General features: G+C 67.6%; 62 protein-coding genes and 1 tRNA gene (2 of these 63 cut by a window edge). 37 read left to right on the top strand and 26 right to left on the bottom strand.

The window, feature by feature from the left end:
- On the bottom strand, positions 1-1,241 hold the 5' portion of the coding sequence (locus tag W7U_RS14835) for an HNH endonuclease signature motif containing protein (RefSeq protein ID WP_008259306.1). 34 nt of this gene lie to the left of the window's left edge; only the first 1,241 of its 1,275 coding nucleotides appear in the window; its start codon is at positions 1,239-1,241; its stop codon lies beyond the left edge, outside the window.
- A 55-nt stretch (positions 1,242-1,296) separates the two neighbouring features.
- Between W7U_RS14835 and W7U_RS14830 the strand changes: the two genes are divergently transcribed.
- Both W7U_RS14830 and W7U_RS14825 read left to right on the top strand, forming a co-directional pair.
- Positions 1,297-1,653 (top strand): DUF488 family protein, encoded by a 357-nt coding sequence (locus tag W7U_RS14830; RefSeq protein WP_008259304.1) that lies wholly within the window; start codon positions 1,297-1,299, stop codon positions 1,651-1,653.
- A 1-nt stretch (position 1,654) separates the two neighbouring features.
- A complete protein-coding gene (locus W7U_RS14825) occupies positions 1,655-2,281 on the top strand; it encodes a GNAT family N-acetyltransferase (RefSeq protein WP_008259302.1) in 627 nt (208 codons plus the stop codon).
- Position 2,282: 1 nt separating this feature from the next.
- On the opposite strand, the gene crcB (W7U_RS14820) is transcribed toward W7U_RS14825, so the two are convergent.
- Positions 2,283-2,660 (bottom strand): fluoride efflux transporter CrcB, encoded by a 378-nt coding sequence (gene crcB / locus W7U_RS14820; RefSeq protein ID WP_008259299.1) that lies wholly within the window; start codon positions 2,658-2,660, stop codon positions 2,283-2,285.
- Positions 2,657-3,055, bottom strand: coding sequence for a fluoride efflux transporter CrcB (crcB, locus tag W7U_RS14815; protein WP_008259297.1), 399 nt, complete (start codon positions 3,053-3,055; stop codon positions 2,657-2,659). Before crcB (W7U_RS14815) ends, crcB (W7U_RS14820) begins: the two co-directional genes overlap by 4 nt.
- Positions 3,056-3,157: 102 nt before the next feature.
- Between crcB (W7U_RS14815) and pgm the strand changes: the two genes are divergently transcribed.
- The 3 genes from pgm to W7U_RS14800 all read left to right on the top strand — a co-directional run bounded on the left by pgm (position 3,158) and on the right by W7U_RS14800 (position 6,188).
- Positions 3,158-4,801 carry a phosphoglucomutase (alpha-D-glucose-1,6-bisphosphate-dependent) gene (gene pgm, locus W7U_RS14810; protein ID WP_020823294.1) on the top strand — a complete coding sequence of 548 codons (1,644 nt, stop codon included), beginning with the start codon at positions 3,158-3,160 and terminating at the stop codon, positions 4,799-4,801.
- 71 nt (positions 4,802-4,872) lie between these two features.
- Positions 4,873-6,075, top strand: coding sequence for an MFS transporter (locus tag W7U_RS14805; protein WP_257790679.1), 1,203 nt, complete (start codon positions 4,873-4,875; stop codon positions 6,073-6,075).
- Between the two features lie 40 nt (positions 6,076-6,115).
- Positions 6,116-6,188: transfer RNA gene (locus tag W7U_RS14800), tRNA-Ala, on the top strand.
- 41 nt (positions 6,189-6,229) lie between these two features.
- On the opposite strand, the gene W7U_RS14795 is transcribed toward W7U_RS14800, so the two are convergent.
- Positions 6,230-6,445 carry a hypothetical protein gene (locus W7U_RS14795; protein ID WP_009954684.1) on the bottom strand — a complete coding sequence of 72 codons (216 nt, stop codon included), beginning with the start codon at positions 6,443-6,445 and terminating at the stop codon, positions 6,230-6,232.
- A 102-nt stretch (positions 6,446-6,547) separates the two neighbouring features.
- On the opposite strand from W7U_RS14795, the gene W7U_RS14790 reads away from it, so the two are divergent.
- The 3 genes from W7U_RS14790 (at position 6,548) to W7U_RS14780 (ending at position 7,528) form a co-directional block, all read left to right on the top strand.
- Positions 6,548-6,754: a hypothetical protein gene (locus W7U_RS14790; RefSeq protein WP_026071253.1), complete on the top strand. Its 207-nt coding sequence runs from the start codon at positions 6,548-6,550 to the stop codon at positions 6,752-6,754.
- Positions 6,751-7,128, top strand: a complete 378-nt coding sequence (locus W7U_RS14785) for a Fic family protein (RefSeq protein ID WP_008259286.1) — start codon at positions 6,751-6,753, stop codon at positions 7,126-7,128. Before W7U_RS14790 ends, W7U_RS14785 begins: the two co-directional genes overlap by 4 nt.
- 205 nt (positions 7,129-7,333) lie before the next feature.
- Entirely contained in the window at positions 7,334-7,528 is a 195-nt protein-coding gene (locus tag W7U_RS14780) for a hypothetical protein (RefSeq protein ID WP_008259284.1), read from the top strand.
- Here the strand turns inward: W7U_RS14780 and W7U_RS14775 are convergent.
- Positions 7,525-7,965, bottom strand: a complete 441-nt coding sequence (locus W7U_RS14775) for a DUF5994 family protein (protein ID WP_008259280.1) — start codon at positions 7,963-7,965, stop codon at positions 7,525-7,527. The genes W7U_RS14780 and W7U_RS14775 overlap by 4 nt on opposite strands.
- Before the next feature lie 244 nt (positions 7,966-8,209).
- Between W7U_RS14775 and W7U_RS14770 the strand changes: the two genes are divergently transcribed.
- The gene (locus tag W7U_RS14770; RefSeq protein WP_036429588.1) at positions 8,210-8,440 is read left to right on the top strand and encodes a hypothetical protein; all 231 of its coding nucleotides are present in this window, start codon (positions 8,210-8,212) and stop codon (positions 8,438-8,440) included.
- A 27-nt stretch (positions 8,441-8,467) separates the two neighbouring features.
- Here W7U_RS14770 and W7U_RS14765 read toward each other — a convergent pair whose 3' ends face one another.
- Positions 8,468-9,913, bottom strand: coding sequence for an aldehyde dehydrogenase (locus W7U_RS14765; protein WP_014712135.1), 1,446 nt, complete (start codon positions 9,911-9,913; stop codon positions 8,468-8,470).
- A 164-nt stretch (positions 9,914-10,077) separates the two neighbouring features.
- Between W7U_RS14765 and W7U_RS14760 the strand changes: the two genes are divergently transcribed.
- Genes W7U_RS14760 through W7U_RS14715 form a run of 10 tightly spaced genes read left to right on the top strand, consistent with a single transcriptional unit; the run spans position 10,078 to position 18,339 of the window.
- Positions 10,078-11,346, top strand: coding sequence for an aromatic ring-hydroxylating dioxygenase subunit alpha (locus tag W7U_RS14760; RefSeq protein WP_008259274.1), 1,269 nt, complete (start codon positions 10,078-10,080; stop codon positions 11,344-11,346).
- Complete coding sequence (locus W7U_RS14755) at positions 11,343-11,678, top strand: hypothetical protein (protein WP_008259272.1); 336 nt, start codon at positions 11,343-11,345, stop codon at positions 11,676-11,678. The genes W7U_RS14760 and W7U_RS14755 overlap by 4 nt, the downstream gene beginning before the upstream one ends.
- The gene (locus W7U_RS14750) at positions 11,675-12,928 is read left to right on the top strand and encodes an amidohydrolase family protein (RefSeq protein WP_008259270.1); all 1,254 of its coding nucleotides are present in this window, start codon (positions 11,675-11,677) and stop codon (positions 12,926-12,928) included. Before W7U_RS14755 ends, W7U_RS14750 begins: the two co-directional genes overlap by 4 nt.
- Before the next feature lie 11 nt (positions 12,929-12,939).
- Positions 12,940-13,392, top strand: coding sequence for a MarR family transcriptional regulator (locus W7U_RS14745; RefSeq protein ID WP_008259268.1), 453 nt, complete (start codon positions 12,940-12,942; stop codon positions 13,390-13,392).
- Positions 13,393-13,448: 56 nt separating this feature from the next.
- A complete protein-coding gene (locus W7U_RS14740) occupies positions 13,449-14,543 on the top strand; it encodes a ferredoxin--NADP reductase (protein ID WP_008259264.1) in 1,095 nt (364 codons plus the stop codon).
- 20 nt (positions 14,544-14,563) lie between these two features.
- Positions 14,564-15,307: an SDR family NAD(P)-dependent oxidoreductase gene (locus W7U_RS14735; protein WP_008259262.1), complete on the top strand. Its 744-nt coding sequence runs from the start codon at positions 14,564-14,566 to the stop codon at positions 15,305-15,307.
- 13 nt (positions 15,308-15,320) lie between these two features.
- Positions 15,321-16,583 (top strand): aromatic ring-hydroxylating dioxygenase subunit alpha, encoded by a 1,263-nt coding sequence (locus W7U_RS14730; protein ID WP_008259260.1) that lies wholly within the window; start codon positions 15,321-15,323, stop codon positions 16,581-16,583.
- A complete protein-coding gene (locus W7U_RS14725; protein WP_008259258.1) occupies positions 16,580-16,918 on the top strand; it encodes a hypothetical protein in 339 nt (112 codons plus the stop codon). Before W7U_RS14730 ends, W7U_RS14725 begins: the two co-directional genes overlap by 4 nt.
- Before the next feature lie 27 nt (positions 16,919-16,945).
- Complete coding sequence (locus W7U_RS14720) at positions 16,946-17,788, top strand: TauD/TfdA family dioxygenase (protein WP_008259256.1); 843 nt, start codon at positions 16,946-16,948, stop codon at positions 17,786-17,788.
- Complete coding sequence (locus W7U_RS14715; protein ID WP_008259255.1) at positions 17,785-18,339, top strand: carboxymuconolactone decarboxylase family protein; 555 nt, start codon at positions 17,785-17,787, stop codon at positions 18,337-18,339. The genes W7U_RS14720 and W7U_RS14715 overlap by 4 nt, the downstream gene beginning before the upstream one ends.
- A gap of 2 nt (positions 18,340-18,341) precedes the next feature.
- On the opposite strand, the gene W7U_RS14710 is transcribed toward W7U_RS14715, so the two are convergent.
- The 7 genes from W7U_RS14710 to W7U_RS14680 all read right to left on the bottom strand — a co-directional run bounded on the left by W7U_RS14710 (position 18,342) and on the right by W7U_RS14680 (position 24,310).
- Positions 18,342-19,169 carry a mycofactocin-coupled SDR family oxidoreductase gene (locus W7U_RS14710; protein ID WP_020823293.1) on the bottom strand — a complete coding sequence of 276 codons (828 nt, stop codon included), beginning with the start codon at positions 19,167-19,169 and terminating at the stop codon, positions 18,342-18,344.
- Between the two features lie 44 nt (positions 19,170-19,213).
- A complete protein-coding gene (locus W7U_RS14705) occupies positions 19,214-22,042 on the bottom strand; it encodes an RND family transporter (protein WP_036429412.1) in 2,829 nt (942 codons plus the stop codon).
- Positions 22,039-22,437, bottom strand: coding sequence for an MmpS family transport accessory protein (locus tag W7U_RS14700; RefSeq protein WP_014380803.1), 399 nt, complete (start codon positions 22,435-22,437; stop codon positions 22,039-22,041). The genes W7U_RS14705 and W7U_RS14700 overlap by 4 nt, the downstream gene beginning before the upstream one ends.
- 147 nt (positions 22,438-22,584) lie before the next feature.
- Positions 22,585-23,010 (bottom strand): hypothetical protein, encoded by a 426-nt coding sequence (locus W7U_RS14695; RefSeq protein ID WP_008259244.1) that lies wholly within the window; start codon positions 23,008-23,010, stop codon positions 22,585-22,587.
- A gap of 76 nt (positions 23,011-23,086) precedes the next feature.
- Entirely contained in the window at positions 23,087-23,272 is a 186-nt protein-coding gene (locus W7U_RS14690; RefSeq protein WP_008259242.1) for a hypothetical protein, read from the bottom strand.
- A 10-nt stretch (positions 23,273-23,282) separates the two neighbouring features.
- Complete coding sequence (locus tag W7U_RS14685) at positions 23,283-23,942, bottom strand: hypothetical protein (RefSeq protein ID WP_008259240.1); 660 nt, start codon at positions 23,940-23,942, stop codon at positions 23,283-23,285.
- 44 nt (positions 23,943-23,986) lie between these two features.
- Positions 23,987-24,310, bottom strand: a complete 324-nt coding sequence (locus W7U_RS14680) for a multidrug efflux SMR transporter (RefSeq protein ID WP_008259239.1) — start codon at positions 24,308-24,310, stop codon at positions 23,987-23,989.
- Position 24,311: 1 nt separating this feature from the next.
- Here W7U_RS14680 and W7U_RS14675 point away from each other — a divergent pair, with 1 nt between their 5' ends.
- The 4 genes from W7U_RS14675 (at position 24,312) to W7U_RS14660 (ending at position 27,589) form a co-directional block, all read left to right on the top strand.
- Entirely contained in the window at positions 24,312-25,322 is a 1,011-nt protein-coding gene (locus tag W7U_RS14675) for an alpha/beta fold hydrolase (protein ID WP_008259238.1), read from the top strand.
- The gene (locus W7U_RS14670) at positions 25,319-25,759 is read left to right on the top strand and encodes a DoxX family protein (RefSeq protein ID WP_014712133.1); all 441 of its coding nucleotides are present in this window, start codon (positions 25,319-25,321) and stop codon (positions 25,757-25,759) included. The genes W7U_RS14675 and W7U_RS14670 overlap by 4 nt, the downstream gene beginning before the upstream one ends.
- 61 nt (positions 25,760-25,820) lie before the next feature.
- Positions 25,821-26,627 (top strand): SDR family NAD(P)-dependent oxidoreductase, encoded by an 807-nt coding sequence (locus tag W7U_RS14665; protein ID WP_008259234.1) that lies wholly within the window; start codon positions 25,821-25,823, stop codon positions 26,625-26,627.
- Positions 26,624-27,589, top strand: a complete 966-nt coding sequence (locus tag W7U_RS14660; protein ID WP_008259232.1) for a phosphotransferase family protein — start codon at positions 26,624-26,626, stop codon at positions 27,587-27,589. Before W7U_RS14665 ends, W7U_RS14660 begins: the two co-directional genes overlap by 4 nt.
- A 6-nt stretch (positions 27,590-27,595) precedes the next feature.
- On the opposite strand, the gene W7U_RS14655 is transcribed toward W7U_RS14660, so the two are convergent.
- Positions 27,596-27,925: a hypothetical protein gene (locus tag W7U_RS14655; RefSeq protein WP_225331023.1), complete on the bottom strand. Its 330-nt coding sequence runs from the start codon at positions 27,923-27,925 to the stop codon at positions 27,596-27,598.
- Between the two features lie 107 nt (positions 27,926-28,032).
- Between W7U_RS14655 and W7U_RS14650 the strand changes: the two genes are divergently transcribed.
- A complete protein-coding gene (locus W7U_RS14650; RefSeq protein ID WP_008259228.1) occupies positions 28,033-28,704 on the top strand; it encodes an MspA family porin in 672 nt (223 codons plus the stop codon).
- Here the strand turns inward: W7U_RS14650 and W7U_RS14645 are convergent.
- The 4 genes from W7U_RS14645 to W7U_RS14630 are packed head-to-tail and all read right to left on the bottom strand — an operon-like array spanning position 28,701 to position 33,126.
- Complete coding sequence (locus W7U_RS14645; RefSeq protein WP_008259226.1) at positions 28,701-29,996, bottom strand: acyl-CoA dehydrogenase family protein; 1,296 nt, start codon at positions 29,994-29,996, stop codon at positions 28,701-28,703. The genes W7U_RS14650 and W7U_RS14645 overlap by 4 nt on opposite strands.
- On the bottom strand, positions 29,997-31,142 hold the full coding sequence (locus W7U_RS14640; RefSeq protein WP_014712132.1) for a CaiB/BaiF CoA-transferase family protein: 1,146 nt from the start codon (positions 31,140-31,142) through the stop codon (positions 29,997-29,999).
- Positions 31,139-31,921 (bottom strand): enoyl-CoA hydratase/isomerase family protein, encoded by a 783-nt coding sequence (locus W7U_RS14635; protein WP_008259218.1) that lies wholly within the window; start codon positions 31,919-31,921, stop codon positions 31,139-31,141. Before W7U_RS14635 ends, W7U_RS14640 begins: the two co-directional genes overlap by 4 nt.
- Positions 31,918-33,126: an acetyl-CoA C-acetyltransferase gene (locus tag W7U_RS14630; RefSeq protein WP_225336798.1), complete on the bottom strand. Its 1,209-nt coding sequence runs from the start codon at positions 33,124-33,126 to the stop codon at positions 31,918-31,920. The genes W7U_RS14635 and W7U_RS14630 overlap by 4 nt, the downstream gene beginning before the upstream one ends.
- Before the next feature lie 499 nt (positions 33,127-33,625).
- Between W7U_RS14630 and W7U_RS14625 the strand changes: the two genes are divergently transcribed.
- Positions 33,626-34,591 carry an LLM class F420-dependent oxidoreductase gene (locus W7U_RS14625; protein ID WP_008259214.1) on the top strand — a complete coding sequence of 322 codons (966 nt, stop codon included), beginning with the start codon at positions 33,626-33,628 and terminating at the stop codon, positions 34,589-34,591.
- 3 nt (positions 34,592-34,594) lie between these two features.
- On the opposite strand, the gene W7U_RS14620 is transcribed toward W7U_RS14625, so the two are convergent.
- The 3 genes from W7U_RS14620 to W7U_RS14610 all read right to left on the bottom strand — a co-directional run bounded on the left by W7U_RS14620 (position 34,595) and on the right by W7U_RS14610 (position 38,410).
- Entirely contained in the window at positions 34,595-35,272 is a 678-nt protein-coding gene (locus tag W7U_RS14620) for a nitroreductase family protein (protein ID WP_029384716.1), read from the bottom strand.
- Positions 35,272-36,798 carry an Hsp70 family protein gene (locus tag W7U_RS14615; RefSeq protein ID WP_008259210.1) on the bottom strand — a complete coding sequence of 509 codons (1,527 nt, stop codon included), beginning with the start codon at positions 36,796-36,798 and terminating at the stop codon, positions 35,272-35,274. Before W7U_RS14615 ends, W7U_RS14620 begins: the two co-directional genes overlap by 1 nt.
- An 82-nt stretch (positions 36,799-36,880) precedes the next feature.
- Positions 36,881-38,410, bottom strand: a complete 1,530-nt coding sequence (locus tag W7U_RS14610; protein WP_008259207.1) for an ATP-dependent DNA ligase — start codon at positions 38,408-38,410, stop codon at positions 36,881-36,883.
- Positions 38,411-38,522: 112 nt separating this feature from the next.
- Here W7U_RS14610 and W7U_RS14605 point away from each other — a divergent pair, with 112 nt between their 5' ends.
- Complete coding sequence (locus tag W7U_RS14605) at positions 38,523-39,290, top strand: SDR family NAD(P)-dependent oxidoreductase (RefSeq protein ID WP_008259206.1); 768 nt, start codon at positions 38,523-38,525, stop codon at positions 39,288-39,290.
- A gap of 128 nt (positions 39,291-39,418) precedes the next feature.
- The gene (locus W7U_RS14600; RefSeq protein WP_008259205.1) at positions 39,419-41,596 is read left to right on the top strand and encodes an acyl-CoA dehydrogenase; all 2,178 of its coding nucleotides are present in this window, start codon (positions 39,419-39,421) and stop codon (positions 41,594-41,596) included.
- A 9-nt stretch (positions 41,597-41,605) separates the two neighbouring features.
- Here W7U_RS14600 and W7U_RS14595 read toward each other — a convergent pair whose 3' ends face one another.
- Positions 41,606-41,941: an OB-fold domain-containing protein gene (locus W7U_RS14595; RefSeq protein ID WP_008259204.1), complete on the bottom strand. Its 336-nt coding sequence runs from the start codon at positions 41,939-41,941 to the stop codon at positions 41,606-41,608.
- A gap of 62 nt (positions 41,942-42,003) precedes the next feature.
- Between W7U_RS14595 and W7U_RS14590 the strand changes: the two genes are divergently transcribed.
- From W7U_RS14590 to W7U_RS14580, 3 genes are all read left to right on the top strand, one after another.
- The gene (locus tag W7U_RS14590) at positions 42,004-43,197 is read left to right on the top strand and encodes a thiolase family protein (protein WP_008259203.1); all 1,194 of its coding nucleotides are present in this window, start codon (positions 42,004-42,006) and stop codon (positions 43,195-43,197) included.
- 18 nt (positions 43,198-43,215) lie between these two features.
- Positions 43,216-44,673 (top strand): FCD domain-containing protein, encoded by a 1,458-nt coding sequence (locus tag W7U_RS14585; RefSeq protein ID WP_008259202.1) that lies wholly within the window; start codon positions 43,216-43,218, stop codon positions 44,671-44,673.
- Positions 44,674-44,802: 129 nt separating this feature from the next.
- Positions 44,803-45,795, top strand: coding sequence for a sensor histidine kinase (locus tag W7U_RS14580; RefSeq protein WP_014385519.1), 993 nt, complete (start codon positions 44,803-44,805; stop codon positions 45,793-45,795).
- Between the two features lie 49 nt (positions 45,796-45,844).
- Here W7U_RS14580 and W7U_RS14575 read toward each other — a convergent pair whose 3' ends face one another.
- The gene (locus W7U_RS14575; RefSeq protein WP_008259198.1) at positions 45,845-46,045 is read right to left on the bottom strand and encodes a hypothetical protein; all 201 of its coding nucleotides are present in this window, start codon (positions 46,043-46,045) and stop codon (positions 45,845-45,847) included.
- 712 nt (positions 46,046-46,757) lie between these two features.
- Here W7U_RS14575 and W7U_RS14570 point away from each other — a divergent pair.
- Complete coding sequence (locus W7U_RS14570; protein WP_008259194.1) at positions 46,758-47,252, top strand: hypothetical protein; 495 nt, start codon at positions 46,758-46,760, stop codon at positions 47,250-47,252.
- 119 nt (positions 47,253-47,371) lie between these two features.
- Here W7U_RS14570 and W7U_RS14565 read toward each other — a convergent pair whose 3' ends face one another.
- Positions 47,372-48,847, bottom strand: coding sequence for a cytochrome P450 (locus W7U_RS14565; protein WP_008259190.1), 1,476 nt, complete (start codon positions 48,845-48,847; stop codon positions 47,372-47,374).
- 113 nt (positions 48,848-48,960) lie between these two features.
- Here W7U_RS14565 and W7U_RS14560 point away from each other — a divergent pair, with 113 nt between their 5' ends.
- Complete coding sequence (locus W7U_RS14560; RefSeq protein ID WP_008259189.1) at positions 48,961-49,596, top strand: TetR/AcrR family transcriptional regulator; 636 nt, start codon at positions 48,961-48,963, stop codon at positions 49,594-49,596.
- A 37-nt stretch (positions 49,597-49,633) separates the two neighbouring features.
- Entirely contained in the window at positions 49,634-50,575 is a 942-nt protein-coding gene (locus W7U_RS14555) for an SDR family oxidoreductase (RefSeq protein ID WP_008259188.1), read from the top strand.
- Here the strand turns inward: W7U_RS14555 and W7U_RS14550 are convergent.
- Entirely contained in the window at positions 50,510-51,553 is a 1,044-nt protein-coding gene (locus W7U_RS14550) for a DNA polymerase IV (RefSeq protein ID WP_008259187.1), read from the bottom strand. The two genes, W7U_RS14555 and W7U_RS14550, sit on opposite strands and share 66 nt — an antisense overlap.
- 8 nt (positions 51,554-51,561) lie before the next feature.
- Positions 51,562-52,176 carry a TetR/AcrR family transcriptional regulator gene (locus W7U_RS14545; RefSeq protein ID WP_008259186.1) on the bottom strand — a complete coding sequence of 205 codons (615 nt, stop codon included), beginning with the start codon at positions 52,174-52,176 and terminating at the stop codon, positions 51,562-51,564.
- A 91-nt stretch (positions 52,177-52,267) separates the two neighbouring features.
- On the opposite strand from W7U_RS14545, the gene W7U_RS14540 reads away from it, so the two are divergent.
- From W7U_RS14540 to nrdE, 4 genes are all read left to right on the top strand, one after another.
- Entirely contained in the window at positions 52,268-52,822 is a 555-nt protein-coding gene (locus tag W7U_RS14540; protein ID WP_008259185.1) for an NAD(P)H-dependent oxidoreductase, read from the top strand.
- Positions 52,823-53,350: 528 nt separating this feature from the next.
- A complete protein-coding gene (locus W7U_RS14535) occupies positions 53,351-53,590 on the top strand; it encodes a redoxin NrdH (RefSeq protein ID WP_008259184.1) in 240 nt (79 codons plus the stop codon).
- Between the two features lie 31 nt (positions 53,591-53,621).
- Positions 53,622-54,074: a class Ib ribonucleoside-diphosphate reductase assembly flavoprotein NrdI gene (gene nrdI, locus W7U_RS14530; RefSeq protein WP_008259183.1), complete on the top strand. Its 453-nt coding sequence runs from the start codon at positions 53,622-53,624 to the stop codon at positions 54,072-54,074.
- Positions 54,075-54,091: 17 nt separating this feature from the next.
- A protein-coding gene (gene nrdE, locus W7U_RS14525) for a class 1b ribonucleoside-diphosphate reductase subunit alpha (RefSeq protein ID WP_014942701.1) crosses the window boundary here: on the top strand, positions 54,092-54,287 show its beginning. The gene runs 1,922 nt beyond the window's last position; 196 of the gene's 2,118 nt are visible here — the first part of the coding sequence; its start codon is at positions 54,092-54,094; the stop codon falls past the right edge of the window.

Here is a 54,287-nt window from a genome sequence, read left to right as displayed (position 1 = left end):
CGGACTTCGAGCTTGCTCATCGTGATGGTGGGGCCGCGCGGCGGCGCCGTCGAACGGTAGGTTGTGCCTGTGGGCGTCGTGAAAAGCGCCGTATGGGTGTGGGTTTCGTCGACGCTCGTGCTCACCCGCCACCCCGCATTTTCCTTGACGTAGTTGCAGTGTTCGCACAATCCGAGGCCGTTGTCCGCGGTGGTCGGGCCGCCGTCGGCCCACGGCTGCGCGTGGTCGCGGTGCCTGATCGGCGCGTCGCAGTAGGGAGTGCGGCAGTGTTGATCGCGGAGCCCGATGAACGCGGCCAGGCCCTGCGGGAAGAGTCGCGCTCGTGACTCCATGGCCACCAGCGCCCCGGATTGGGGATGCGTGTAGAGCCTGCGCAGGGTCGCTCGCGAACGTCGATCGGCGGCGGCCTCGGCGACCATGCTGCGCGCGACCGACGCGGGGATGGGGCCGTAGCCGGCGACGTCGGCCGGCGCATCGTCACCGCCGAGCAGCGTCTCGTCGGTCAGCGCGAGGTTGACCGCGACCGGGGTGGGGACCGTTGCGCTGCGGCCGGTGGCCCTTTCCACCAGCGTGTCGGCCATCACCTGCCCGCGCGTTCGCCCGTCGCCGCAGGTGTCTGCCTCGCGGCGCAGCGTGGCATACACCGAAACCCCCTGAGCCACCGGCAATAACGCGGTGACATAGCTCATGGTGTCGGGCGCCGGGCGAATGGTGACGGTGCGGTCTTCCTCGGCCTTGGCCGCCCGCTCGACGATGGCGTGCGGATCGAGCCGATAGGCGATCGCCTTCGCGGCCGCGGCCACTCGCGCGTCGCCCATGCCGCTCAGGCTCGCCGGGTCGGCACACATCTCCGCGTCCAAGGCGCGGCGGTCCTCGACGTCCAGGCATGCGCTCTCGCGCACGATCAGCGTCGCCCGCCACTCCGACAGGGCCCCGCATTCCAGGGCGGCCAGCGTGTGCGGCATCTCGTGCACCAGGGCTTTGGCGAAACCCAGATGCCGGCCGCCCCGCGCGGGGGAGTCCCGTCGCGCCAGGGCGACCTCGCTTGCCACGCCGCGTCCGCGGCGCGCCGCGGGCACCCCGCTGGCCGCTTCGGTGGCTCGACGCGCCGCGTCCAGGGCGGCCGCCGCCCGGGCCTGGCCGGCGGCCGCCGCGGACTTGAGCGTCTCCAGCTCGGCGATACGCTCTACCAGCGACGATTCATCGGCTGCCGGATCGACGGCGATCAATTCCTCGAACATACTTTCGATAGTAATTGTGCCCACTGACAAGCGGGCCCGTGGCTACTCTGGGCATGTGAGCCCCAGAGGGCGGATCCGAGTCGCGCGGGTCTACGACGACGTCGGCGCTGACGAGGGTCAGCGCGTGCTGGTCGATCGGGTCTGGCCGCGCGGCATGCGGAAAGACGACCCGCGGGTGGGCATCTGGTGCAAGGAGGTCGCACCCTCGAAGGACCTCCGCGAGTGGTACCAACACCGGGCCGAACGATTCGACGAGTTCACCTCGCGTTACGAGGCGGAACTGCGCGACAGCGCCGCGCTGGCGGAGTTGCGCAAGCTTGCCAAGCGGGGTCCGGTCACGTTGGTCACGGCCACCCGCGAGGTGGACATCAGCCAGGCGGTCGTCCTGGCGAAGCTCCTCGGAGCCCACTGACATGGGCGACGCGGAACGCGTCCTCCCCCGGGAATTGACTGATCTTCCCGAGGAGATCCGCAGCGTCCCGCCGCCGCCGATCCCGGACCTGCCCGAGCCGTACGGTTTGCGTCTTGCCGAGCCGGACGCCGACGCCGAGATGATCGCCGAGTGGATGGGCCGCCCGCACCTGGTCGAAGCCTGGGAGTCCCACTGGCCGGTGGCGCGGTGGCATCGATACCTGCGGGCGCAGCTCGACGGGGGCTTTTCTCGTCCGTTCCTGGCGCTGCACGATGGGGTGGACCGCGCCTATATCGAGTTATACAGGGCGGCAAAGGATTCCATCGCCACCCGCTACGACCACGATCCCTACGATCTGGGCTTGCACGTCGCGGTCGCCGATTTGGATTACATCCAGCGGGGACACGTCGGTTACCTGCTGCCGCACTTGGTGGGCAGCATCTTCACGCTCGATCCCCGGTGTCGCAGAATCATGTTCGACCCCGACCACCGCAATGCGTTGGCGCGCAAGTTCTGTGAGCGTGGCGGCTGCGCATTCCTCGGCGAACACGACATGGCGAATCGGCGCATGGCCCTCTACGTGCTGCCCCGCACCCCCAAGGACATTCCCCGTCGGCCCGACGCCTGACTCAGAACAGCTCGGCGAGGCGCTGCCCGATGAACGCCGCCGCTACGCCCAACACCACGCTGACGACGATGTTGGCGAGCGAGGAGCGCAGCTGGCGCTCCTCGCCGAGTCGCTGCGTTTCCAGCATCCAGGTCGAAAACGTGGTGTATGCGCCGACGAACGCCGTGCCGGCCAGCAGGGCGGCCTCCTTGTTGAGCGCCAAACCCCCGAGAAATCCGAGAAGCGCTGCGCCACTGATATTTACGACGAGCGTGCCGAACGGGAACGGCCGGGACACCCGGCGCGCGACCGCACGGTCGATCACAAAGCGCAGCACCGATCCGACGCCGCCGATGAACGCGACGCCCAGCCACACCAGGGCAGTCGTCGCGGTGGTCATCGGCGCACCCGCACCCGGCGCACCAACTTGGTGGCCAGGTGCACCGCCAGCAGCCCGAGCACGATGCTGGCGACGGTGTAGCCGACGGCCAGCCCCCAATGACCGTGCTCGATCATCCTCACCGTCTCGACCTGCATCGTGGAGAAAGTCGTTAAACCGCCGCACAATCCGGTGCCCAGAAGCGGGCGCCGATAGCTCGACGTCGGCAACCGCTCCAGCAGCCGGGTGGTGAAGTAGCCCACCAGAAACGCCCCGACGATGTTGACCGTGAACGTCGGCCACGGCCAGCTCTCTGGGTGGCCGCCGGCGAGGTCGCTCAGGGCGGCCCGGGCCAGGGAGCCCAGCGCCCCACCGGCAAACACCGCGGCCAATTCGCGATAGTCCCGTTGCGCCACTGGCGTCGATTCCCTTCGTTTGCCGGTGCGCTACGCAGCGTATGGCGGGAGTCCAGACCGGCGCAGGCCGGGGGCGCCGGGAGACGGGCAGAATTGGTAACCATGGTGGCCAACCCTCGCGCCGGTCAGCCGGCCCAACCCGAAGACCTTGTCGATCTGCCCCACCTGGTGACGGCCTATTACTCGATTCAGCCCGATCCCGGCGACGTCGCCCAGCAGGTGGCATTCGGCACGTCGGGCCACCGCGGGTCGGCGCTCAATGGGGCGTTCAACGAGGCGCACATCCTGGCGATCACCCAGGCCATCGTCGAGTACCGCGCCGCCCACGGCATTACAGGCCCGTTGTTCATCGGCCGGGACACGCACGGCCTCTCCGAGCCGGCCTGGGTCTCCGCGCTGGAGGTGCTGGCCGCCAACGACGTAGTAGCGGTGGTGGACAGCCGCGACCGGTATACGCCGACCCCGGCGGTCAGCCACGCCATCCTCACCTACAACCGCGGTCGCACCGACGCGCCGGCCGACGGGATCGTCGTGACGCCGTCGCACAACCCGCCCTCGGACGGGGGCTTCAAATACAACCCGCCCAACGGCGGCCCAGCCGACACCGACGCCACCAACGCAATCGCCAAGCGCGCCAACGAGATTCTGCGCGACGGCTCGGGCGTCAAGCGCATCCCGCTGGCCCGCGCGCTGCAGACCGCGCAGCGCCACGACTACCTCGGTAACTACATCGACGACCTGCCCAACGTGGTCGACATCGATGCCATCCGCGCGGCCGGGGTGCGGATCGGCGCCGACCCGCTGGGCGGGGCGAGCGTGGACTACTGGGGCGAGATCGCCACCCGGCACCGCCTGGATCTGACCGTGGTCAATCCGCTGGTCGACGCCACATGGCGGTTCATGACGCTCGACCACGACGGCAAGATCCGGATGGACTGCAGCTCACCGGACGCGATGGCGGGACTCATCCGCGCGATGTCCGACAACCCCGGCCGCTACCAGATCGCCACGGGCAACGACGCCGACTCGGACCGCCACGGCATCGTCACCCCCGACGCGGGGCTGCTCAACCCGAACCACTACCTGGCGGTGGCCATCGAATACCTGTACACGCAGCGGCCATCGTGGCCGGGCGGCATCGCGGTCGGCAAGACCGCGGTCAGTTCGTCGATGATCGACCGGGTGGTCGCCGGCATCGGCCGCAAGCTCATCGAGGTGCCGGTCGGCTTCAAGTGGTTCGTCGACGGCCTGATCGAGGGCGGCATCGGCTTCGGCGGCGAGGAATCGGCCGGTGCGTCGTTCCTGCGGCGTGACGGGTCGGTGTGGACCACCGACAAGGACGGCATCATCCTGGCCCTGCTGGCCTCGGAGATGCTGGCCGTCACGGGGACGAGTCCCTCCCAGCGCTATCAACAGTTGACCGCCCAATACGGCACGCCGTTCTACGCGCGGGTCGACGCGCCCGCCGACCGCGACCAAAAGGCCCGGCTCGCCAAGCTGTCCGCCGACGAGGTGACCGCGACGGAACTGGCGGGGGAGCCCATCACCGCCAAGCTGACCGCTGCACCCGGGAATGGCGCCCCATTGGGCGGACTGAAGGTGGCGACAGCCAACGCGTGGTTTGCCGCGCGACCGTCGGGAACCGAAGACGTGTACAAGATTTATGCGGAATCTTTCAACGGAGAAGAGCATTTAGCCGAGGTGCAAGAAACTGCGCGCGAGGTAGTTAATAAAGTCATTGGGTGACCCTTTCCCTCCGCCTTACCCGTCCGGGGGGACGCGCGTCGCGTTCGACCCGTCTGCCGCGCGAAGTTTGGATCCTTAGCTGGGCAAATATCATGGTCGCGCTTGGTTACGGAGTCATTTCACCGGCGCTGCCGTCTTTCGCCCGCAGTTTCGGCGTCAGCATCAAGGCGGTGACCTTCCTGGTCACCGTCTTTTCGTTGGCCCGCCTGTGTTTTGCGCCGGTCAGCGGGCAGCTGGTCCAGCGGCTGGGGGAACGGCGGATCTACATCGGCGGGATGGTGATCGTCGCGGTCTCCACCGGCGCGTGTGCGTTTTCCCAGGCTTACTGGCAATTGCTGGCTTTCCGCGTCATCAGCGGAATCGGATCGACAATGTTTTATGTTTCGGCGCTGGGACTGATGATCCATATCAGCCCGCCCGACGCCCGCGGACGGGTCGCGGGCCTTTTCACCACGTCGTTCATGGTCGGGGCAGTGGGCGGCCCGGCCGTCGGCGCCCTGGCGGCCGGTTGGGGGCTCACCGCGCCGTTCATCGTGTACGGCGTCGCTTTGCTCGGTGTGGCGGTGGTGCTGTTTTTCGGCTTGCGGAATTCGGCCCTGGCCGCCCCGGGGCCGCCGACGCGGTCGACGGTGACGATGCGAGAGGCGTTGCGCGTGCGCGCCTATTGGTCCTCGCTCGGGGCCAACTTCGCGACCGGTTGGTCGGCGTTCGGCCTTCGCGTCGCCCTGGTCCCCTTGTTCATCACCGACGTCATGGGCCGCGGCGTCGGCGTCATCGGCATTGCGCTAGCGGCATTCGCCGGGGGCAACGCGCTGGCCATGATCCCCAGTGGCTACCTGTCCGACCGGATGGGACGGCGCACGTTGATGATCGTGGGCCTGGCGTTGTCCGGCGCGGCGACCATCTTCTTGGGCGCGGCGTCGTCATTGCCGAGGTTTCTGGTCGCCGCGGTGGTGGTCGGGGCGGTGACGGGCATCTACATGTCGCCGATGCAGGCCGCCGTCGCCGACATCCTGGGCAGCGAGGCGCGCGCGGGCAGTCCGGTGGCGGCCGTGCAGATGATGTCCGACCTGGGCGCGATCGTCGGATCCATGACGCTCGGTTGGGTCGCCGAGCGGCTGAGCTACGGCTGGGGATTCATCATCAGCGGCATCGTTTTGCTGATTGCCGCGGTGGGCTGGGTGGTGGCCCCGGAGACCCGGACGGTGCCCGTTCCGGAGCCCGACCCCTTGCCGTCTCCGCACACGTTGAATCTTCCTGAGCAGCAACTTTGAAGGACGGTTACCGGTGGTGTAGCTTCGATGAGCACGACTTGGGGCTATGGCGCAGCTGGTAGCGCACCACACTGGCAGTGTGGGGGTCAGGGGTTCGAGTCCCCTTAGCTCCACCGAAATAACTGGGCGCATCGCGCCAATCGACGTCGCGGATCTAGCAGAATGCGGCCGTCATGAAACTCCCGCCGGCCACGAGCGCGATGACGAGCGCGGCGGTCTCGTGTCCCGTCGACGCCGCGGCGACGACGCCGGCGACCGCGCTGATGAATATCGTGACGGCCAGAAACGCCATGAACAGCCGGTGCGAATTCACCGCCGCGCCGGAACGAGGCGTGACCATGGCCTTGTTCGTACGATTCACGCCCACCATGAAATCCCCTTGGTTGTGACGCCCGCAGCATATCACGCGCAGATGTGGCCTGCATCACACATCACTAGGCGCGCCGTGGTATCAGTCCGGTATCATTCGGCTATGGGAATGACTCTTCGGCCCAGTGAACAGCAGGCGGAAGCGCTGCGCAGGCAGGCCAGTGCGGAAGGCCGATCGATGCAGGCCGTCGCGCTGTCGGCCATCGACGAGTACATCGCCCGGCGGGCGCACAAGGCCAAGGTCGCCGATGCGCTGCAGCGCGTGCTTCGCGAGGAGGCAGGTGTTCTGGAGCGCCTCAAGGACGCATGACGGACTATCTGGACCTCGAGGATCTTCTGGAAATTGCCCGAAAAGCCGTCGGAGTGGACGTCATCGTCCGGGATTACGGCTTGCTTGAATCCGCTCTGGCGCGTCCTCGAGCCTCCATCTTTGGCCAGGACGCCTACCCGGATCTGCACGTCAAGGCCGCCGCACTGCTGCATTCGCTGACACGGAATCATGCGCTGGTGGACGGGAACAAGCGACTCGGGTGGGTGGCCTGCCGGACGTTCCTGGCAATCAACGCCCAGTGGATCAGTGCGCCCGAGGACGATCGCTTCGATTTGGTGATCCGGGTGGCCACCGGTGCAGTGGCCGGTCTCGACGACATTGCGGCACAACTGCGCGGCTGGAGCTACCCGTGACCGCTACGAACCACGCCGGCTTCGGGCAACGCCGTCATGCGGCGGCGATCCGCCAATTAGGTTTTCGCCTCGGGGCGCATTAATCTAGCCCGCGGTTCGATTGCGACTCAGGAAAGCAGCCATGCCTGTTCAGCCCACGTTGCTGCGCCGACAAGCGTCGCGCGGCGTTCGTCGACAGCGGGTCGTCTCCCGTGTGAAGTGTCCGATGGTCGGTCAGTGCTTCGACATCGAAGTCACCCGCGACGCCGACGGATGGGCGATCACCGTCCCCGAGATCGGCAGGTCCACCCGCACGACAAGTCGGGCCGCAGTGGAACTGGCCGCGCGCGAATGCATTTCAACCTGGACCGGCATCCCGATCGGCTATGTCGCCGTCTATGTCGTGAGCGAAATCGCTTAACGGTCGGCGGCGCATTGTTGTCGGGCCGCCTGCAGGATCGAGCCGGCGGTGAGAAACGCGGGTTTGTCGCGGTCCTTGGCGTCGACGGGCAGTCCGGCCGCGCGGCGCAGCACCATCAGCGCAAGCCCGCTGTACGTCGCGTAAGGAACGATCAATAGGTTCACCCTCTCCTCGCCGCCGATGAACGTCATCACGTGCTGGCGCTTGTGCTCCCATCCGTGCCAGTTGAAATCGGGCGGACGTTGTAGTGCCGGCCAGTTGACGTTGACGGAGCAGATGTCGCCGAGCAGGGGTGTCAGCGCCGCGACAAGGCCGGGTAATTCGTTAGTGATGCGGTCCGCGCGTGGCCACCACGCTCCGTCGATGTCGCCGCCTAACTGGCGGGCTACCGAGACCCGGACGGGGACGGCCGTGCGTCGGCTCGCCGTGCGATACACAGTTGTTCCCTACGTTTCGGCATCGCTCGTCCGCGGTCGCGTGGCGAGTGGAGGAATCGCATTGCCCTTGGGTGTCCTCTGCGCCCATTGCGGTGGAAACCGCTGACAACGAAACGGCTCACGCCCGACGCTACCCCACCACCGGGGTTCGCCCACCATGCGAGGGGACAGCGGAACCCCGACGCGGCGTGCCCGGCGGGCCCTGAAAATCGCATTCGGGGCGAGCAAGAGGAGGATGGACGTCATGTCCACACAGAATTGGTGCGACGCACCCGAGATTCACCCGTCGCAGATCCGGGTCGGCGACGTCATCGGCACGCGCCGCCCCACAGAACTGCGCCTGACCGTCAAGATGATCAGTGGTCCGCAGAGCGGTCCGCGGCAATGGACATTCTTCAGCCGCGACGACAACGGCCAACAGCGCACCAGCACGTTCGGCGAGAATGACGTGGTTCGCCGATACGCCAAGGCGTGACGGCAACGCCTAAGGGCGGCAACGGATCTAGGATTCCGCGGCGATCGCGATCGACTTCGTGTCCAGGTAACCGTCGAGGCCTTCGGGCCCGAGTTCGCGGCCGTAGCCGCTGGCCTTGACGCCCCCGAAGGGCGCGAACGGATCCATCGTGTAGCCCTGGTTGACGCCGACGGTCCCGGTGTGGATGCGGGTGGCCATCGCCAGCGCACGGTCGCTGTCGTTGCTCCACACCGAGCCGGCCAGGCCGTAATCGGAATCGTTGGCGATCGCCAGCGCCTCCTCGTCATCGCGGTAGGGGATGACGGTGATGACGGGCCCAAAGATCTCCTCCCGGGCGATGCGCATCGAATTGTCGGCCGCCGCGAACAGGGTGGGCCGGACATACCAGCCGCGGTCGAGTCCGTCGGGCATGTCGGTGCCGCCGATGACGACGCGCGCCCCCTCGTTCTGGCCGATCTCGATGTAGTCGCGAACGCGTCGCTGCTGGCGCCGGGACACCAACGGACCGAGCTGGGTGTCGGGATCGTTGGGATCGCCGACGCGAAGGCCGGCCATCTCGGCCGCGAGCGCGTCGACGTACTCGTCGTGGCGCCCCTGCGGCACCAGCACCCGGGTGAGCGCGTTGCAGATCTGGCCGCTGTTGGACAGGCTCGCGGATCGCACTCCGGCGGCCACCTTGTCCGGCGATGCGTCGTCGAGGACCAGGGCGGCGGACTTGCCGCCGAGTTCCAGGCTGACTTTGGTGAGGTTGGCCGCACACGATGAGGCCACTGCCTGTCCCGCCGCGGTGGAGCCGGTGAACGACACTTTGTCGACGCCCGGGTGGGCGACGAGGTAGGCGCCCAGCGCACCGTCGCCCGGCAGGATGCTGACCACGCCCGGCGGCAGGCCGGCTTCGGCGATCATCTCGCCTAAAAGCAGCGCGTCTAACGGGCTTTCGGGGGCGGGTTTGAGCACGACGGCGCAGCCGGCCAACAGCGCGGGCACCAGTTTGGTGACGATGAGGAACTGGGGCATGTTCCAGGGCACGATCGCCGCGACGACGCCGACGGGTTCCTTGCGGACGTGCACGTCGCTTCCGAAGAACCCGGGCCTGGTCTCCTGCCACGGGTGCCGTTCGGCCAGGTCGCAGAACGCGCGCATCATGAATGCCGGCAGGCCGACCTGGGCCCGCTGGGCGAAGCTGATCGGGGCGCCGATCTCCGCCGTGATCGTGGTGGCCATCTCCGCGCGGCGTCCGTCGTAGATGTCGGCCAGGCGCCGGATCGCGGCGACCCGTTCCGCCGGCTCGCTGCGGCCCCACGGCCCGAAGGCCGCGCGCGCCGCCGCCACCGCCGCGTCGACGTCGTCGGATCCCGCCGCATTGACCTCGGCGATCGGTTCCTCGGTGTGCGGAGAGATGACGTGCAAGACGCCGGCCTGCGGCCGCGCCCCATCGCTTCCGGCGATCTGCACTGCGGGGTGATGGTCCATCCGCGCCTCCCGGGGCCAGTATCAACTACTTGCTATTGGTGACACGAGGATATACCGTCGGCCGTGACGGAGCCCTCAGGGATCGGTGAAACCGGTGCGCGGGTGGTTGTTTTCGCGCAGGCATTGCTGCAGTTTCGCTGAGATTGGACTGCTAAGGAGCGATCATGGCTCGATTTCCTAAACCGCCGGAGGGGAGCTGGACCCAGCATTACCCGGAATTGGGCACCGAGCCGGTGTCCTACCGGGACTCGATCAGCCCCGAGATCTATGAGTTGGAACGTGACGCCATCTTCAAGCGTGCCTGGCTCAATGTCGGTCGCGTTGAACAGCTTCCGCGCAAAGGCAGTTACCTCACCCGCGAGCTGAAGGTTGTCAACACCTCAATCATCTTGGTGCGCACCACGTCTGGCGACATCAAGGCTTATCACAACGTGTGCCGGCATCGCGGCAACAAGCTGGTGTGGAACGACATGCCGCAGGAAGAAACGGCCGGGGTGTGCCGGCAGTTCACCTGCAAGTACCACGGCTGGCGCTACGACCTGGACGGCAACCTGACCTTCGTGCAGCAGGAGGAGGAGTTCTTCGACCTCGACAAGGGCCGCTACGGGCTGGTGCCGGTGCACTGCGACGTGTGGGAAGGGTTCATCTTCGTCAACTTCGCCAAGAAGCCCGAGCAGTCGCTGCGAGAGTTCCTCGGACCCATGATCACCGGGCTGGAAGGTTATCCCTTCGACAAGATGGTCTCGCGCTGGTGCTATCGCTCCGAGGTCAAGGCGAACTGGAAGCTGTACATGGACGCGTTCCAGGAGTTCTATCACGCGCCCGTGTTGCACGCGAACCAGTCACCGACCGCGTACTCGAAGGCGGCCGCCGAGGCGGGTTTTGAGGCCCCGCACTACCGGCTGGACGGGCCGCACCGGCTGGTCAGCACCTCGGGGGTGCGCGCCTGGGAAATGGCCGACGAGATGCGCAAGCCGATGGAGGACATCTGCCAGAGCGGGCTGTTCGGGCCATGGGACAAGCCCGATCTGGGCCCGATGCCCGAGGGGCTCAACCCGGCGAAATGTGATCCGTGGGGGCTGGATTCGTTCCAGCTGTTCCCCAACTTCGTCATCCTGTTCTGGGGCCAGGGCTGGTATCTGACCTACCACTACTGGCCGACGTCGTATAACAGTCACCTCTTCGAGGGCACGCTGTACTTCCCGGCGCCGCGCACCCCGCGTGAGCGCGTCGCTCAGGAACTGGCGGCGGTGTCGTTCAAGGAATATGGGCTGCAGGACGCCAACACGCTGGAGGCGACCCAGACGATGCTCGAATCCCAGGTGATCGACGAGTTCCTGCTGTGCGACCAGGAGGTCCTGATCCGTCACCTCCACAAGGAGACCGCCGCCTGGATCGATGACTATCGCCGGACGACGAGCGCGGGGGTGTGAACGAGATGCCGATGCTGCCCGCCGAGTTCGCCGACCTCGAACCGTTCGCCGATTGGTGCCTGGCGAGCGAACCCGAACGCTACGCCAAGAGGCTGGCCAGTTCGATGGTCGAAATGAAGGCCTTCTACGACGCGATCACCCCGCGGGCCGAGGAGGCATTGTCGTTCTGCGACAAGTTCTCTCTCGACGACCTGCCGGACGACGTTCTGAATCTGATGCACCTGCTCTACTCCATGATCATGGTGTCGTTCCCGGTGGAGTGCTGGAAGCAACCCCGCGTCCCCGACTCGGGTGCTTCGACCCTGGACTGCGTGTCCGAGCCGGTTCCATGACCGAGTCGACCGTCCTGCGGGCGGCGCGGTGGGCCGATGTCGTCACGGGCCGGATCCACGCGCCGGCGGTGATCGTGGTCGACGGCGAACGCATCTCGGCGATCAATCCCGAAGGGCCGCTGCCGGATTCGGCCACCATCGTCGATCTCGGCGACGTGACGCTGCTGCCGGGCCTGATGGACATGGAGCTCAACCTGCTCATCGGGGGGCCCGGCGGGCCGGAGGGCCTGCCGTCGCCCATGCATGGAGTGCAGGACGACCCCGCCTATCGCACGTTGCGCGGGGCGGTCAACGCGCGTACCACCCTGGAGGCCGGGTTCACCACGGTGCGCAATCTCGGGCTGATGGTCAAGACCGGCGGGTATCTGCTCGACGTGGCGCTGCAGCGCGCCATCGACCAGGGCTGGCACGTCGGGCCGCGCATCTATCCCGCCGGCCATGCCGTCACCCCGTACGGCGGGCACCTGGACCCGACGGTCTTTCAGCGGTTGGCGCCCGGGGTCATGCCGCTCTCGGTGGCCGAGGGCATCGCCAACGGCGTACCCGACGTGATCGCCTGCGTGCGTTACCAAATCCGGCACGGCGCCAAGCTGATCAAGGTGTCGGCGTCGGGCGGGGTGATGTCGCACAGCACCGCGCCCGGCGCGCAGCAGTACTCCGACGCCGAGTTCGCCGCGATCGCCGACGAAGCCCACCGGGCCGGAGTCCGCGTGGCCGCGCACGCCGTCGGGGACACCGCGGTCCAGGCCTGCATCCGCGCCGGCATCGACTGCATCGAACACGGCTTTTTGGCCAGTGACGAAACGATCCAGATGATGGTCGACCACGGCACCTTCCTGGTCTCGACCACCTACCTGACGGAGGCCATGGCCATCGACCGCATCGCGCCGGAGCTGCGCAAGAAGGCGCTGGAGGTGTTTCCGCGCGCAAAGGCCATGCTGCCCAAGGCGATCGACGCGGGCGTCCGGATTGCGTGCGGCACCGACGCGCCGGCCATCCCGCACGGCCAAAACGCCAAAGAACTGGGCGCGCTGGTGCAGCGGGGCATGACTCCCGCGCAGGCAATCCGGGCGGCCACGGTGGTGGCCGCCGAGCTGATCGACGCCGACGACGAGTTGGGCAGGCTGGCGCCCGGCTATCTCGCGGACATCATCGCTGTGCCGGGAGACCCGTTCGACGACATCGCCAAGACGCTCGACGTCCGCTTTGTCATGAAGAACGGACAGATCTACAAAAGCCCCGCGGCCTGACGGAGGCAGGTATGGAACTCACCGACAACATCCTGTGGCTGCTCAAGCAGGCCTTCTATTACTCCCTGACCACGATCAACGAGGCGATGCGCGAACACGGCGTGAGCACCGCTCAGATCGGTGTGCTGCGCCAATTGGCCAACGAACCCGGGTTGTCCGGCGCCGAATTGGCGCGGCGGCTGCTGATCAGCCCGCAAGGCGTCCAGCTCGCGCTCACCGCGTTGGAACGCCGCGCCCTGGTGGAAAGGAAGCAGGACCCCCAGCACGCGCGCATCCTGCGGGCCTACCTGACCGGCGAGGGCCGCAAAGTCGCCGAAACGGTGGTCAGTGACGCGATCGCCGCACACCAGGAGGTGTTCGGCGTGCTGACCGAGGAAGAGCAGCGCACCCTGCGCGAATTGCTGGGCCGCGTGGTCGAAAAGGGCACCGGCCATGAGCTGTTCGACGATCACGTCGACGGATGACGTGACCAATATCTAGTACTTGAGACTAATCGCAAGTAGTTGATACTCTGACGGAGATGGGCGATCACCACAGCACAGCGAACGCCGGTCCGGCGACCGTGACCGGCGGCGCAGCGGGCGCTGTCGACATGGCCGAGGCCCCGGACGGCTTTGTGCCGCTTCGGGTCAAGCAGGTGATACCCGAAACCCGCGACGCCGTGTCGATCGTTCTCGATGTTCCCCGGGGCAGCGCGGCACGGTTCGGCTACCAAGCCGGGCAATTCCTGACGCTGCTGGTCCGCGTCGACGGGCGCGAGTACCGGCGCTGCTACTCGATGTCGTCATCTCCCGCGGTCGGCGAGGACCTGCGCATCACGGTCAAGCGCGACCGCGGCGGCGCGGTGTCCAACTGGCTCAACGACACCGCGGCACCCGGCGACCTGCTCCACGCCCTGCCGCCGCAGGGACGCTTCGTCTTGAACGACACCGGCCGGAACCTGGTCGCGTTCGCCGGGGGAAGCGGCATCACGCCGGTGTTTTCGCTGTTGCGCACCGCGCTGGTGTGCGGCACGCGCGGCGCGCGGTTGTTCTACGCCAACCGAAACCGGGACGCGGTGATCTTCGACGAGGCCCTCAAAACGCTGGAAAAGCGCCACGCGGACCGCTTCGTCCTGCACCACCATCTCGACGACCAACGCGGCTTCGCCACCCAGGCGGACATCGCCGCGTTCGTCGAGAACACCGACGGCGCCGACTTCTACGTCTGCGGGCCGAACGAGTTCATGGACACGGTGCGAACCGCCCTGGGCGCGGCGGGCGTGCCCACCAGCCGACTGCACATCGAGCATTTCGACGTGGCCGACGTGGCCGCGGCGGCGCCGCCCGAGACCGAGCCGGTCACCGACGAGGTCACCATCGTGCTGGACGGATCGACGACCACCGCGCCGTACTACGCGGGCAACACGCTGTTGCAGACAGCCCGCATGGCTGGGCTGCGGGCGCCGTCCTCGTGTGAAATCGGTTCGTGTGGAACGTGTATGGGGCGCCTGACGCAGGGTAGCGCCCGGATGATCAACAACGATGCGCTCGACCAGGATGAGGTCGACGGCGGCTGGGTGCTGACGTGTCAGGCCGTGCCGACCAGTCCCACGGTGCGGGTGGTCTACGAATGAGCGATAGGGCGGCGGATGCGATGACCAAGGTGGCGGTGGTGACCGGCGGCGCCTCAGGCATGGGCGAGGCGACATGTCACGAATTGGGCCGGCGCGGCCTCAAGGTGGCCGTCCTCGATGTCAACGAGCATGCGGCGCAACGCGTCACCGACGGCCTGCGCGCCGAAGGCGCGACCGCGCTCGCGGTGGGCGCCGACGTCACCGATCGGTCCGCCGTCGAGCAGGCGTTCGCGAAGGTGCGCAGCGAACTGGGACCGGTGACGGTCCTGGTGACCAGCGCCGGGATGTTCGGGTTTTCGCCCTTCTTGGACATCACCGCCGAATCCTGGTCGCGGATCATCGATGTCAACCTGACCGGCACGTTTCATTGCTGCCAGGTCGCGCTCCCGGACATGGTGGAGGCGAACTGGGGGAGAATCGTGATGATCTCGTCGTCGAGCGCCCAGCGCGGATCCCCGTTCGCAGCCCACTACGCGGCCTCCAAAGGCGCGGTGATCACGTTGACCAAGTCGCTGGCCCGCGAATACGCCGCGAACGGGATCACCGTCAACAACATTCCGCCCTCGGGCATCGAGACCCCGATGCAGCACCAGGGCCAGGCCGCCGGGTACCTGCCCTCCAACGAGCAGATCGCCAGCAATATCCCGGTGGGCTACTTGGGCACCGGGGCCGACATCGCGGCCGCGGTGGGCTTTTTGTGTTCGGAAGAAGCGAGGTACATCACCGGTCAGGTCTTGGGCGTCAATGGCGGATCGGTGATGTGATAGTGAGGATGCGATGACGAGATCAGGCCGGCCGCCGGAAGGCTCCTGGACCGAGCACTACCCCGAATTGGGCACGGGCCCCGTCTCTTTCAGGGATTCGACGTCCCGCGAGTTCTACGCACTCGAGCGGGAGGCGATCTTCAAGCGGGCGTGGCTCAACGTCGCCCGGGTGGAGGAATTGCCCCGCGTCGGCAGCTACCTGACCAAAGAGATCGAAGTCGTCGGCGCGTCGGTGATCGTGGTCAAGGGCAAGGACGAGCGAATCCGGGCGTTCTACAACGTGTGTCGGCATCGCGGAAACAAGTTGGTGTGGAACGACTTTCCCGGCGAGGAGACCCGCGGGACGTGCCGGCAGTTCACCTGCAAGTACCACGGCTGGCGCTACGACCTGCAGGGCGCGCTGAAGTTCGTGCAGCAGGAATCGGAGTTCTTCGACCTCGACCCCGCGAAGTATGGGCTGCGTCCGGTGCACTGCGACGTGTGGAACGGCTTCGTCTTCATCAACTTCGACACCGAGCCGCGCCAGAGCCTGCGCGAGTTCCTCGGCCCGATGATCACCGGGCTGGACGACTATCCGTTCGGGAAGCTGACCGAACGCTACGACTGGGTGGCCCACAACAACAGCAACTGGAAGATCTTCGCCGACGCCTTCCAGGAGTACTACCACGTGCCGTCGCTGCACTCGCAGCAGGTGCCGGCGGAGGTGCGCGACCCCAACGCCGGATTCACCTGCGGGCACTTCCAACTCGACGGCCCGCACCGGCTGGTCTCCACCGCTGGGCGGCGCCGCTGGCTGTTGCCGCCGGAATACATGTACCCGATCGAGCGCGCCACCCGCAGCGGGCTGGTGGGGCCGTGGCAGACCCCGGACATCGGCGAGCTGCCGGCCGGGCTCAACCCGGGTGGGATCGAGCCCTGGGGGATCAGCAATTTCCAGATCTTCCCGAACATCGAGATTTTGATCTACGGCGGATGGTATCTGCTGTACCGGTACTGGCCCACCTCGCACAACACGCACCGGTTCGAGGCGTACACCTACTTCCACCCGGCGAGCACCGTGCGCGAGCGCATCGAGCACGAGGTCGCCGCGGTGGTGCTCAAAGAGTTTGCGCTACAAGACGCCGGAATGCTCGGCGGGACCCAGGCGGCGCTGGAATACGGCATCGTCGACGACTTTCCCCTCAACGACCAAGAGATCTTGGTACGCCACCTGCACAAGGTCGTCGTCGATTGGGTCGAAGCCTATCGCCGCGAACAGGATCCGGTGGGGGTGTGACCATGTATCCCATGTTGCCCAGCGCATTCGCCGAGCTGGAGGACTACGCCCAAACCTGGTGCCTGGCAACCGAAACCGAGCGCTGGAACGCCCGGGTCGGCGCGTCGATGCCGCAGCTACTCGACTTCTACAACGCGTTTTTCCCCCGCCTCGAAGAGGCCATCGACTACTGCGACAAGTTTCCGCTCGACAACCTGCCCGACGATGCGCTCAACCTGTTGCACATGATCTATTCGCTGGTCATGGTCGCCATGGCGGTGGAGATCATGCATCAACCGGCCCCGGTCGACGCCGCCGACGCGGTCATGACCCGGACCGGCTGGCCGGTGCCCTGATTCATCCCTCTCCGGAAAGGAGCGACCATGGGTCTGCTCACCATCACCAAACTCACCGAGTCCGTCGGCGCCGAGGTCGCGGGCCTGGGGCCCACCGAGCTGGCCGACGACTCGGTCGGCGCGGCGGTGTTGGATGCGTTGGAAGACAACGGAGTTCTGGTCTTCCGCGGCCTGCACCTCGATCCTGCGGCCCAGGTCGGCTTCTGCCGCCTCCTCGGCGAGGTCGATCACTCCTCCGACGGCCATCACCCGGTGCCCGGCATCTACCCGATCACGCTGGACAAGTCCAAGAACGCCTCGGCCGCCTACCTGAAGGCCACCTTCGACTGGCACATCGACGGCTGCACGCCGCTGGGCGGCGAATGCCCCCAGAAGGCCACGGTGCTCTCGGCGGTGCGGGTGGCCGAATGGGGCGGGGAAACCGAGTTCGCCAACAGCTACGCCGCCTACGACGACCTGACCGATGAGGAGAAGCAGCGGTTCGGCACGTTGCGCGTGGTGCACTCGCTGGAAGCCTCCCAGCGCCGCGTGTATCCCGATCCCTCCCCGGAACAGGTGCAGCGCTGGCGATCTCGGCGCACGCATGAGCATCCCCTGGTGTGGACGCACCGCAGCGGCCGCAAATCACTCGTGTTGGGCGCCTCCGCGGACTACGTCGTCGGCATGGAGCTCGATGAGGGCCGCGCCCTTTTGGACGAGCTCCTGGCGCGCGCGACGACGCCCGAGAAGGTCTACAGCCACAGCTGGTCGGTCGGGGACACCGTCATCTGGGACAACCGCGGGGTGCTGCACCGTGCGGCCCCGTACGACCCGCACTCCCAACGCGAAATGCTGCGCACCACCGTGCTCGGCGACGAGCCGATCGAATGACCACGGACGGTCATCACCCGCTGCGCCTGACACCGCTGCCCGCCGGGGAATGGGACGAGCGCGCCCGGGAATCGCTGGCATCCCTGATCCCCACCGAGCGGGCGAATCCCGTTGGCGCGGGCAATGTTTTGTCCACCCTGGTCCGCCATCCCGACCTGACCGCGGCCTACCTGCCGTTCAACGCGTACCTGCTGACCCGCTCGACGCTGTCGCCGCGGGTGCGAGAAGTCGCGCTGCTTCGCGTGGTGCATCAGAGCAAGTGCGGCTATCTGTGGTCGCACCACCTCCCCATCGCCGCGCGAGCGGGGCTGTCCGAATCCGAGATCGACGACATTCGGACCGGCCGCTGCGCCGATGAGACCGACCGGGCCGTGATCGCCGCCGTCGACGATCTCACGGCCGACAGCACGGTCGCCGAGACGACCTGGGATGACCTGTGCCGCTTGTTCACCGAGCAGCAATGCCTGGATCTGATCTTCACCATCGGTGGCTACCTGCTGCTGGCCTTGGCCGTCAACACTTTCGGCGTCCAAGACGAGGCGCACCACTGAGATCAGATTTTCAGGTAACCCTTGTCGGCGGGGATCTGCGCGGCGGTGACGAGCGAGGACGCGTCGCTGGCGAGCCACAGCACGATGTCGGAGACCAGGTCCGGGTCGGCGAGTGAATCGGTGGGCAGCGCGCCGGGGGAGAAGCTGTGAATGTAGGTCTGGTGGTCGGCGAAGAGTTGCCACATCGAGGGGTCGTTGCCCATCGGGGTGTCGGTGCCATACGGGTGCACCGAGTTCACCCGGATGCCGTACCCGCCGAGCTCGACCGCCAGGGAGTTGGTCATGCCGACCACACCGAACTTGCTAGCGCAGTAATGACCGCACCCCGGTACGGCCTTCACGCCCGCGGCCGAGCTGATGGTGATGATCGAGCCCCCATTGCCGGCCTGAATCATCGCGGGCACAGTGGCTTTGATGGTGTTCCACACACCGGTCAGGTTCACGTCGAGGACGTCCTGCCATTGTTGCGCCGAGATCTCCCAGAGTCGCCCCCAGTTCAACACCCCCGCGTTCGCGACGACGATGTCGAGGCGGCCGAATTGGGTGATCGCCTCGTCGACCACCCGCTGTTGCCCCGCGGCGTCCCGGACATCGACCTGCTCGGCCAGCATCTTGCGGCCTTCGCTTTCCACCAGGCGCGTCGTCTCGGCCAGGTCTTCGGGCGTCGAGGCGGGATAGCCGTTGTGCGCCGCCACCGGGGCGCACGCGTCGATGGCGACGATGTCGGCGCCGGCCCGCGCCAACCGGACGCAATGGGAGCGGCCCTGCCCACGCGCGGCGCCGGTGACGAAGGCGACTCGGCCGGCCAGGGGAGTGTCGTTGGCGCTCATGCGATTCGGGCCTTCCGTGTCGGGGTGGCAGTGGGATTGGACGATCAGCGCTGCGGCAGCGGGCGGGAACGCACCAGCGTCGGCCACCAGAACCACGGCCCGAGGATGCGCAGGATGCACGGCACGACGAACGAACGCACGATCAGGGTGTCGAGCAGCAGGCCGATGCACACGGTGGAGCCCACCTGACCGATGGTCCGCAGATCGCTGGTGAGCATGGCCAGCATGGTGAACGCGAATACCAGGCCCGCGGATGTGACCACGCCCCCGGTGCTGCCGAGCGCGCGGATGAGACCGGTGTGGATGCCGCCGTGCAACTCCTCTTTGACCCTGTTGATCAGCAGCAGGTTGTAGTCCGACCCGACGGCCACCAGGATGATGAACGTCAGCGGCAGGACCAGCCAGTGCAAATGCAGGCCCACGAGGTGCTGCCAGAAAAGTATGGACAGGCCGAACGCGCCGGCGTAGGAGAAGGCCACCGTTCCGGGAATCACCAACGCCGCCACCAGACTTCGCGTGATGAACATCATGATCAAGAAAATCAGCACAAACGCCGCGATCGCCGCGATCAGCAGGTCCGACATCGCGTATTGCTTGATGTCCTTGTCGTTGGACCCCGAACCGCCGATATAGACCCGGGCGCCGGCAAGCGAGGTCTCCTTGAGGATCGTCTTGATAGCGTCGGGGAACTGTTCGACGTGCTCCACCCCTTCGGGTCCCATCGCGTCGCCCTCGTGGGTGACGATGAAGCGGGCCGCCTTGCCGTCGGGCGACATCATCAACTTCATGCCCGTCTTGACGTCCTCGTTGTCGAAACCCTCGTGCGGGATATAGAAGTAGTCGTCGCTGCGGGACCGGTCGAAGTCGTTGCCCACGTTGATCAGGTCGTCGAACGTCTGGTCCGTCTGGATGGACTGTAGATCCGCCGACCCGTAACTGTTGACCAACTTCAACTGCAGCGCCTCGGTGTCGTCGGCGGTGGCTTTCAGTTGGGCGATGATCTGCGGGAACGCCTTGTCCACCTCCGTGAGCGAGATTCTGGCGTGGTTGATGTCCTCGGCCAGGTGGTCGATGTGGTCGATGGTGTCCCACAGGGATCGGAACGCCCAGCAGATGGGGATGTCGAAACAGTGCTTCTCCCAATAGAAGTAGCTCTTGATCGGGCGGAAGAAGTCGTCGAGATTTGAGACTTCCTCGTTCATCTCTTCGCTGACCCGTTGCAGGTCCTCCACGGTGAGCACCGTCTGGTGCAATTCGTCGGACACCTTTTGGAAAAAGCCGATCTCCTTTCGCAGCACCGCGACGGAGTGCGCCTGGATCTCGGCCTGCGCGTCGGTGTTTGAGTTCTGCTCCCTGTTGAACGGGAGTTGTTGGCCGTTGCCGCTGCCCTGCGTGGTGAACAGGTACGGGATGCTGGCGTGCTCGAGCGCCCGGCCCAGGGGCCTGGTCATGCCCTGCACCATCGCCACGCCGTGCAGCCGGATCAGGGCCTTGGCGACCCGGTCCAGCGAGATGAAGTCGGCCGAATTGCGCATGTCGTGGTCGGTTTCGACCATCAGCATCTCGGAGAACAGCTTGCTCTTGGGGAAGTGCCGATCCGCCGCCTGGAAACCCAGGTTGGCGGGCGCGCCGGCCGGCTGGTACTGCCGGTCGTCGTAGTTCTGCCGGTAGGTGGGGACGAAGATCGCCCCGATCATGACGACGGCGGAGCTGGCCGCCAGGATGGGCACCGGCCAGCGCACCACGCTCGCCCCGATGCGCCGGTACAACAGTCCCTTGGTGCTGGTCCTCGGGTCGAACATCCCGAAGAGGCTGCCCACGGTCAGGACCGCCGGGCCCAGCGTCATCGCCGCGGCGATGGTGAACAGCATGGTGATCGCGACGGCCGGCCCCATCGTGTGGAAGTAGTTCAGGCGCGCAAACGTCAAGCAGTAACACGCGCCGGCGATCGTCAGGCCGGACCCGATGATGATGGGCGCCACGCCCTTGTAGGCGATGTAGAAACTGTCCTCCCGGCTTTCGCCGGCCTGGCGCGCCTCGTGATATCGGCCCATCAGGAATATGCCGTAATCCGTGCCCGCTCCCAGGGTCAGCGCGATGACGATGTTCACCGCGAACGACGAGAGTTCGATGTACCCGTAATGCCCCAGGGTCGAGACGACGCCCTTGGCGACGAGCATCTCGATGAGGACACCGAGCAAGGGCACCAACAGGGTTGAGGGCGTGCGGTACACGAGCAGCAGCATCACGACGATGAGGATGATCGTGACGATGGTGACGTTGTTCAGGCTGGCGTTGGCGATGGCGAGGGTGTCGGAGGCCAGCGGGGCCGCGCCGCTGACATAGACCTTGAGCCCGGGTTGCGGGGTGTCCTCCTTGATGATGTCGCGGACGGCGTCCACCGACTGGTTCGCCTGAATCTGGCCGATATCGCCGGCGAGACGCAGCAGCACGTAGGTGCACTTGCCGTCGACGCTTTGCGCCCCCGCCGCCGTGAACGGCTTGCCCCACAAATCCATCACGTATTGCACGTGTTTGGTGTCGTTTTGGAGGCGGCGCATCAGGTCGTCGTAGTACCGGTGATCCTGGTCTCCCAGTTGCCGGTTCGCCTCGAAGACCACCATGGTCAGGTTGGTCGAGTTCGATTCCTGAAACTTTTCGCCGATGTGCAGCAGTGCCCGCTGGGAGGGGGCGTAGTGCGGGACCATGGGCCCGGCGAGTTCTTCTGCGACCCGTTCCACTTGGGGCATAAAGGTATTCGTCGTGACCGCGAGCAGGCCCCAGAAGAAGATGATCGGTATCGCGAAAGCGCGGACCATCCTGGGGATGAACGGGCGCTTGACCCTGGGCTCATCGGAGCGATGCTCGCTCATGCCGATTTCACCCTGCACTGGACGTCGGCGTCCTGATGGTCATCCGACTGTTCGTCGCGGACTACGCCATTGACCAGCATCCGGCAGCCGACCTGGCCGCCATGAACGTGCACCGAAATGCTGCCGGACGCCACCGTGAGTGTGGTGGTCTCCGTGTGGGTCCACGGCAGGGTCGTGAAATCAACCTGATGCGGGTGGCCCTCGATGTCGATGTAGACGAGCTTGCCGCCCTGCCCGGGGGAGCCGAACACCTCATAGGTGATCCGTTTGGGGTTGAACTGCTCGGGGGCCTGCGGACCGTTGACGGTGATGACCGGCTCCGGCTCGGAGAACTGGTGCACCTTGTACATGCACAGCAGGCCCACACCGACCGCGACGACGGCGACCAACGGCATCCAGATTCGCGCCAGGACAGCCCGCCCGACTGAACGAGGGCCCACTCGATCACCTCTGAAGAATCCGTTTTGCACATCGTGTCCTGCCGCGGCCCCGGCCTCGGAGCCCATACGGATAGTAGACGGTCATGTACTCAACGGACAGAGTCAAGGCAGTTTCTGCAGCCGGCGCTTCAGGCTCGCGCTGCGGCGCAGCTGAATGGCCAGGTTCGTCGAGGTCAGCATGGGGATCACGCCGAGGAACGTCCGCTCGGAAGGCGTCGCTCCATGCAGGTGGTACAGGCTGCCGAAGACGAAAAAGCAGCTCAACATGAACAGGGCGCCGGGGATGCACAGGGCCATCACCGACCGACGATCGGCGACGACCTGCCTGGCGTAGTCCACCTCGTCCTGCGACATCGGTTCGCGTTTGCGCACCTTGTGCAAAACCGCTTTAGCGCTGCCGATTTCCTCGCTGATCGGTACGGTCGGCCGGCGCTCCAGGCGATTGACGTAGAAGCCGGCGACGGCCGCCAATACCACTGCCAGCGCGAGGCTGATCGCGGTCAGAAGGCCATACAGACTCGCACTCATTCTCAGTCCCTGCTCTCCGCCGCCGCACGAGGCGAAACTTTCCCGGGAACGCTACCCCAATCGTCGCGGCGTGACGTCAGGGCTTTCCGGAGTCCCGGTCCTTGAGCACGTCGCGGATGACCAGCCCCAGCAGGAACAGCAGGGCGAGCGGAACGAGCAGCTTGAACACGGTCGACGCGTGGCTGTACAGCAAGCCGTAGGCGATCGCTCCGATCAGCACCATGGCGAGCAGGATGCCGCGATTGATCTTGTCCGTACTCATCGGGAAGACCTCACTTGTCGATTGGCTTGCGGTGCTTGCGATTTCGGCGCACGACGATCCAGAGCAGTGCGCCCATCGCCAGGGCGATGCCGGAAATGACCAGCGTCACCTTCAGCCAGGCCCACTCGTCGTGCTTCTCGTGGGCGACCGAAGAGGTGGCCACCGGCGCGTTGGCGGGGACGTTGACGCCGGCCAGCCCGCTGACGAACGCACTGGTGGTCGCGTACGGGTCGGGTCCGTGCTCGGTGGCCGACTGATTCATCAATTCATCGACGCGGTCCGCAATGACTTTGGGCACCTTGTAGGCACGGACGTGGTAGCCGTGCGAGTCGATGACGACGATGACGCCGCTGAACTTCGGCTCCCGCGCCGACATCGCGCCGTGGATGGCATCCGCCGTGGTCACACCGCTGTTGCCGGGCGCCACCGCTGCCACCCAGACCGGTGGCTGGGGGCTCCACGTCCACGGACCGGCGAGGATCTGCCGATTCAGTTCGCCGACATTGCGCAGCGGCGGCCTGGCCCCGGGGTCGGTCACCACATGCGTCTCGGCGTTGAAGTGGGCCACCAGCTCGTCGGTGTAGGCGTCGGCCGAGGCGCGCGGAGCGAGCAGCAATGCCAGCGCCATGGTCAACGCAACGAGGGCGAGGCCACGGAATCGAAAGGTCACTTTTCTCCTGCCACGAGTCGTTGCGTCGATCCTGGCTGTTGCCCTCAGTGGGCGCCACTCAAATTGAGCGTGACGACACCCGCGATGATCAGGCCGACGCCGACGACCTTGGTCAACGATATCGACGAGCCCAGGAACAGCACGGCGATCAACACGATGAGGGCCGTGCCGATGGCCGACCACAACGCGTAGGCGACGTCGGTCTGCATGCCGCGCGAAATCGAGACCGCCAGCAGCGCGAACGAGATGGCGTAACCGATCAGGCAAACCACGGTCGGCCAGAGTCGGGAGAAACCTTCGGTGCTCTTGAGCAGGCTGGTCGCCACCACTTCCGCGAAGATCGCGCCGAGCAGGTACAGGTAGGTCAACATGCCCGACAACGCTAGCCGCGGGTACGGCGAACCTGACACACTGATCACCCTGGCGCGGCGTCCGTTCGGAAAGGAGTTGCGTGCGATGGCGTTTCCCGCTCACGTGTTGAGCCTCGACGTCAGCGGCGCGATCGGCGAGCGGGCATCGCTGGCGGCGACCTATTACCCGGCGCGCGCGGGCAACGCCGCGGCCGCCGTCCTCGTCTGCCTGCCGGGCGGCACCTACAGCCGCGAGTACTGGGATCTCGAGATTCCCGGCCACGACGGGTACAGCTTCGCCGAATTCGCCACCGGCGACGGCTACGCGGTCGTGACGATCGATCCGTTGGGCACCGGCGAAAGCTCGCAACCGGCCCGCGACTTCGACTTCGCCGACATCGCCGCCACGCTGGCCTGCGCCGTGGCGGCTCTGCCGGACACCATCGGCGTCCACGCGCCGCCGGTGGCCGTGGCGCATTCGCTGGGCGGCTACCTTGCCCTCACCCAGCAAGCGCTGTTCCCCAGTTACTGCGGCATGGCGCTCCTCGGGTGCACCAATCAGCACGTCGCGCCGCTGAACCTCGATGCCGCGCTCATCGCTCGCGCCGGATCCCCGCAGGGGCGCGCCGAGCTCGCCCAGGAAATCCTTTCGGCCTTGCCGCAGCCGTATTTCGAGGGCCCGCGCGAGCATCTGCAGAGCTGGTTTCACCTCGCCGACGTTCCCGCGGCCGTCGTCGCCGCCGACTCCGTCACCGCCAAGTCGGTGGTGCCGCGGGTGTTCGGCACGGCGATGATCCCCGGCATCGTGGCCGATCATGCGGCGCGCATCGACGTCCCGGTGCTGGTCGGTTTCGGCGCCGTCGACGTCTCACCGGATCCCCGCGCCGAGGCGGCGCTGTACCGGAGTTGCCCCGACATCACAACGGTGGTGTTGGCGGACAGCGCGCACTGCCACAACATGGCGTCGAGCCGGCACCGGCTGTGGCGGCGACTGCTGGACTGGACCGCGACCGTAACGTGTGGATCGTGACGAAGGGTCTCGACCGCCGCCTGGCCCGCCATGCCCCGGCCGTGTTGTCCGCGTTTCGCCTCGTCTACGGCCTGCTCTTCGCCGCGTACGGGTCGAGGAGCCTGTTCGATTGGCCCGTACGCTCGCCGGTTGTCGTCGAGTTCGGATCCTGGCCCGGCTGGTATGCCGGCCTGATCGAGATCGTCGCCGGCCTGCTCGTCGCCGCCGGGTTGTTCACGCGCACCGCCGCATTCATCGCGTCGGGCGAGATGGCGGTCGCCTACTTCTGGATCCATCAGCCCATGGCCCTCTGGCCCGTCGCCGACCCGCCCGGGGGCAACGGCGGCGCGCTGTCCATCCTCTTCTGCTTCGCGTTCTTCCTGCTGGTCTTCATCGGCGGCGGCCCCTACTCGCTCGACGCGGCGCGCGGCAGGAGGCTTCCCCTCAACCGGCGATAATGGCATTCTCTGATGCGGAGAAGCCATTTCCGATGACGGCGGTTCCGGAGGAGGACGACCAATGAGCGTGCAGCGGTGCGACGGGATGGTGGCTCTCGTCACCGGGAGCAGCCGCGGCCTGGGCAAGGCGATTGCCGCGCGCCTGGCCGAGAGCGGAGCCACCGTGGCGCTGACCGCACGCACGATGGATCCCGATCCCAAGTACCAGGGCTCGCTGAGCCAGACGCGCGACGAGATCGTCGCCGCCGGCGGGAAAGCCATTGCGGTCCAAGCGGATCTGTCCCAAGCCGAAGACCGCGAACGGCTCTTCGCCGAGGTGACCGGCGCCGTCGGCGCACCGGACATCCTGGTGAACAACGCCGCCGTCACCTTCCTGCGGCCCCTGGACGGGTTCCCCGAGCGGCGCGCCCGGCTGATGATGGAAATGCACGTCCTCGGCCCGCTGCACCTGTGCCAGCTGGCGATCCCCGCGATGCGCGAGCGCGGGCGCGGCTGGATCCTGAACCTCACCTCGGTGGGCGGCGACCTGCCGCCCGGCCCGCCCTTCTCCGAGTTCGACCGGACCGCGGGCTTCGGCATCTACGGGACTGCCAAGGCCGCGCTCAATCGGTTGACGAAAAGCCTTGCGGCAGAACTGTACGACGACGGCATCGCCGTGAACGCCGCCGCACCGTCCAACCCCGTCGCCACGCCCGGCGCCGGCACCCTCGACCTGGCCAAGACCGACACCGAAGACATCGCCCTGATCACCGAAACCGCGTTCCGGTTGTGCACGGGCGATCCCAAGTCGTTGACCGGGCGCATCGCCCACACCCAGCCGTTCCTCGCCGAGGTCGGCTGGACGAGAACCGGCACGCTGGCTGAATGAGCAGAGCCGAGCTCGACCTGGGCGAACTGCGCGCGCGCCTCGCCGCTGCGGGGGTCACGGACGTCGCTCCACTGTCCGGGGGCGCCTCCAGCCTGACCTTCGGGGGTGATCTGGGTGGCCGGCGTGTGGTGATCAAGGTCGCCCCACCGGGCGTCGAACCGGTCGCTCATCGCGACGTGCTGCGCCAGGCGCGTATCCTCAAAGCCCTTGCCGCGACCAGTGTTCCGGTTCCCGACGTGCTGCGGGAGGACCCGGGACATCCCCCGGACGCACCGCCGCTGTATGTCATGTCCCGGGTCGACGGCGACTGTGTCGAACCGCTCTTCGACGGATGCGCGCCCTTTGCGGACGTGACCGACCGGTACCGGAACGCGTGCCGGGCCATGGCCGCGCTGCACCGGCTTTCGCCGACGGAGCTCGGGCTGGGCGATGAACCCGTCGTCGACCCGGTCGCCGAAGTCCACCGCTGGTCCGACACGCTGAACACCGTCGATCCGGCGCTGGCACCCGGCTGGCCGAACGTCCGCGACGCCCTATTGGCCTGCGTGCCAAGCGCGATGGCGCCGGGCGTGGTGCACGGTGACTTTCGGCTGGGCAACCTGCTCGCCTCCGGGGCGCGGATCAACGCGGTCATCGACTGGGAGATCTGGTCGATCGGCGATCCGCGCATCGATGTGGGCTGGTTCCTGATCAACTGCGACCCGGACACCTACCGCAGAATTCGGGCCCCGGACGGGATGGCACCGCCGACCACCGAACTCGCCGAGCTCTATCGGTGCGAGTTGGGTTGCGAGACAACCGATTTGGGCTGGTTCACCGCGTTGGCGTGCTACAAATCGGTGGCGACGTGGTCGCTGATCGTCAAGCACAACCGCCGAAGGCGGTCGCCGCGGGACGAATTGGAAGCGATGGCAGCCAGTCTGCCGCGGCTGCTGGCGCGCGCCCTGTCGATGCTGGCCTGACGGTACTCAGCCGCAGTGGGCCCCGAGATTTTGACAAACCATTCCGACACCGCCGCCGGTGGTCGACAGTTCGTTTTCATCATCGTCGATCGGATTCGTCATTGTGGTCGGGAACTGTATCGGCCATTCGTCGATCGCCGGGATGTCGGGCTGCTGGCCGGCATCCGGATTCGCAAGGGCCGTCCCGGTGCCACCGGTCAGCGCCGCGAGGACCGTCGAACCCGCGACCAGTAGGCAAGCGCACCTGCGAGAAATCATCGCCACCCTCTCCGTGATCCGCCGGATGCTGGAGATTGTCGAAACGCTACTGCCGATTCTACATTGCATAACAGTCACGAACGAACAACAAATGTGGATTGCCGGCCAGCAAATTTCGCGCACCAAATGCGACCCTGCGTACGGTTTCGCCCGTGAGGCCGGTAGCCATCGTCGTCCGTCGTGCCATGGCTATCGCCGTGTGCCTCGCCATGTCGGTGATCGCGGCGCCCTCGGCCGACTCCGAACCCCAGCTCGGTCCAGCCCCGCCCGATGCGGCGCCACCGGCCGGCGCGGCGGTGCCCTCGAATCCCCCCGCGATCCTGAACACCCCCGACGGCTGGACGCTGGGATTGGGCGCCAAGGACGAGATGCAGGTTCCGGTAGCGCCGCTGACCACCGCGATCTCGTCGCGCGAATACATGTCCAGCGGCATCTTCGTCGGCTCGCTCCGCGGACCCGAAGAGGCCCACGGCGTCCTGGAAGTCGGCTACCAGATCGGCTGTGGGATCGACATGAGCACCTCCAACGGTGTGATCATGGAGGGCGGCGCCGGGATCATCCCGGGTGTCAGCCCGACATTCGACGCCACCGGCACGCTGCCGCCCCTGCTGCCGTTCGTGTCGGCACCCATCAACGGCGTGATGAGCGTCGGACTCAAGCCGGGCCTGGTGATCGTGGTGCCGGTGATCAAGAAGCAGTTCAAGGGCGCGAATCCCTGGGTGATGATCAGCAACTTCCACGTCAAGATCGACGGCTGCGTGGGCCAGTCGTTCATCCGCTCCTATGCGGTGCTGACCCGCCAGACCGACCTCTCCGACGTGGTGCTGTCTTACGTGGGCGTCACGAAAGCGGTTTAGCCGCGGGGGATGCCCGCCAGCTTGTCGGCGAACTTCGCCTCCGCCGCCGCGCGCAGCCGCAGCAAATGCTCGGAGGGAAACAGGTCGGGTGCGGGCTCGCGGTCTTTCAGCAACAGCCGCGCCAGCGTCACCTTGTGCACCTCCGTCGGGCCGTCGGCCAGCCCGAGCACGAACGACTCCACCAGGTACTGCACGAAGGGCATCTCGTGGGTGGTGCCCAGCGACCCGTGCAGCTGAAGCGCCCGCGAGGAGACGTCGTGCAGTACCTTTTGCATCATCGCCTTGACCGCCGAGATGTCGGCCCGCACGGCGTGGTAGTCGTTGAATTGGTCGATCTTCCAAGCGGTTTGCAGCGTCAGCAGCCGGAAGGCCTCGATCTCCATCCATGAGTCGGCGACCATCTGCTGCACGAGTTGTTTGTTGGCCAGGACCTCGCCCTGGGTGTAGCGCGACGCCGCCCGCTCGCAGATCATGTCGAAGATCCGGCGGACCAGCCCGACCGTGCGCATCGCGTGGTGAATGCGCCCACCGCCCAGCCGGGTCTGCGCGACGACGAACGCCCCGCCGCGCGGCCCCAGCATGTGATCGGCCGGCACGCGGACGTTTTCGTAGCGGACATAGCCCTCGCGCCCGCCGCCTGTGGGCTGGTAGCCCAGCCCCACGTCGCGCAGCACGTTGATGCCGGGGGTGTCGCCGGGAACGACGAACATCGAGTAGCGCTCGTACGGCGGCGCCTCGGGGTCGGTCATCGCCATCACGATGATGAAGGACGCCAAGGAGGCGAACGACGAGAACCACTTCTCCCCGTTGATGACCCAGTGATCGCCGTCTTGCACCGCGGTGGTGCGAAACACCTTCGGGTCGGCGCCGCCCTGCGGCTCGGTCATCGAGAAACAGGAGATGATGCGGTTGTCCAGCAGCGGCTCGAGGTAGCGCGCCTTGAGCTCGGGTGTGCCGTAGTGCGCCAGGATCTCGCTGTTGCCGGAGTCGGGCGCCTGTGAGCCGAAGACGATCGGAGCGCACTCCGAGCGACCGAGAATCTCGTTGAGCAGCGCCAGCTTCACCTGCCCGTAGCCCGGGCCGCCCAGGTGCGGACCGAGGTGCGTGGCCCACAGCCCGCGCTCCTTGACGATCTCCTGCAGCGGCGGGATCAGCGCCTGGCGCACCGGATCGCCCAGGTCGTGAGACTCCTTGACGATCAGGTCGATCGGCTCACATTCCTCGCGGACGAAGCCTTCGACCCATTCCAGTTGCTCGGCCCATTCCGGGTCGGTGGAAAAGTCCCACGACATTCAGCGTCTCCTCTTGCTCTGTGCCACCACGCCGGAGTCGACGAGTTCGGCGATGGTTTGCGCGTCCAATCCCGCCTCGCGCAGCAGCGCTTGCGTGTGGTCGCCCGGCAGCGCGGGGGCCGACGGCGTAGCCGGTCGCGTGCGGGAGAAGCGCGGCGCCGGCGCGGGCTGGGTGATGCCGTCGAGTTCGACGAAGGTCCGCCGCGCGACGTGGTGCGGATGCCGCGGCGCCTCGGTCAGCGAAAGCACCGGTGTGGCACAGCATCCCGGCGTGTCGAGGATGCGTTCCCATTCATCGCGGGGCTTCTCGGCGAAACGGGCGGCCAGGGCGGCGCGGTGCGCGGCCCACGCGGCCGGGGCGTCGTCGTCCTGGGGCACGGTGACGCCGAGGCGATCGCACAGTTCGGCGTAGAACTTCGACTCCATGGCGCCGACGGCGACGTGACCACCGTCGGCCGTGGCGTAGACGCCGTAGAAGTGCGCGCCGCCGTCGAGCAGATTGGCTTCGCGTTCGTCGCGCCAGGTGCCGGCCGGCAGCATCCCGAAGTAGGGCGCCAACAGCGTCGCCACGCCGTCGACCATCGCGACGTCGAGCACCTGACCCACCCCGGACTCGCGCGCCTCGAGGATCGCGCTGAGCAGGCCGACCGCCAAAAGCATTCCGCCGCCGCCGTAGTCGCCGATCAGATTCAGCGGCGGCACCGGGGATTCGGCGGTGCCGATGGCGTGCAACGCGCCCGTGAGGGCCAGGTAGTTGATGTCGTGACCGGCGTGACCGGCCAGCGGCCCGTCCTGCCCGTACCCGGTCATGCGGGCGTAGACCAGGCGCGGGTTGCGCTCGGTCAGCGCGTCCGGCCCGATGCCCAGCCGTTCGGCCACCCCCGGGCGGTACACGTCGACGAAGGCGTCGGCGCCGGCGGCCAGCCGGTGCACCAGGTCCCGCCCACGGGGGTCTTTCACGTCGGCGGCCAGCGAGCGCTGGCCGCGCCGGACCGTGTAGTCGATCGGCAATGGCGCGTCGACCCCCGCGACGGCGTCGATGCGCACGATGTCGGCGCCCAAGTCGCCCAACAACATTCCGCAAAACGGCGCGGGCCCCAGCCCGCCCATGATGACGATGCGGACGCCGCGCAGGGGTCCGGTCATGAAGACCACTTCTTGCAGCGTTCGGCCGCCTCGTCCGTCGCGTGCGTGATCACCTGGTTGCGGTTCTCCAGTTCCAGCGCCGACTCGAAGCTCGCGGCGTCGGTGTTGACCTGCAGGGCGCGCTTGGTCAGTTGCGCTCCGAGCGGGGCATGGCCCGCGATCAACGTGGCCAACTCCACCGCTCGGCCGGCCAACCCATCCGCCGCGACGACTTCGCTGACCAGCCCGCGCCGATCGGCTTCGGTCGCCGACACCGTGCGGCCGGTGAGCATCCAATCGGCGGCCACGCTGGTGCCGACGATGCGCGGCAGGTGATAGCTCATGCCCATCTCGGCGCCGGAGAGCCCCAGCAGGATGGCGGCGTTGCCGAAAGTGGCGGCGGCCGAGCAGATTCGGATGTCCGCGGCCAGGCACAGCGCGAGGCCCGCGCCGACACAGGGGCCGTTGACGGCGGCGATGACGGGCTGCGGCAGGGCGCGCACCGCTTCGGCGAGGGCGGCCATCCTCTCCTGGAAGCGCATCCGCTCCAGCGCCGGCGCGCTGGCTTCGAGCATCGACGGCCCGAAGTCGCGCACGTCGATGCCCGCGCAAAACCCGCGTCCGGCGCCGGTCAGCACCACGGCGCGCACCGTGGCGTCGACGGCCAAATCGCCGAGCAGGCCGCGCAATTCGGTTTGCATCGTCTCGTTGATGGCGTTGAGGCGCTGCGGGCGATTCAGACGCAGGACGGCGACACCGTCACCGGGCCGGTCGAGCTCCAGCGTGGTCGGCACCCTCACACCCGCTCGATGATCGTCGCCGTGCCCATCCCGCCGCCCGTGCACATGGTCACCAGTCCCGTTGTCAGGTCACGACGTTCGAGTTCGTCGAGAACGGTGCCGATCAGCATGGCGCCGGTGGCGCCGATCGGGTGCCCGAGGGCGATCGCGCCGCCGTTGACGTTGACCACGTCGGGATCGATGTCCAGATCGCGCATCGTCTTGAGCGGGACCGCGGCGAAGGCCTCGTTGATCTCCCACAGATCGATGTCGGCCACCGTCATGCCGGCGCGTTCCAGGCACCGCTGCGCCGCGGGGCCGGGCGCGGTGAGCATGATGATCGGTTCGCTGCCGATGGCCGCGGTCGCCCGGATCTGCGCCCGCGGGGTCACGCGGTGGGTGTGCATCCAGTTGGAGGAGGCGAGCAGCACGGCGGCGGCGCCGTCGACCACGCCGGACGAGTTGCCCGCGTGGTGCACGTGATCGATGCGGTCGACGCCGGGATAGCGCTCGAGGCAAATCTCGTCGAACGTGCGTTGCTCGCCGTCGGCGCGCGCGGCCCCCATCGCCTCGAAGGCCGGTGTGAGGCGTGACAGCGTCTCAGTGGTGGTGCCCGGGCGCGGATGCTCGTCGTGTTCCAAGCGGCCGGCGGGTGCGGCCACGTCGACCAGGGAACGATCGAAGCGCCGCTCCTCGATGGCCACGGCGGCGCGGCTCTGGCTCTGCGCGGCGTAGGCGTCGACGACCTCGCGGCCGAATCCCTCCAGTGTCGCGATCAGATCTGCCGAAATGCCTTGTGGCACAGTCGGGTACACTGCGCGAAGATCGGGATTGTTGCCGTCGATCGTCGGGACCCCGGCCGTTACCCCCCACCGCGACATCGACTCGACACCGCCGGCGATCGCCAAATCCTCACTGCCGGCGGCGATGCCCGCCGCCGCAACGGTGACGGCCTGCTGGCCCGAGCCGCAGAACCGGCTCAACGTCATCCCCGGCACGGTCTCCGGCCACCCCGCCAACAGAACGGACATTCGGGCGATGTCGTCGCCGTGGTCCCCGCTGAGGATGCCGTTGCCGGCGATCACGTCATCGACGTCGACCGGATCGAAGTCGGTCCGCTCGGCCAGCGCGGTGAGGCAGCGCGCGAGCAAGGCCTGCGGGTGCACCGCGTGCAGTCCGCCGTCGGGGCGGCCTCGCCCGCGCGGCGTGCGTACCGCGTCGAGAATCCAGGCGTCGATGGCGGACTCCGATCGTCGTGGTGGGCTCAGGTCACCAGCGATCGTAAATCGTCTCTCGGCCGCGGAGAACCACCTTCTCCGAATTGGCGATGCGATTCTCGCGGGACGCGGGGCTGTGCGGGCGGTGCGTGCGGGGGCCAGCGCCGCCTGTGGCGCCGGCGGGCCGCTGCGGGGGCCCCAGTCACATCTGCCACACCGGCCCGGCGGGGGGCGCAAGCTGTTTGCCCGCCTCCTAGCGACAACGTCGTGCGGGGGCCCGGCGGGGTGCCGTCGTGCGGGGGCCCGGCGCGGTGCCGTCGTGCGGGGGGCCCGGCGCGGTGCCGTTGTCGCTGGGAGGTGGGCATTCGCTACTGCCCTTCCGGGACGCGACCAATGAGGCCGATGTTGCGTGCCGCGCGGTTGGGCGCAAACACGCTGCGCCGCAGCCCCGTTCACGCCACCCCCATCGGCCGCGCATAACCGGGCGCTGAGCGGGTAGCCGGGCGCCATGACCAAGATCGGATACTTTCTCACCTGCGAGCAATTCGGCCCCAAGGAGCTCATCGACCAGGCCAAGCGCGCCGAGGCCGCCGGCTTCGACGCGCTGTGGATCTCCGACCACTACCACCCCTGGAACGACGAGCAGGGCCAAAGCCCGTTCGTGTGGGGAGTGATCGGTGCCCTCTCGGAGGCGACGTCGCTGCCCGTCAGCACCGCGGTGACCTGCCCGACCATCCGGATCCATCCGGCGGTCATCGCGCAGGCGTCGGCGACAGCGGCGGTGCAACTCGACGGGCGCTTCGTGCTGGGGGTGGGCAGCGGCGAGGCGCTCAACGAGCACATTCTCGGCGACCCATGGCCGTCCGCCGGTGTGCGCCTCGAAATGCTGGAGGAGGCGGTCGAGGTCATCCGCAAGCTGCACCAGGGTGGCGAGGTGAGCCACCACGGAAAGCATTACGAGGTGCAGGAAGCGCGGGTCTACACGCGGCCGGAGCAGCCGGTGCCGATCTACGTGTCCGCGTTCGGACCCCAGGCCGTGGAGGTGGCCGCCCGCATCGGCGACGGGTACAGCATCGCCATGCCCGACGGCGATCTGGTCAAGCAATTCCGCGAGGCCGGCGGCGGCGACAAACCGGTACAGGCGGGAACCAAGGTCTGCTGGGATCGAGACGCCGACGCCGCGCTCAAGACGGCGCATCGGTTGTGGGCCAATGAGGGGTTGCCCGGCCAGACCTCCCAGATCCTGCCGCGGCCCAAGGATTTCGCCGCACTCATGTCGCTGGTGCCACCGGAGACCGTCGCCGAGAGCGTCGCCTGCGGCTCGGACCCCGAGAAGCACGTCGCGCAGGTGCGCCAGTACATCGACGCCGACATCGACGAGATCTACGTGCAGCAGATCGGTCCCGACATGGACGGTTTCTTCGCGGCGTGGCGCCAAGCCGTGTTGCCCGAGTTGCGCGGCGAAACCCGCTGAACCTCAGCCGAACGGCGGGCCGTCGAACCGATCCCGGGTGACGAACTCCGCGACCGGCCGGCGGCGCAGTTTGCTCAGCTGCCGCACCGGTTTGCCGAGCGGCACCACCGCGGCGACCGCATGCCGATCGGGGATGCCCAGCAGCCCGCGGACGTCCCCTTCGGCGGCGATGGCCATCGTCGTGATGGTGCCGCCGTAGCCCTCGCTGCGCGCGGCGAGCAGGATGTTCCAAATCAGCGGATAGACCGACGCCCCGCCGGCGATGCCGACGCGGTCCAGATGCTGATCGAGGGCGGCGACGACGGTCAGATCCACCGAAACCACCAGAACCACAGGCGCTTTCGCGATCGGCGCGACGAACGTGTCGGGGATCTCCGTCTCCTCGATGGCCTTCTGCGGGACCGCGCTGGGATGGATCGAATTCCAGGGGTTTTCACCCGCCTGCAGCTGCGCGAAGTACCGGCGCGCGGCGGGCATCCCGAGTTCGGCCAGCCTGCGCCGCACCGCCGCGTCGCGCACCACGGTGACGTGGGCGCCCTGCCGGTTGCCGCCGCTGGGCGCGAAGCGAGCGTTGTCGAAGATGCGCCCCAGCACCTCGTCGGGCAGCGGATCATCGGTGAATTCCCTTGCGGCGAACGCCGTTCGCATCACGTCGTAGAGCTGCGTGCCGGGGTGGCTCATCAACTCGCCGACCCGCACCGCTCCAGGCGGAAGGTGCGCTCGAACCCGGCCGGGTGCGTCGTCAGGGTCACTTCCACCGCCCCGCTGGGCGCGATGACGTAACGCTCCTCGACATCGGGGCCGTCCCGCCCCTCCGCCCAGCGGCCGACCGGCTGACGCCCGAGGTCGTCCCGGTCGCGCAGGGCAGGGTCGAACGGAAACAGCACCGGGTCGTACGGCGTGACGTCGCCGTCCGGCCGCCCGTTGACCAGGCGGCTGCACTCCACGAACCGGAAGTGCCCGATGTTGTGCGCCGCCCGATATCTGCGCTTCACCACCAGCGGGGATCGGCCGTCGTCGGGAAGCGAGACGTCCTTGCACACGATCGGGTCGAACACGACCCCGGCGCCGGCCTCCGCCTCCCGGAAGACGCCGAAGTTTCTCGAAAAGCGTTCGGACAGCGCGAAACCCGATTCCTTGTCGAGGAAGACGGCAAGGCCGATGGCCGTGGCGGCGAAGGGGTGCGGCGAGCGCTTGACCCGCTTGTCGCCGAAGGTGCTGCGCAGCATCCGGGACACCAGCGGGAAACCGCCCGCGCCCCCGACGACGTAGATGCCCGCCACCTCCGAGAGGTCCACGTCCTTGCGGCCGCGCGCCGGGTCGCGCAGGACCCGGTCGAGCAGCTCCATCGTGCGGTCGACCAGCGGCGCACACACCGCGTAGACGTCGTCGATGGGGCAGGAGAACGGGGGACGATCGACGGGGGAGAGGTCGACCAGGAAGCGTCGCGTCTGCGGCCCGACCGCCTCCTTGCGGGTGGCGCATTCCTCGGCGAGCAGGTCGCGCGTGGCGGCGTCGACGACGGGCCGGCCGGCGCCGGCCAGCACCAGCTCGACGATGGCCTCGTCGAAGTCGTCACCGCCCAGCCGCTGGATGCCCTCGCTGACGACGACCTCGTTCGCGTGCCCGGTCATCTTCAGCAGTGAGGCGTCGAACGTGCCGCCGCCCAGGTCGTAGATGAGGACGTGTTCGCGTTTGGTGGTGATGGTGGAGCGGTACCGGTGGGCGTATTCCAGGCTGGCCGCCGACGGCTCGTTGAGCAGGGCGACGACGCGGAATCCCGCGGCCACGTAGGCGTCCAGCGTGAGGAGGCGCTGGGCGCTCGAGGCGTTGGCCGGCACGCTGATCGCGGCTTCGATCGGTTCGCCGGAGGCCAGGTCGGCGTTGGAGTGACGCTGCAGGTCGGTTTTGAGCTGCGCCAGGAACCCGGTGAGCAGATCGGCCAGGCGGTAGTCACGCCCGGCCAGGTTGACCTGGGTCTGCGGGCCGGCGTCGTTGAGCAGACGCTTGAACGAGCGCAGCACCGACCACCCCGGATCGTGCCGGACGGCCGCGGCGTCGGCGCCGAAGCGCAACTCGCCGGCGGCATTGGCGGCGATGATCGACGGCCACGCGTCGACGCCGTCGAAGGAGACGACGGGATAGTTGCCTCGATCGACGGCCGCGACGACGGTGTGGGTGGTGCCAAAGTCGATGCCGACTCTCATCGCGCAAGTTTAGGACCGCGCCTCGGGCTTGGGCACAACCTTTTCGTTCGGCGCGTCCGGTCGCCTGTAAGAAAGGCCTCGCCTAGTACAGCGCGCGCACGGCGTCGATGGTGTCGGCCTCGGCGGGGCCCTTGTCGTCGCGATACCGCACCACGCGGGCGAACCGCAGCGCCAGCCCGCCGGGGTAGCGCGACGATTTCTGCACGCCGTCCAGGGCCACCTCGACCACCTGCTCGGGTCTTACGTGCACGACGTAGCCGTCCGTCCCGCCGATCGCCAGGTCGGTGAACCGGGCGGTCTGCCAGTCCAGCATGGCGTCGGTCATGCCCTTGAAAGTCTTTCCTACCATGACGAATTCGCCGCTGTCCGGGTCGCGGGCGCCCAGATGGATGTTGGAAAGCTTGCCGCGGCGGCGCCCCGACCCCCATTCCACGGCCAGCACCACCAGGTCCAGGGTGTGCACCGGCTTGACCTTCAGCCAGCCCGCCCCGCGGCGGCCGGCCTGATACTGCGCGTCCGGCGCCTTGGCCATCACACCCTCGTGGCCGACGGCCAGCGTCGCGTCCAGGAAGGCGCCGGCCTCCACGGGGTCGGAGGTGAGCAGCCGATCGACCCGCTGCGCGGGCGGCACCAACGCGTCCAGGGCGGCCAGCCGGTCGGTGGTCGGCGCGTCGAGCAGGTCGACGCCGTCGCGGTGCAGGATGTCGAAGAAGAACACCGAAAGTGGTTGCGCGGCAACGGCCGCGGCGACATCGACCGAGCGGCCGAACCGGGAGGCGGTGACCTGGAAGCGCTGCGGCCGGTTGTCGGGCCGCAGCGCGATCGCCTCGCCGTCGGCGATCAGGTCGTTCACCGGCAGCGCCAGCGTCGCCTCCACCACCTCGGGCACCCGGGCGGTGACATCGTCGAGGCTTCGGGTGTAGACGGTGACCTGGTCGCCGGAGCGGTGGATCTGCACTCGCGCCCCGTCCAGCTTGGCCTCGAAAATCGCCCGCCCGCCGTGGCGTTCGATCGCGTCGGCCACACTGGGCGCCGTCTGCGCCAGCATCGGGCCGACCGGGCGGCCGACGCGCAGGGTGAAGGCCTGCAGGGCGGCGGGTTCGCCGGACAGGGCCGCCGCCGCGACCGCGGGCAGGTCCCCGCCCAGCATCGCGGCCCGCTGCACAGCGGCCGCCGGGATCCCGGCGGCCTTGGCCACGGCGTCGGCCATGATTCCGGCCAGCGCGCCCTGGCGCAGTTCGCCGCCGAGCAGTCGCAGCAGGAACGTCTGCTCGGCTTCGGTGGCGGCGGCGAACAGGGTGGTAAGGAGCGCGGCGCGGCGCGCCTGTGCGCCTTTGCCGGACACGGCGCCGATCTCGGAGAAGGTGGCGTCGACGGCGCCCACGGTCAGCGTGGCGTGGGAGGCCGGCGGCGGGCGCGAGCGCAACGCCGCCCAGCCGACCCCGATCTGGCGCTGGCGCAACTCGCCGGACAGCCAGGACACGACGATCATGACGAGGGCGGGATCGGGTGCGGCCCGCGCCAGTAGGTCGGCGATGTGGGCGACTTTTCTCAGCCGCGACGACGTGCTTCCGACGTCGGTGGACGCCTTTGCCACGTCGAGGAGGAGCACGGTTGCCAGCTTGGCATGGCTCGGTGACAAGCGTCCGGAGCGGACACGCTAGCGTGCCTACGTAACGTTACAGATTGCTTCGATTCTGACAAGCAACAAATGGGAGGTCCGGATGGAGATCAAAGGAAAGAAGGTCGTCGTCATCGGCGGCGCCTCGGGGATGGGTCGCGCCAGCGCCGAGCTGCTGCACGATCGCGGCGCGGACGTCGCGGTGCTCGACCGCGAAGGCTCCGACGGTAAGACGGTGGCCGAAGGCATCGGCGGTACCTTCTATCCCGTCGACGTCACCGACTTCACCGGCACCGAGGAGACACTGCAGGCCGCGGTCGACAAGCTCGGCGGGCTGCACGTCGTGATCACCACCGCCGGTGGCGGGATCGCCAAGCGGACCCTGACCAAGTCCGGGCCGCACGACCTCGAATCCTTCCAGTCGGTGATCGACCTCAATCTCATCGCCACCTTCAACATCAGCCGGCTCGCCGCCGCGCACATGGCGAAGAACGAGCCCGAAGACCCCGACACCGGCGAGCGCGGCGTCATCATCAACACCGCGTCGATCGCGGCCTTCGAGGGCCAGATCGGGCAGGTCGCCTACACCGCCGCCAAGGCGGGCATCGCCGGTATGTGCCTGACCATGGCGCGTGACCTGGGCTCGGTGGGCATCAGGGTGCTGGGGATCGCCCCGAGCCTCTTCGCGACGGGCCTCACCCAGGGCATTCCCGACGAATTCGCGGCGGCGCTGACCAAAGACGCGGCCTTCCCCAAGCGGCTGGGCCGTCCCGAGGAGTACGCCAAGCTGGTGGCCGCCATCGTGGACAACCCGATGCTCAACGGCCAATGCCTGCGCCTGGACGCCGGGCAGCGGTTCGCGCCCAAGTAGGCGCCGCCCGTTGGGGCCCTCCCCGCATTAAGTACACTCTTTAGCCAGCCGCCCCGCTTCCCCTCGAAGCGGGGCAGGCACCCAGCAATCACACCCGGCTGGCATGCGGCGCGCGAGGAGGGCCCCTCATGGGAATCGCATTAACCGACGACCATCGTGAACTCGCCGAGGTGGCTCGCGGGTTCCTGACCGCGCAAAAGGCGCGCTGGGCGGCGCGATCGCTGCTCGATGCCGCCGACGAGCCCCGGCCCGGATTCTGGCAGAACCTGGTCGAGTTGGGCTGGCTCGGCCTGCACGTCGACGAAGAGTACGGCGGCTCCGGCTTCGGGCTGCCCGAACTGGTGGTGGTGATCGAAGAGCTCGGCCGCGCGGTGGCGCCGGGGCCCTTCGTGCCGACGGTGATCGCGTCGGCGGTGATCGCCAAAGACGGTGCGGCCGAACAGAAGTCGCGGATGCTGCCCGGCCTGATCGACGGAACGGTCACCGCGGGCGTCGGATTCGACGGCCAGGTGCAGGTCGCCAACGGCGTCGCGAACGGCGAGGCCGGAATCGTGTTGGGCGCCGGCCTTGCCGAGCTGCTGCTGATCGCCGCCGGCGACGACGTGCTCGTGCTCGAGTGCGACCGCGCCGGCGTTTCGGTCGAGGTGCCGGAAAACTTCGATCCGACACGGCGATCCGGCCGGGTGCGCCTGCAGGACGTGCGGGTGTTCGACGACGACATCCTGGCGGGGGCGCGGCAGTCGGCGCTGGCCCGGGCGCGCACCCTGCTGGCCGCCGAGGCGGTCGGCGGGGCGTCGGACTGCGTCGAGGCGGCCGTCGACTACGCCAAGGTGCGCCAGCAGTTCGGGCGCACCATCGCCACCTTCCAAGCGGTCAAGCATCACTGCGCGAACATGCTGGTGGGCGCGGAGTCCGGGATCGCCGCCGTCTGGGACGCCGCCCGCGCGGCGGGCGAGGACGCCTCGGAGGACGAGGCGCAATTCCGCCTGATCGCCGCGACGGCCGCGGCGCTGGCGTTCCCGGCCTACGTCCGCAACGCCGAACTCAACATCCAGGTGCATGGCGGCATCGGCTTCACTTGGGAACACGACGCGCACCTGCACCTGCGGCGTGCCGTGGTGACCACGGCGCTGTTCGGTGGTGACGCCCCGGCCGCCGACGTCTTCGAGCGCACCGCCGCCGGCGCCGTCCGCGAAAACAGCCTCGACCTGCCGCCCGAGGCCGAAGAACTCCGCGCCGGCGTCCGCGCCGACGTCGCCGAGATCGCCGCACTGGACAAGGACGCCCAGCGCGACAAGCTGATCGAGACGGGCTACGTGATGCCCCATTGGCCCAAGCCGTGGGGACGCGCGGCCGACGCCGTCGAGCAGCTGGTCATCGAGGAGGAGTTCCGCGCGGCCGGTATCAAGCGGCCCGACTACGGGATCACCGGGTGGGTGATCCTGACCCTCATCCAGCACGGAACGCCTTGGCAGATCGAACGATTCGTGGAGAAGGCGCTGCGCAAGGACGAGATCTGGTGCCAGCTGTTCTCCGAACCCGACGCCGGCTCGGACGCCGCGTCCATCAAGACGCGGGCCACCCGCGTCGACGGTGGCTGGAAGATCAACGGCCAGAAGGTGTGGACCAGCGGGGCGCACTACTGCGCGCGTGGGCTGGCCACCGTGCGCACCGACCCCGACGCCCCCAAGCACGCCGGCATCACCACGGTGATCGTCGACATGAAAGCGCCCGAGGTCGAGGTGCGGCCCCTGCGGCAGATCACCGGCGGCTCGGACTTCAACGAGGTCTTCTTCAACGACCTGTTCGTGCCCGACGAGGACGTCGTCGGGGAGCCCAACTCCGGCTGGACGGTCGCCCGCGCCACGCTGGGCAACGAGCGGGTCAGCATCGGGGGCAGCGGGTCGTTCTACGAGGGCCTGGCCTCGCAACTGGTGCAGCTGACCCAGGAACGCCCGGATCGGTTGGCGGGCGGGCACGTTCGGGTCGGGAACTATCTGGCCGGGGAGACCGCACTGCGCCTGCTGAACCTGCGGCGCGCCGCGCGCAGCGTCGAAGGCGCGGGCCCGGGCCCCGAGGGCAACGTGACCAAGCTGAAGCTGGCCGAGCACATGGTGGAAGGCGCCGCGATCATGGCGGCGCTGCTGGGTCCCGAGGTCGCGCTGCTCGACGGCGCCGGCGCCCTGGCCGGCCGGCTGATGATGGGAGCGCGCGGCATGGCGATCGCCGGCGGCACCTCCGAGGTGACCCGCAATCAGATCGCCGAGCGAATCCTCGGCATGCCGCGCGACCCGCTGATCAACTGATTCCGCGGCTCACGCCGGCGCGAACTGCGGCGCACCGGCGGCGCCCCGCTCCGGGCGGAGCGTGACCGGCATCCCGCAGGTCACCGAATCGGGTTCGCAGTCAACGATATTGGCCGCCACCCGCAGGCCACGCTGCTCGGCGAGTTCGACGATGGCGATGACGTAGGGGGTGGGGATCTCCGGGTTGTACGGGTGGTGGTTGACCGTGTAGGTGAACACCGTGCCGCGCCCCGACACCTCGCGCGCCACCAGCGAGCCCCCGCACTCGCGGCATTCGCCGCTCGCCGGATGCACCCAGCGCGCGCAGCCGTCGCAGTACTCGATGAGCAGCGCCCCGTCTGACACGACGAATACAGTACACTCAATTGATTCGACGCGGCGACGGTGTGGTCTGACGGGCGGTGTACATGACGCATTTCGAAAAAGACGCGATCTTGTCCGGCATCGGGATCTCGCGGATCGGCCGTCGCACCGGCATTCCGGGCCTGGAGCTGACGATGGAGGCGGTGCGCGGGGCCATCGAGGACGCCGGATTGGCCGCGACCGACATCGACGGGATCGCCACGCTCGGCGACACACCCGCCGAAGACGTCAACGCGCAACTGCGCATCGACGCCGCGGACTGCGGATCCGGGTTCGGCACCGGCGGCCTGCTGTCGCCGGTGATGTCGGCCTGCCGCGCGGTCGCCGAACGCCGAGCCCGGCACGTGGTGGTGTACCGGACGATCCAGATGCTCGGCGGCACCGTCCCGGTCAAGCAGGAAGAGAACGCTCCCGCCCCTCCCTTGGCGCGGATGTTCGAGACACCCGAGGGCGAGCCGAAGCCCGCCGTCGGGGCGATGGACGACGTCAACGATCTGGTTGCGGCGCAGGCCTATTCGGCCGCCAACTGGCTGGCGCTGAACTGCCGTCGCCACATGGAGCTGTACGGGACCACCAAAGAGCAGTTGGGGTGGATAGCGCTCAACGGCAGGCGCAACGCGGCGCTGAATCCCCGTGCGGTGTACCGGGATCCGATGACGATGGCCGACTACCTGGGGGCGCGGCCGGTCTCCACCCCGCTGGGACTGCTGGACTGCGACGTCCCGATCGACGGCTCGATCGCGGTGGTGGTGTCCCACGCGGAGTACGCCGCCGACTGTCCGCATCGCGCGGTGCGGGTGGAGGCGATCGGCGGATCCGACGGCGCCGGTGGCTGGTTTCACCGCGACGACTACCCGAAGATGGCGATGTCGGACGCCACGGCGCAGATGTGGTCGCGGACGCAGCTGCGGCCCGCCGATCTCGACATCGCCCAGTTGTACGACGGATTCACCTATCTCACGCTGGCGTGGCTGGAAGCCCTCGGTGTGTGTGGGGACGGCGAGGCCGGGCCCTTCGTCGAAGGCGGCGCGCGGATCGCCCGCGACGGCCTGCTGCCGCTGAACACCTACGGCGGCCAACTCTCGGCGGGGCGCATGCACGGCTACTGGGCGTTGCACGAGGGGTGCCTGCAACTGCGCGGCGACGCGGGGGAGCGGCAGGTCGCCCGCCGCCCGGAGGTCGGCGTCGTTTCCGTCGGCGGTGGGCCCGTCGCGGGGTGCATGCTGCTCACCTGTTGAGCGTGTGATTGAGCTCAGATGAGTGAGGACCTGAAGGCCGGCCACGCGGACAAACTGGCGTCGATCCTCGCCCGCGACATCGAGGCGGACATCGTCCGCCGCGGCTGGGCCGTCGGCGAATCGCTGGGATCCGAACTCGCCCTGCAACAACGCTTCGGCGTGAGCCGATCGGTGCTGCGCGAGGCCGTTCGCCTGGTCGAGCACCACCAGGTCGCAAGGATGCGGCGCGGCCCCAACGGCGGGCTGTACATTTGTGAGCCCGACGCCGGGCCCGCCACCCGCGCCGTCGTCATCTATCTCGAATATCTGGGCACGACGCTGGGCGATCTGCTCAACGCGCGTCTGGTGCTCGAGCCGTTGGCGGCCTCGCTCGCCGCCGAGCGCATCGACGAAGCCGGCATCGCGCGGCTGCGGGCCGTTTTAGACGCCGAGGAAAAGTGGCAGCCGGGCTTGCCGGCGCCGCGCGACGAGTTCCACATCGCGCTGGCCGAGCAATCGAAAAATCCCGTGCTGCAACTGTTTATCGACGTCCTGATGCGGCTCACCACGCGCTACGCGCTGGCGTCGCGAACGGACTCGGCGACCGAGGCCATCGAGGCCGTCGAACACCTGCACGCCCACCACTCCAAGATCGTCGCCGCCGTCACGGCCGGTGATTCCGCGCGCGCCAAGACGCTGTCCGAGCGACACGTCGAGGCGGTGACGGGCTGGCTGCAACGGCACCATCCCGGCGACAGGGTCCGCGGGCGCACGCGGCGGCGGCGTCTCGATTCCGAGATGCCCCGCGGCAAGCTGGCCGAGATGCTGGCCGTCACCATCGGCGACGACATCGCCGCCAGCGGCTGGCACGTCGGGTCGGTCTTCGGCACCGAGGCGGCCCTGCTGGCGCGCTACCGGGTGAGCCGCGCGGTGTTCCGCGAGGCGGTGCGCCTGCTCGAATACCACTCGATCGCCCACATGCGCCGCGGACCCGGCGGCGGACTCGTCATCGCCGAACCCGCTGCCCAGGCCAGCATCGACACGATCGCGTTGTACCTGCAGTACCGCGACCCGAGCCGCGAAGACCTACGGTGCGTCCGCGACGCCATCGAGATCGACAACGTCGCCAAGGTCGTCAAGCGGCTCGACGAGCCCGAGGTGGCGGCATTCCTCGTTGCGCATCGGTCACGGCTGCCGGACGCCGCGCAGCCGACGCCCGACGACGTCCGGCGGGCGATCGCGGAGGAATTCAATTTCCACGTCGGGTTGGCGCAGCTGGCCGGCAACGCGCTGCTCGACCTGTTCCTCCGGATCATCGTCGAGTTGTTCCGCCGGCATTGGTCGAGCACCGGGCAGGCGCTGCCCACCTGGTCGGACGTGCTGGCCGTGCACCACGCTCACTTGCGCATTGTCGAGGCGGTGGAGGCCGCCGACGAGAGCGTCGCCTGCTATCGCCTCCGCCGTCACCTCGATGCCGCCGCCTCCTGGTGGCTGTGATCGCGCCGCCCGATGTCGCCCCCCCGGGTGTGCGCGCAAATGTGATCTGTTGCGCGGCATAGCGAAGGCCCGTCTTGGGTACTGGAAGGGGGGATGGGCGACAGCCGATCCAGCAGGGGGTTGGCGCAAGTGATCGAAAGCGAGAGCGCTGAAGTGACGGCGGATACCGAAACCAGACAATACGGTTTCGTCCACTCCGCACTGATTTATCACTCTCAGCAGGAGTTTTTGGACTTGGTGGGCCGCTTCGTCGGCGACGGTTTGGCGTCAGGCGAGGCGGTGCTGCTCGCCGTGCCTCCCGAGACCCTGGCCCTGCTGCAGGGCGAGTTGTACGACGGCGAGGCGTTGCCGGTCGACGTGTACATGACCGACGTCACCGAGGCCGCCCGGAACCCGAGCCGGTTCATGGCGATGGAGGGCGCGTTCATCGACGAGCACCCGGATCGGCGGGTGCGGATCGTCAGCCAGCTCGCGTGGCCGGGCCGCACCGAGGAGGAGTTCGTCGCCTGCATCGAGCACGAAGCGCTGGTCAACACGGCGATGGACGCATACCCGGCGACAAGCCTGTGCCTCTACGACGCGAGCGCGATCGGCGACGAAGTCCTGATGGATGCCCGAGCGACGCACCCGTTGTTGTGGAAAAGCGGTGCGCTGCACCGCAGCCCGGACTACGCGCCGAACGAAGTGCTGCAGCGTTGCAACCAGCCGTTGGCCGCGAATCCCGGCGCCGTCACCTACATGGTGAGGAAGTCAGCGGATCTTCGGCCCGCCCGCTCGTTCGCCGTCGACTATGCGGGGTGGATGGGGCTTTCCCAGGAGTGCATCGAGGATCTGCAGCTGGTCGCCACCGAGTTGGCCACCAATAGCCTGATGTACACCGGGGGCGCCTGCCGGTTGGCGTTCTGGAAAGACGACGGATATCTGGTGTGCGAGGCCCGCGACACCGGACAGCTCGACGATCCGCTGGTGGGCCGCCTCGACCCGGGTCCGTGCGGCCCCGCCAGCCGCGGCCTGTACTTGGTCAACGCCATTTCGGATTTGGTGCGCACGCATACCGCCAGGACGGGAACGACAATTCAGGCGTACCTGCGGTTTGAGCCCGCACCCGAGCCGGCTGGGTAACAAACGACCCGCCGGCAAGGGGATCCGGCGGGTCGTTTGTGGTGAACGGCTAGGGGAGCAACCCGCCTACAATTCCGCCGACGTCGCCGATCACGCCACCCACCACACCGCCGACGGTGCCACCAAGGGTGCCGCCGCTGGCGGGTGCGTCGGCCGGGGTCATCGTGCATCCCGTGGGCAGCAGCAATACCGCGGCAAGCCCCGTAGCCGCCGCGGCAGTTTTAAAGGCTTTCGTCTTCAATGAGGTCATAATCGTCCCTTTCAGATGCGTTAAGGACTTATGGACACCTGTTACGTCTCACCAGTGTTAAGTGAGAAGTGGCTGGATATGTCACGAGCAGGCTGAATCGCCCGCTGCGCAATGGCATTGGAAACATGTTTCGACCGAGGCGGCGCTCGTGCGACATCGTTAGATGATGACGGCGTCGGGTGCCGACTGCGATCGATCAAGCGTCATAGGTTGTCTCCGCTGAGGACGACGTCCGCTCGGTCCTCCCCAGCGGGCTACCCATCGTGACCCTTTAGAGCAAGCAGCCAACGACTCCATCGCAGCCAGTCGTGCTGGTGGTCGGCGCGCATCCCGTCAGTCCAAGCAAAGCTGCGGCCAGCCCGACGGCCGCGGCGACAGCTTTGAGGGTGTTCCGAGTGGGCGTTGACTTCATGATCGTGCCTTTCAGGTGAGGGGATAGTTCAACAGCCGTCTAATTGACTGTTACCCGGCTTCTTACCCCCTGTCAACCCCGCCCAAACCAAACTATTCGTATTATTTCCTATATTTTTTTGTACGGCGTATGGGGGTTGAAGGCGCGGAGCGAAGGGGGCTAATGTCAACGCTCATGCGTCTTCTCGCGCGTTTCGTAGTAGCTAGCACCCGCAGCGGGGTCTGATTCTGACCGACCCCCCGCTGTGGGTCGGAAGCTACTGCCGTCGGTCGCACCAGCTGACTAGAGAAGACCGGCACCATGACTTTTCCCGAGCGCAACCCGCTCCAACATCTCGACGCCGCCACCGTGTGGTTTGGCGATCGTTTCGGCGTCTCGTTGCCCCGCGGGCTGCGGGAGCAGGCCGACGCCATGTCCTGGGAGACCTTCCTCGCGACCTACGGGCGCAGCACGGGACCCCTGCGGCTAGGCCAATGGGAGTGCACGGGCGCGGTGCGACCCGGCCCGCAGGCCCGCAACTTCCAGGCCGTGATCGCCCTGAGCGACCGCATCGGCACCGCGACCGTGGCCGCCAGCGGCCCGATCGCGGCCCTGACCGCGATGCTGCATCAGCGCGGGATCACCGTCGAAATCGTGAACTTCCATCAGATGCAGTCGCCCACCGGCACAGCCACTTTCATCCGCGGCAGCGACGGTGCCCGCGCCGAGTGGGCGATGGGCCTCTCGGACGATCCGACGCAGTCGGCGCTGCGCGCGGTCATCGCCTGCGCCAACCGGTTGCTCGCGGTCGACTGATGCCGCGCACCCCGTGCAACCAACTAGGGGAGTTTCATTTGCGCTAGCGCCGGTGGTAGCGCAAATGAAACTCGGGCTCTACCGCGCCGGCGGAGACGGTGACACGCCGTCGCGGAAGTTCAGAGCGGGCGCAGCACGATCGGCATGCCGTCCATCGGAATCGGCATGCCGCCGTAATCCCAGCGCGGCTGATAGCCCGGCCGGGCCAACTCGATGCGGTAGCGGCGCAGCAGCCGGTGCACCACGGTCTTGACCTCCAGCTGACCGAACACCATGCCGATGCACTTGTGCGCGCCGCCGCCGAAGGGTGCGAAGGCGTAGCGGTGATTCTTGTGCTCCGAGCGCGGTTCGGCGAACCGCTCGGGGTCGAATTTGTCTGGCTCCGTCCACAATTCGGGCAGTCGGTGGTTCATGCCGGGCCAGATGGTGATGTTGGTGCCGGCCGGGATGTAATGGCCCAGCAGCTCGGTGTCGCGCACCGCCATCCGCATGTTGAACGGCAACGGCGTCACCATCCGCAGCGATTCGTTCATGATCAGTTCGAGCGTTTCCAGCTTCTCCAGCGACTCGATGTCCAGCGGACCGTCGCCGAGCCTGGCCGACTCCTCGCGCGCCCGCTCCTGCCATTCCGGGTTGGCGGCCATGTTGTAGACCATCGTGGTGGTCGTCGACGTGGAGGTGTCGTGGGCGGCCATCATCAAGAAGATCATGTGGTTGACGATGTCTTCGTCGGTGAAGCTGTTGCCGTCGTCGTCCTCGGTGTGGCACAGCACCGTGAGCATGTCGTTGCCCGTGGCGTTGCGGCGCTCCTTGACCCGCTCGTTGAAGTAGTCCTCGAGCAGCTGGCGGGCGCGCAGGCCACGCCACCACTTGAACGGCGGAACCGGCTGCCGGATGATCGCCCCACCGGCGCGGGTCGTGGTGGTGAACGCCTGGTTGACCTTGGTGACGAGGTCGTGGTCGGACCCTGGCTCGTGCCCCATGAACACCAAGGACGCGATGTCGAGGGTGAGTTCCTTCATCGCCGGGTGGAACAGGAATCGGGCGTCGTTGGTCGGCCAGCCGGCGACGATGTCGGTCGCCACGCGGTCGATGTGCTCGACGTACCCGGTCAGGCGGCTGCGGGTGAACGCCTCCTGCATGATGCGCCGGTGATACATGTGCTCGTCGAAGTCCAGCATCATCAGCCCGCGGTTGAAGAACGGCCCGATCACCGGGTGCCAGCCCTTCTGCGAGAAGTCCTTGTTGCGGTTGGAGAACACGGCCTGGGTGGCGTCGGGCCCCAGCGCCGTGACCGCCGGCATGATCGGCGAATCGAGGTAGATCAGCGGGCCCTTGTTCCTGTAGAGGTACAACGCGTAGTCCGGGCCGCCGCGAAACAATTCGATGATGTGGCCGAGGATCGGGAGCCCGGCGTCACCCATCACGGGCTTCAGGTCGCTGCCGGCGGGCGGTTCCGCCAGGACTTTCGTGTCCCACTCGTGGGCGAGCAGACGCTTCTCGATCGCCCCCATGCCGGGGATGGTGTTCAGCGTCGGGGTGAATCGGCGCCGCGCCTGATCCAGCAGGTAGTGCGGAGTGCTGATGGTGGTCATAGACGCTCCTTTGCGTGCCCTCGGGGTGACAGCGGTCACTGATTATTACCTTCGCTGAAAAACTTGACGGCTGTCAAGTTTGCTTTTTGCGCGGCGTGGTGCAAGGTCAGGGAGTGAGCAGCCACCCCGCCAATCCGGAGCCGGGCGCGCGTCGGCGTGGCGACAAGCAACGCCAGGCGATCGTGGAGGCCGTGCGCGAACTGCTGCAGGAAAAACCGTTCGCCGAGTTGTCCGTCAGCACCATCAGCCTGCGCGCCGGGGTCGCCCGTTCGGGCTTCTACTTCTATTTCGACTCCAAATACGCCGTGCTGGCACAGCTGATGGCGGAGGCCACCGAAGAGCTCGAGGAACTCACCCAGTACTTCGCGCCACGCCAGGCGGGCGAGTCACCCGAGGAGTTCGCCAAGCGGATGGTCGGCAGCGCCGCCGCCGTCTACGAGCACAACGATCCGGTGGTGACCGCCTGCAACGAGGCCCGCCACACCGACGTGGAGATCCGCGACCTGCTCGACCAGCAGTTCGAGGTGGTGCTGGCGCAGATCGTCGCCATCGTCGAGGCCGAGATGAAGGCCGGGACCGCCAGGCCGATCAGCGACGATCTTCCGACGCTGATCCGCACCCTGACGGGTACCACCGCGCTGGTGTTGACCGGCGACCCGGTTCTGACCGGATCCGACAGCGACCGTGACCGACGGGTGCGCGTGCTCGAGCAGTTGTGGCTGCACGCCCTGTGGTCCGGCCGTCCCTAGCGCCGGTCTGGGTGATACCGGCGGTATCGTCGCCGCCATGGCGAACAAGGCGTCCGGGCGGTATTTCGCGGGAAAGCGGTGCTTTGTCACCGGCGCGGCCAGCGGCATCGGCCGCGCGACGGCATTGCGGCTCGCCGCCCAGGGGGCCGAGCTCTACCTGACCGACCGCGACTCCGACGGTCTGGCACTGACGGTGGCCGACGCGCGCGCGCTGGGCGCGCAGGTCCGGGAGCATCGGGCGCTCGATATCGCCGACTACGACCAGGTGGCCGCGTTCGCCGCCGACATCCACGCCGCGCATCCGGCCATGGACGTGGTGCTCAACATCGCCGGCGTATCCGCCTGGGGCACCGTCGACCGGCTGACCCACGAGCAGTGGAGCAAGATGGTCGCCATCAACCTGATGGGCCCGATCCACGTCATCGAGACGTTCGTGCCGCCGATGGTGGCGGCCAAGCGGGGCGGCCATCTGGTCAACGTGTCCTCGGCGGCCGGGTTGGTCGCCCTGCCCTGGCACGCCGCCTACAGCGCCAGCAAGTACGGACTGCGCGGCGTCTCGGAGGTGCTGCGTTTCGATTTGGCCCGCCACCGCATCGGGGTGTCGCTGGTGGTGCCCGGCGCGGTGAACACCCCGCTGGTGGGGACCGTGGAGATCGCCGGTGTGGACCGCGAGGATCCCAACGTCGCCCGGTGGATACGGCGATTCGCCGGCCACGCCGTGTCGCCTGAGAAGGCGGCCGAAAAGATCCTTGCCGGCGTGGCCAAGAACCGATACCTGATCTACACCTCGGCCGACATTCGGGCGCTCTACGCGTTCAAAAGGCTTGCGTGGTGGCCCTATAGCGTCGCCATGCGCCAGGTGAACGTGATCTTCACCCGCGCGCTGCGGCCGGGCCCACCCAACCCGGCGCCGCTAGTCCGGCATGAGCAACTCCAGCCGCACCCCGAGCAGGCGGACCGGGCGGTCGAGGGAGAATAAATCCAGGACGCGCAAGGCGGCAGCGACGATCGTGTCGCGATCGGTGGTGGGCGCGTCGAGTTTGCGAATCTTGGTGCGGGTGTAGAAGGTTGAGGTTCGCACGGTGACCGCCACCCGCGTCACGACCCGCGCTTCGGCCAGCACGTCGTCCAGCGCTTGTTCGGCCAAACCCGTAACGGCCGCGTTCATCTCGGCGCGATCGGTGAGGTCGCGGGGAAAGGTGACGACGTGGCTGCGCGAGCGCGGCACCCACGGCTCGGCGCTGACGTGGCTGTCACCCCCACCCTTGGCCAACAGCAGGAGCCACAGCCCGGTGCGCGCCCCGAACGTGGCCGTCAACAACTCGGCGTCGCTGTGGGCCAGTTGCCACACCGTCGTAATCTCAAGATCCGCAAGTTTTTTCGCGGTCTTGGGCCCCACGCCCCACAGCGCGTCGACCGGACGGTCGGCCATCAGCGCCATCCAATTCGCATCGGTGAGCACGAAAACGCCGTCGGGCTTGGCGAATCCGGTGGCGACCTTGGCGCGTTGCTTGTTGTCGCTGATGCCGACCGAGCAGGACAGTCCGGTTTCGGTGGAGATGACGCTGCGGATCTGTTGTGCCACCTCGCCGGGGTCCTCGGCGTGGACGGCGACGTAGGCCTCGTCCCATCCCCACACCTCCACCGGATGGCCCAGATCCCTTAGCAGGCCCATGACTTCACCGGACGCCGCGTCGTAGGCGGCCGGGTCGGAGGGGAGGAAGGTCGCATCCGGGCAGCGGCGGGCCGCCGCGCGCAGTGGCATGCCCGCCCGCACACCGAATTCCCGGGCCTCATAGGACGCGCAGGTGACGACCTTGCGCGGTTCGCTGGGATCACCGCTGCCGCCGACGATGACGGGCAGCCCGGCCAATTCGGGGCGACGGCGCAACTCGACCGATGCCAGGAATTGGTCGAGGTCCACGTGCAGGACCCAGTCGCGCGCCGCCGCGGACATGCCGACGTTCACCTCCCACAAAGCTTGCGCGCCAAGCTTTCCCACGCGTCGCCCAATGTCTGCAGGGTGTGACCGCCGTCGTTCAGCTGATGCTCCACGTAGTCGGTGTCGAGGAGGGCGAGCAGGGCGTCGGCCTGGACCACGAGGTCGCCGGACGTCTCCGCCGAGGCCAGCAGCACGCGCACGTGCCTGCGCAGGACGGCGGCCGGCGGCCCGTAACGGGTCCGCGGGTCGCGGTTGGCCGCCGACAGCAGCGCGTGATGGGTGTGGGCGAAGCGCATCCGTTCCCGGCCGAAGGCCACCAGCCGATCCCACGGCGGGGCGTCGGGCCCCAGCGGCGGGGGACCGAACAGAAACGCCTCCTGGCTGGCGCGTTCGTCCTCGTCGAGCAGCACCATCATCAGGCCGGCCCGGCTGCCGAACCGGCGGAATAGGGTGCCCTTGCCGACGCCGGCGGCCGCGGCGACGTCGTCCATGGTGACGGCGTCGGCCCCGCGCTCGGCGACCAGGCGACGCGCCGCATCCAGCAACAGCGCGCGGTTGCGCAGGGCGTCGCCCCGTTCCTGCGCCGGCAGCTGCGGCACGCACATCGGCAACTCGCCCGACCGTTCGACGCCGCTCACCCTTGCACTTTAACGCCGGAGGAATAAATCGGACCACAGTCCGTTTAGGTCGTGCGAGGATGTATACCAACGACCGAAGGGAACTGCGAGAGTGGCAATCAAAATCTTGGCGTTAGTGGGAAGCCTGCGCGCGGCGTCGATCAACCGCCAGATCGCCGAATTGGCGGCGGCGGTCGCCTCCGACGGTGTCAGCGTCACGCTCTTCGAGGGGCTCGCCGACCTGCCGTTCTACAACGAGGAGATCGACGACGCGATGAACGCCGACGCCCCGCCGCTGGCCCCGGTGGCCGCGCTGCGGGCCGCGGCGGCCGACGCCGACGCCGCCCTGGTGGTCACACCCGAGTACAACGGCAGCATCCCGGCGGTGGTCAAGAACGCGATCGACTGGCTGTCGCGCCCGTTTGGCGACGGCGCGCTGAAGGGCAAGCCGCTGGCCGTCATCGGGGGCTCCTTCGGCCAGTACGGCGGGGTGTGGGCGCACGACGAGACCCGCAAGTCCTTCGGCATCGCCGGCGCGCGGGTCGTCGATTCGATCAAACTGTCCGTGCCGTTCAAGACGCTGGAAGGCAGGCCGCCCGCCGAGCATGCCGAGCTGTCGGCGAACGTGCGCGACGTGGTGGGCAAGCTCGCCGCCGAAGCCGGCTGATTGGCAGAAGTCGACAAGCCGTCCGGGAGGTGACCAGCGGGGTTGCCGCCGACGAATAGCCAAAGCCGCCAGCACCGTCTGGCGGCTTTGCTAGCTGTCGGTAGGCCCGTCGTGGCCAGCGGTTCGAAACCGGGGTTGTCGGTGGCCGCTGCTATACCGATACCCGGAGGCGACTTGGCGTCGGCGTGTGATCTGCGACACGCCGGGGCGGGTTCCCGAATTTGTTCGACACAGGCCTCACGACCAGGGAATTTCAGAAATGTTATTCAGAACATCTTGTATCTCGACATCTTGTCAGCCACTAGGTGTAGTGTTTCGATGCACCGGCGGATCCCAGGATCGCCAAGCCAGCCAGGCTCGGTGAACCCCCCGAAATCGGCGCGAAGTGGTCGAAGACAGGTCTTCGGCACTGGTCGCCGCAGGACGGGAATCTGGGCGCCTGCCGGATCGCTGAACCTAGCAAAGACGCAGTCCAAAAGTAGTTGCCAGTCCATTGGGTCCCCCTCTTCCGCAAAGGAGCGGCATTCTATGAGCATCACCGTGTACACCAAGCCGGCATGCGTGCAGTGCAGCGCCACCTACAAGGCGCTGGACAAGCAGGGCATCGTCTACGACACGGTCGACATCACGTTGGACTCCGAGGCGCGTGATTACGTGATGGCGCTGGGCTATCTGCAGGCTCCCGTCGTGGTGGCCGGCAACGACCACTGGTCGGGTTTCCGGCCCGATCGCATCAAGGCGCTCGCCGCGGTGGAACTCAGCGCGTAAGGCAAGACGTTAGGTAAGGAGTTGCCGCACCATGGACACCACGGGGCGCAACCTGGTCTATTTCTCCTCCGTGTCGGAGAACACCCACCGCTTCGTGGAGAAGCTGGGGATTCCCGCCACGCGGATACCGCTGCACGGCCGTATCGAGGTGGACCAGCCGTACGTCCTGGTGCTGCCCACCTACGGCGGCGGGCGGGCCACTCCTGACCTCAACGCCGGCGGCTATGTCCCCAAACAGGTCATCGCCTTTTTGAACAATGAGCACAACCGTTCGTTGATCCGCGGCGTCATCGCCGCGGGCAACAACAACTTCGGCGCCGAATTCGCCTACGCGGGCGACGTGATCTCACGCAAGTGCGGCGTCCCGTACCTCTATCGCTTCGAACTCATGGGAACCCAGGACGACGTGGATGCCGTCCGCGCGGGCTTAGCCGATTTCTGGAAGGAACAGACGTGTCAACAACCGTCGCTGCAGAGCCTGTAACCACCGGAGCCCACGCGTTGCCGGGGGAGACGGATTACCACGCGCTCAACGCGATGCTGAATCTGTACGACGCGGACGGCAAGATTCAGTTCGACAAGGACCGCGAGGCCGCGCATCAGTACTTCCTGCAGCACGTCAACCAGAACACGGTGTTCTTCCACAATCAGGACGAGAAGCTCGACTACCTGATCAAGGAGAACTATTACGAGCGCG

The organism is Mycobacterium sp. H4Y (assembly GCF_000364405.1).
Taxonomy (GTDB): Bacteria; Actinomycetota; Actinomycetes; order Mycobacteriales; family Mycobacteriaceae; genus Mycobacterium; species Mycobacterium intracellulare.
This window is presented reverse-complemented; position numbering and strand designations above follow the sequence as displayed.

Excerpts from the sequence above, each read along its gene's own strand:
- W7U_RS14705 (WP_036429412.1), bottom strand. The coding sequence starts at position 22,042 with ATGAGCGAGCATCGCTCCGATGAGCCCAGGGTCAAGCGCCCGTTCATC.
- W7U_RS14550 (WP_008259187.1), bottom strand. The coding sequence starts at position 51,553 with ATGTCCGCGGCGGCGCGCGACTGGGTCCTGCACGTGGACCTCGACCAA.
- W7U_RS14825 (WP_008259302.1), top strand. The coding sequence starts at position 1,655 with ATGGGCGACGCGGAACGCGTCCTCCCCCGGGAATTGACTGATCTTCCC.
- W7U_RS14720 (WP_008259256.1), top strand. The coding sequence starts at position 16,946 with ATGGGTCTGCTCACCATCACCAAACTCACCGAGTCCGTCGGCGCCGAG.
- W7U_RS14575 (WP_008259198.1), bottom strand. The coding sequence starts at position 46,045 with ATGACCTCATTGAAGACGAAAGCCTTTAAAACTGCCGCGGCGGCTACG.
- pgm (WP_020823294.1), top strand. The coding sequence starts at position 3,158 with ATGGTGGCCAACCCTCGCGCCGGTCAGCCGGCCCAACCCGAAGACCTT.
- W7U_RS14665 (WP_008259234.1), top strand. The coding sequence starts at position 25,821 with ATGAGCGTGCAGCGGTGCGACGGGATGGTGGCTCTCGTCACCGGGAGC.
- W7U_RS14785 (WP_008259286.1), top strand. The coding sequence starts at position 6,751 with ATGACGGACTATCTGGACCTCGAGGATCTTCTGGAAATTGCCCGAAAA.
- W7U_RS14645 (WP_008259226.1), bottom strand. The coding sequence starts at position 29,996 with ATGTCGTGGGACTTTTCCACCGACCCGGAATGGGCCGAGCAACTGGAA.
- W7U_RS14735 (WP_008259262.1), top strand. The coding sequence starts at position 14,564 with ATGACCAAGGTGGCGGTGGTGACCGGCGGCGCCTCAGGCATGGGCGAG.
- W7U_RS14710 (WP_020823293.1), bottom strand. The coding sequence starts at position 19,169 with ATGAGCGCCAACGACACTCCCCTGGCCGGCCGAGTCGCCTTCGTCACC.
- W7U_RS14625 (WP_008259214.1), top strand. The coding sequence starts at position 33,626 with ATGACCAAGATCGGATACTTTCTCACCTGCGAGCAATTCGGCCCCAAG.
- W7U_RS14570 (WP_008259194.1), top strand. The coding sequence starts at position 46,758 with ATGACTTTTCCCGAGCGCAACCCGCTCCAACATCTCGACGCCGCCACC.
- W7U_RS14600 (WP_008259205.1), top strand. The coding sequence starts at position 39,419 with ATGGGAATCGCATTAACCGACGACCATCGTGAACTCGCCGAGGTGGCT.
- W7U_RS14660 (WP_008259232.1), top strand. The coding sequence starts at position 26,624 with ATGAGCAGAGCCGAGCTCGACCTGGGCGAACTGCGCGCGCGCCTCGCC.
- W7U_RS14700 (WP_014380803.1), bottom strand. The coding sequence starts at position 22,437 with ATGCCGTTGGTCGCCGTCGTCGCGGTCGGTGTGGGCCTGCTGTGCATG.
- W7U_RS14605 (WP_008259206.1), top strand. The coding sequence starts at position 38,523 with ATGGAGATCAAAGGAAAGAAGGTCGTCGTCATCGGCGGCGCCTCGGGG.
- W7U_RS14750 (WP_008259270.1), top strand. The coding sequence starts at position 11,675 with ATGACCGAGTCGACCGTCCTGCGGGCGGCGCGGTGGGCCGATGTCGTC.
- W7U_RS14535 (WP_008259184.1), top strand. The coding sequence starts at position 53,351 with ATGAGCATCACCGTGTACACCAAGCCGGCATGCGTGCAGTGCAGCGCC.
- W7U_RS14640 (WP_014712132.1), bottom strand. The coding sequence starts at position 31,142 with ATGACCGGACCCCTGCGCGGCGTCCGCATCGTCATCATGGGCGGGCTG.
- W7U_RS14695 (WP_008259244.1), bottom strand. The coding sequence starts at position 23,010 with ATGAGTGCGAGTCTGTATGGCCTTCTGACCGCGATCAGCCTCGCGCTG.
- W7U_RS14745 (WP_008259268.1), top strand. The coding sequence starts at position 12,940 with ATGGAACTCACCGACAACATCCTGTGGCTGCTCAAGCAGGCCTTCTAT.
- W7U_RS14760 (WP_008259274.1), top strand. The coding sequence starts at position 10,078 with ATGGCTCGATTTCCTAAACCGCCGGAGGGGAGCTGGACCCAGCATTAC.
- W7U_RS14650 (WP_008259228.1), top strand. The coding sequence starts at position 28,033 with ATGGCTATCGCCGTGTGCCTCGCCATGTCGGTGATCGCGGCGCCCTCG.
- W7U_RS14730 (WP_008259260.1), top strand. The coding sequence starts at position 15,321 with ATGACGAGATCAGGCCGGCCGCCGGAAGGCTCCTGGACCGAGCACTAC.
- nrdI (WP_008259183.1), top strand. The coding sequence starts at position 53,622 with ATGGACACCACGGGGCGCAACCTGGTCTATTTCTCCTCCGTGTCGGAG.
- W7U_RS14790 (WP_026071253.1), top strand. The coding sequence starts at position 6,548 with ATGGGAATGACTCTTCGGCCCAGTGAACAGCAGGCGGAAGCGCTGCGC.
- W7U_RS14620 (WP_029384716.1), bottom strand. The coding sequence starts at position 35,272 with ATGAGCCACCCCGGCACGCAGCTCTACGACGTGATGCGAACGGCGTTC.
- W7U_RS14590 (WP_008259203.1), top strand. The coding sequence starts at position 42,004 with ATGACGCATTTCGAAAAAGACGCGATCTTGTCCGGCATCGGGATCTCG.
- W7U_RS14585 (WP_008259202.1), top strand. The coding sequence starts at position 43,216 with ATGAGTGAGGACCTGAAGGCCGGCCACGCGGACAAACTGGCGTCGATC.
- W7U_RS14690 (WP_008259242.1), bottom strand. The coding sequence starts at position 23,272 with ATGAGTACGGACAAGATCAATCGCGGCATCCTGCTCGCCATGGTGCTG.
- W7U_RS14565 (WP_008259190.1), bottom strand. The coding sequence starts at position 48,847 with ATGACCACCATCAGCACTCCGCACTACCTGCTGGATCAGGCGCGGCGC.
- W7U_RS14615 (WP_008259210.1), bottom strand. The coding sequence starts at position 36,798 with ATGAGAGTCGGCATCGACTTTGGCACCACCCACACCGTCGTCGCGGCC.
- W7U_RS14780 (WP_008259284.1), top strand. The coding sequence starts at position 7,334 with ATGGTCGGTCAGTGCTTCGACATCGAAGTCACCCGCGACGCCGACGGA.
- W7U_RS14770 (WP_036429588.1), top strand. The coding sequence starts at position 8,210 with ATGTCCACACAGAATTGGTGCGACGCACCCGAGATTCACCCGTCGCAG.
- W7U_RS14740 (WP_008259264.1), top strand. The coding sequence starts at position 13,449 with ATGGGCGATCACCACAGCACAGCGAACGCCGGTCCGGCGACCGTGACC.
- W7U_RS14765 (WP_014712135.1), bottom strand. The coding sequence starts at position 9,913 with ATGGACCATCACCCCGCAGTGCAGATCGCCGGAAGCGATGGGGCGCGG.
- W7U_RS14795 (WP_009954684.1), bottom strand. The coding sequence starts at position 6,445 with ATGGTGGGCGTGAATCGTACGAACAAGGCCATGGTCACGCCTCGTTCC.
- W7U_RS14715 (WP_008259255.1), top strand. The coding sequence starts at position 17,785 with ATGACCACGGACGGTCATCACCCGCTGCGCCTGACACCGCTGCCCGCC.
- W7U_RS14555 (WP_008259188.1), top strand. The coding sequence starts at position 49,634 with ATGGCGAACAAGGCGTCCGGGCGGTATTTCGCGGGAAAGCGGTGCTTT.
- crcB (WP_008259299.1), bottom strand. The coding sequence starts at position 2,660 with ATGACCACCGCGACGACTGCCCTGGTGTGGCTGGGCGTCGCGTTCATC.
- W7U_RS14675 (WP_008259238.1), top strand. The coding sequence starts at position 24,312 with ATGCCCGACAACGCTAGCCGCGGGTACGGCGAACCTGACACACTGATC.